Below are 57,671 nucleotides of genomic sequence, written 5' to 3'. Positions count from 1 at the left end.
CGATAACTTTGGTGTTTCTGGATATACCTCTGTAGATGTAGTAAATGACATCCTAACTAGTGAGGCTGTCCGTAATGAAATCTCAGAAGCAACGCATGTTACAATTGATATTGGCGCAAATGACCTCATTCCTGTGCTAAAGACCAATCCAGCACAAGTACCGCAGGCCATTGCAACGGTGAGTGAAAATATCAATACGATTCTAAGCACAATCGATCAGTTAAATCCAAATGCTAAGGTATATGTAATGGGCTATTACAACCCATTCCCATACTATCCACAAGAGCAGCAAACCATGTTACTACCAATTCTAGCAAACTTTAATAATCAAATTGCTACTCTCGCTGGATTGCACGGTGATAAATTTGTACCAACTGACACCGTGATTGCTGGTAACTACACAGAATTCATTCCAAATCCAAATGACATCCACCTAAGCCTAACCGGCTATCAAACAGTGGCGGGAGAGTTTTGGAAGGTAATGAAATAACAGATAAGAAAAAGAGCTTGGAAGCCCCCAAGCTCTTTTTCTATTCCCGGTACCAGTTCTCATCGAATGATAGGTTCAATGCCTCCCCTACTATCCTGCCAAACTTGATAAATCCTCTTCCCCTGGCTGTAATCAGCTTCCCATCTTGCACTACCAGCTCATCTGAGTAATGTTCCCTTTCAAAAACCCCCGATAGGTTCCGGTCCTCTGCGGTCATTCCAACGGTATACTTTTTTCCCTTTAATATACCTGCTTTTGCCAAAAGGAACGGAGAACTTGAAATACTTGCAATCACAGATACATTCTTTTCTAGCAGACTTAAAAACTCAAACAGATTTGTTTCGTCTTTTAAGGCAAAAATATCCATACAACCTGTTAACAATAGGCTATCGATATCTCCGAGATTTACCTCTTCAATGGTCATGTCAGGTACAACGGTTAGTCCCGCTTCCCCTCTAATAGGCTCATGATTTAGTCCGATAATGATCACAGGTTTCTCTCCCTGCATCAATATCGATAACGCGACACTGAGTTCATACTCGCTAAATTGTGGATATAATAGAACGGCTGTCTTTTTCATTTACTAGCGCCCCTTTTTAAAAAAGGGACTGTAATTCTGAGTAGAATTACGCCCCTTGAAATTAACTATTAATGGTTTTATTCGATGCTTCTTTTGCAAACATCACTTTCAAATTAGACCATTTAAACTTCTCTCCATAGACCATAACGCCTTTCACATAAATTCTTGAGGCAAGATAGGCAATGAAGAGGATCGAAGCTACTAAAATGCTTCCACTTAGTACGATTTGACCAGCTGTCAGTTCTCCCATTACGTATTTTGAGAAGGCTACAATTGGTGAGAAGAACGGGAAATACGTTCCAAAGGTAACCAATCCACCTGTTGGGTCCATCATGGTTTTTATCCCAATGAACAAGGCTCCCATCACAAGGACCATAACCGGTCCCATCACACTGCCTAAATCCTCCGTCCGTGAAATAAGTGAACCGAGTGCCGCAAAACATAGAGAATACACAAGATATCCACAAGCAAAGAAGAAAACAAATAGCGCAACTAATTGGGCATCTATTTGCGATAGGTCGAAGGTAAAGCCCACAACGCTCAGTTGGTCGGACTTAATCCAGCCTAATAAATAGCCAAGATAACCTGATAAAAAGAAGATGGTTACTTGAATTAGCCCTGCTGTCAGATGAGAAAGAACCTTCGCGAACAGCATATAAATCGGCTTCACTTTTGTAATCATAACCTCCATCACGCGGGTTGATTTTTCCCCCGTGATACTCATAGCTATACCTTGGCCAAACATGAGAATGAACGTGTACATTAAGAAAATGAAGACATACACAATACCGAGGCTTCCATTATTCTTAGCCAGCATGGTCTCGTCAACAGGGACACTTTGAAACAACTGGTTTATCACATCATTGGATAAGGAATGTTCCGCTGATACTTTTGCCATATACTGCTGTTGCAACTGAGTGGAAAATGGATAAATGACACCTGGATCTGGCGAACGATGGTAGTAATACTGGACCACTGGAAGAGAGTCCTTCTCTTTAATAACCACTAAATGATCCAGGTCCTGATCTTGGATTCGTTTCTTCTCTTTCTTGATATCTTTTTCTTCCTTTGTAAAAAGAGTCAATTCATCAATATTTTTTTTCAAAAATGCTTCATCAATCTTATAAGAAGATAAATTGACCACGGAGACACGCACTTCATCCTTATTTGTGGAGAAATGGTTATAGGCTAAAAATCCAAGGATCACAACAGAAATTACGAGCGATGTAATCCGAAACCCCTTCGAACGAACTTGCTCCTTTAAGTGAAAGAAGTAAGAAATCCATAATGCTTTCATACTATGACCCCACCTTATCTATGAAAATCTGATGAAGGGTCGGCTGAAGGAACGTGACTTCATTCACAGGGATCCCCTCATGTTTTAATTGCGACAACACGGTAAGTGGATCCTGATCTCTTGTTAACGAAACAATGACACGTTTCAGTTCCTGTTCAAAGGTATACTGATGCTGCATGCAGAATCCTTTCAATTTTTCTACATCCCCGTAAAGGGACAAGTACATAACCCCATAGGATGCTTTCACTGCTTCCAGTTCTCCACCTAAGAGCACTCTGCCATCCTTTAAGAGTACTACATTTTTACAAAACTTCTCCACCTGATCCATCTGGTGGCTGGACATGATGATAACCTTGCCCTTCTCTTTTTCTTCTAAAATCACTTCTGTTAAAAGATTGGAGTTAACAGGGTCCAGTCCACTGAACGGTTCGTCTAATATGATGAGTTCTGGGTTATGTAAAAGCGTCGCAGCCAGCTGCACCTTTTGCTGGTTCCCCTTCGACAATTCGCCCGCGAGCTTGTTTTTGTACATCCCAATATCGAAACGGTCCACCCAGTAATCAATGCTATTTTTAATCTCGGTACGATTCATTCCCTCTAATCTCCCAAAATAGGACAATTGATCAATCACTTTGGTTTTGGGATATAATCCTCTCTCTTCTGGTAAATAGCCGAATGAAGTATGTTTCAAGCCTTTTTTGCTATTCCATAACACATGGCCGTGATTGGGAGCGACAAGACCAAGCATCATTTTGATTGTTGTTGTCTTCCCTGCCCCATTTCGTCCAAGGAGGCCGAACACTTCGCCTTTAGAAACCGTGAACGATAATGATTCTACGGCGGCTTTTTCGCCATAATATTTTGCTAGGTTTTGTACTTCTAACAACCTGTTTCCCCCTTCATTCATCCCTGTGCGGGACAATATTCCTATTTAATCGTAAATGACAGATTGTTCACTTTCAAGGAATTTTTTCCATAACGACAAAAGACTTTCAAATATTTTCCATTCGCAAATTAACAATTAATTTACAATTTACATATACAAACTCAATATACGGGCTATATAATTAGTCATGTAATCAATCGATTCCTGAAGGAGTGGTTGTTCATGCTAGATATGTTGATAAGAATAATGATTTTAACTTCCTTTTGTACAATTCTCGCACCTTAAGTCTTTTCTTATAAAATAAGAGCCGTAATCTCATGGATTACGGCTTTTTTGTGTTCAATATTAGAGATTTTCCTCAAACCATCCTAGGATATAATCCAACCTGCTTTTTCTGAGGCTTGGCTTGCCGCTTCTTGAAAGCTCGTGGTTTTCTTCTGGAAAACGAACGAATTTCGTTTTCTTGCCTAATCTTTTTAAGGCGATAAATAGCTGTTCAGCCTGCTCAATTGGGCAGCGGAAATCCTTTTCACTATGCAAAATTAACAGTGGGGTTTCTACTTTTTCAACATAAGCAAGCGGAGAATGCTTCCACAGCTTTTGAATATCGCGGAAATCACCGTCGATTTGCCACTCCGTGAAATAATAGCCGATATCGCTGACTCCATAAAAACTAATCCAGTTCGAGATGGATCGCTGAGTTACCGCAGCTTTAAATCGATTCGTATGGCCAACAATCCAATTCGTCATAAAACCGCCGTAGCTTCCGCCGGTAACACCGAGACGTTTCTCATCAATAAAATCATAGGTTTCCAACACATAATCCACAGCACTCATGAGATCCTGATAGTCGTTGCCGCCATAATCACCCCGAACGGCATCGACGAATGCTTGCCCATATCCGTGCCCACCTCTTGGATTCACATATAGTACCGCATAGCCTTTTGCAGCTAATATCTGAAACTCATTCATATAGGTATTCCCGTACATCATATGAGGTCCACCATGAATTTCAAGTAATAGCGGGTATTTCTTTCCTTTTTCAAAACCAACCGGCTTCATCAGCCAGCCATGTACCTTCCAACCATTTGCTCCTTCAAATTCAATGGCCTCAGGCTGGGACAAGGTCGTTTCTGTTAAAAATGAACCGTTCACCTGTGTGCGCTTTTCAAGGGCGGCTTCCCCTGAAAGGCTGAACAAGTAAAGGTCCCCGATATCTGTTGGCTGACTAATCGCAGCTAATGCTTTCTGCGATTCCGAGTGAATCGCATACCCATAAACATGGTGCTCACCCTTGAGAATAGGTTGAATGTCACCATTTATATCGCTGAAATAGAGATTGATATTCCCTTTTTCGGCCCCGACGAAATAGAACCCTTTGCTATCACTTTTCCACTGCAATCCTGGAGAGGAAGCCCCTTGATGGAAGTCTCCCACCATATAGTCACCCACTGGTACATCCCAGTTCGTAGTGACACACTTCAGTTCTCTACTTTGGAAAGTATACATCCAGATTTTTGTATGCGTGGCATTCTCAAATTCCCTTTCATGCCCTAACATTCCAAGATACTTCCCATCTGGTGACCAAGCAGCACTGCCAAAATAGCCGGTGGAATCAGTTACTTTTGTTAATTCTTTTGTGGCGACATCTAATAGAAACACATCATAAATAAACGATGCATCTGAATCCTCTGATAAATCTGCTCCAACCGCAAGATACTTCCCGTCAGGTGACCAGCTGTAGAGTGACACATCATGCTCGCATTCGGTGAGTTGCGCTAATTCTCCAGTTTTTACATTGGCTAATACAACTTGTTGGAAGGTTCCCTGCCAAAAGCCGCTGGCATCTGATTTATAGCGCATTTTCGTCACTTCTAGCGGTACTGGTTTCTCTTGCTTTTTCTCTTCATTTTTATCAAAAATGGTTTGCTCTGGTTTCATGGAAGTAGTAAAAGCGATTTGACATCCATCTGGCGACCATACAGGATTGCTCGCCCCACTTGGAAGAAAAGTTAGTTGGCGCGCCTCTCCCCCGTTTGCACTTAGTATATGGATTTGATTCTTCCCGCTTCGGTTGGAGACAAACGCAAGCTCACTTCCATCTGGGGACCAACGCGGTGAATGATTTTTCCCTTTTCCATATGTCCATTGAATGGGTTGGCCATCTGGCTCAACTGTTTGGTAAAAAATATGTGACTCATATTCATCCGTTTCTTGATCGATGGTTGTTTGCACATATACGAACGATTGTCCATCCGGAGAAAATTGTGGATTTACCACAGATTTCAATTCATATAAATCCTTTGATTCGACTTTTCTACCTGCCATCTCGCTGCCCCCAATTATATTAATCTTCACCTCTATTTATTTCGACAATAGAAATATATTTTCCTTCTGGTTTGAAAGCGTAATGTGTATGGAAATACAAAAAAACCGAGGAAAAATTCCCTCGGTTTTTCTTCTAGCTAGCTAATTCTTTTGTAGCGGCTTGAACGGTTGCTTCGTTGTCAGCTACAATGTTGAATTTTTACCATTTCAACATTAGCATTTGCATCAACTTTTTCACAAATAAAACAAAAGAATTGACTGTAGCTTCTAGTTTTGCATCTTTAATAGTTTCAGATGGACTAACTACTTTTGTTGCTTCTTCAGTTGTTTTGTCTGCTTCAACTGTTGCTGTTTCTTCTGTTGCATTGTCTGCTTCAACTGTTGCAGCATCTTCTGATGTTTTGTCTGCTTCTACTGTTGCAGTATCTTCTGTTGTACCTTCTGTTTCCACAGCTGTTGCTTCTTCAGCGGGTTGGTCAGTTTGCACTTCAGTTGTTTCATCTGCTACAACGTCAGTAGTTTCTTCAGCCGGCTGTTCAGTTACAACATCTGTTGACTCTTCTTCTGAACCAGCTAATACTGCAGAGTTTGGTGCTGCATGTAGTTTTGCTGTTTCACTTGCATGTACACTTGCTTGAGACTTTGCTTTGTTAGCTGCAGATGGGTTTACTTTTTCAGTAGTTTCTTCAGCTTTTTCTTGTTCAGTTGCATCGTCAGTTACTACGTCCGTTGCTTCTACTGTTGTATCGTCTGCTTCAACTGTTGCTGTTTCTTCAGGTGTACCTTCAGCTTCTACTGTTGCAGTATCTTCTGTTGTACCTTCTGTTTCCACAGCTGTTGCTTCTTCAGCGGGTTGGTCAGTTTGCACTTCAGTTGTTTCATCTGCTACAACGTCAGTAGTTTCTTCAGCCGGCTGTTCAGTTACAACATCAGTTGACTCTTCTTCTGAACCAGCTAATACTGCAGAGTTTGGTGCTGCATGTAATTTTGCTGTTTCACTTGCATGTGCACTTGCTTGAGACTTTGCTTTGTTAGCTGCAGATGCGTTTACTTTTTCAGTAGTTTCTTCAGCTTTTTCTTGTTCAGTTGCATCGTCAGTTACTACGTCTGTTGCTTCTTCAGTCGCATCGTCAGTTACTACGTCTGTTGCTTCTTCAGTTGCATCGTCTGCTACTACTTCTGTTGCTTCTTCAGTCGCATCGTCAGTTACAACGTTTGTTGCTTCTTCAGTTGCATCATCTGCTACTACTTCTGTTGCTTCTTCAGTTGCATCGTCTGCTACTACGTCTGTAGTTTCTTCAGCAGGCTGTTCAGTTACAACATCAGTTGCTTTTTCTGAACCAGCTAATACTGCAGAGTTTGGTGCTGCATGTAATTTTGCTGTTTCACTTGCATGTGCACTTGCTTTAGACTTTGCTTTGTTAGCTGCAGATGGATTTACTTTTTCAGCATCATCTTCATCTTCTAAAACAGCCTGTGCATTTTCTTCGTCATTTGACTTAACAATAACATGCGTTTCTTTTAGCATTCTCTCAGACTTAGATTTCTCATCTTCATCTTCTTTTTCTTCCGTCTTTACTGCTTTATCTGCATCAAGATCGGCATCTTTTTCATCTTCTTTAACTGCTTCTTCTTTTTCTTCATCCTTCACCGCAACATCGTCTTTTTCAACTTGCGCTGGTTCAGTCATTTTAGCTTCCGTTGTTTCAACTGGTTCAGTCGTTACAGCTGGCTCAGTTGATACTTCTGTTTGTACCGGAGTAGCTTCTTCTGTAGCAGGTTGTTGAACTGGAGTCTCTTCAGTTGCCTCTACTTTAGGCTGTTCAACTTTACCGTGCACAGCTGAATTTGGTGCAGCATGCATCTTCGCTGTTTCACTTGCGTGGATACTTGCTTGTGACTTGCTAGCCTTGCCTACCTGAGCCTTAACAGAAGCCTTTACTTCTAATTTCGGCTGTACCCTAACTGCCGCATGGCCATTTCCGTTCATCTTGATACTATTTCCATTGTTCACGTGAACACTTTGCCCAGCATTACCATTTCCATGCCCTGCTGCTTCAGTAAAATGTCCTCCAGCAAAAACTCCAAAAGATACTGCTCCAGCTAATACAAGAGATTTAAAGACTTTATTGTAATTTAGGTAATGTTTCATTTTTTATTTCGCTCCTTTTATTATGTGTTCCGTTGGCTTTTAGCTGCGGGTAACCGTTTCTAATAAAGGAGCTTTCTGCGGTGGTGGTGAAGGTGGAGCATTTTCCCATTGATGAATCATCCATGCAATCCGTGAATGGAAAGGATGAACAAGCTGGACGTCATAAAGATCATTCCAGTCAAACCATTTATCCATCATTCCCAACGAACCTACTCCCAGATTGCCTCGATCATTGGAAGTCCCGCCTGAACTATTCGTTCGTTGGCTGGCACTTAATGATTGGCTGATTGTTGGAATTTCTTCCTTACTTTCTGGGATAGGTCCCTGCTTTTGCGGTTCCTTCACAGGGGTTTCAAAACTGCTTTCCTTTTTGGATAGCGATACATACGAACTCTTTTGTTGAGAATCTAACGTGTTCACTCTCTTTATATGAGTTTTAACCGCTCCCTCTTTATGTAAGGAATTAACATCAGGCTTTTTAACAACCTTTTCAGAAGCTGTTTGTTCCTCGAGTACTACTTGTTTCTTTTCCTGTTGTGCTGTGCCTTTTCCATTCCCGCGAGTATATGTGCTGACCTCCGGTTTTTTTGTCGGAAGTTCCACTTTTACTTTTGCCTGACTCGGCAAATCGGTTGGTTTGTGTACAGCAGCCTGTTGAGGAATACTATTGTATGCCTGCTGTTTCGATTTCCCCTGATTGGATTGTGCATTGTTTGGGACCACAATCGATTTTTCTTGGGATTTTGCGCTCTCTGCTTTTACCGGAATATTTGCTTTTTCTGCATGATCAGATTTAACTGAAGATTGACTTTGAACGAACCCTTTTGATGAGTGTTGCTGACCATTTGAGTCGTTTTGTTCAGCAAATGCCTGACCTGGTAAAAACATCGCTGCTCCGACCATCAATCCCGTAATAAGAAAATGGCGGATGTGCAAGATTTCACCCCCTTTCAACGAATCGTACTTTCATGGAGAACATTCGAGGTAAAAAAATAGTTTTTGACCGTTTTCGGCACGATTCGCAAGAAACACATCTTTTCACCTAAAACCAGATGAATCAAAATGCCCTTATTATTGGAAATTCTTTAAAAACAGATCCTATTCTTGGGAGTAGTTGAAATAGCTCTGTCGAAAAAAAGTGATCCGCTTACTGTCAGGATTTTCATCTATTTTTGATGTTTATGTGCTATTTTTGAAGGGAATATATCCATTAGGGTAAGCTACATATTGCACTACAGTAAAAAACTGAACCGAATAGTTAAAAACCCAACATTATGACCATACTGATGAAAGCAATGATTCGTTTGTCAACTTTCAGGTAGGAGTGGATTTCATGGAAGAAAAGGGGAATTTTTTCGCGGGGTTGTTGTGGGGGACAACGTTAAGTGTCCCACTGTGGATTGCTTTTCTCGGATGGATAAAAATAGTCATTGGTTTTTTCTATAATTAAACCTTACTAAAGATGCGGCCGGACCCATGTGTGTGGGATTCGGCTTCTTTTATATCTACCTATGTACGTATGCAACTAGATACGTCTATTTTTTGCTTCTTCTTGCCGAAAAAAATAGATCTTGAACCGGACTACTTCTACTTTTTGCTGCTTCTTGCTTATAAAAGTAGATCTAGACACTGGCTACTTCTACTTTTTACTGGTTCTTGCTCATTAAAGTAGATCTAGAACCTGGCTACTTCTACTTTTTGCTGCTTCTTGCTCAAAAAGTAGATCTAGACACTGGCTACTTCTACTTTTTACTGGTTCTTGCTCTTAAAAGTAGATCTAGACACTGGCTACTTCTACTTTTTACTGGTTCTTGCTCTTAAAAGTAGATCTAGACACTGGCTACTTCTACTTTTTACTGGTTCTTGCTCTTAAAAGTAGATCTAGACACTGGCTACTTCTACTTTTTACTGGTTCTTGCTCTTAAAAGTAGATCTAGACACTGGCTACTTCTACTTTTTACTGGTTCTTGCTCTTAAAAGTAGATCTAGACACTGGCTACTTCTACTTTTTGCTGGTTCTTGCTCTTAAAAGTAGATCTAGACACTGGCTACTTCTACTTTTTGTGCTTCTTGCTCTTAAAAGTAGATCTAGAACCTGGCATCTTCTATTTTTTCTGCCACTTGCTCAAAAAAGTAGATCTACATCCTGGCATCTTCTATTTTTTGCTCCTCTTTCTATACAGATAAAAGTAAATATAATCATTTCTACTAATACCCTCATTTTCTTTTTCTTGAATACAAAAAAGCAGTGTAATTCTAATAATAGAATCACACTGCTTCGCATTCCGCTCCGCGCCCTATACGACGGCTTGCCGCCGCTGTTTGGCTTCCCGACGCTGTTCCTTGATCATCACTCCGCCAATCAAACCAATCAGCGAAAAGATAACCGGAATGATAAATCCATAGTGATAGCCGACGTTCACCGGCGAAGAGTGGAAATGGTCGAGTACCTTCCCGAAAATCCCTGGTAATAGGACGGCGCTTAGAAAACCACCGGTATTGGCTACTCCTGACACGACACCAACAACCTTGATATCAAATGATTTCCGTACGACAGCAAACGTCAGCGCACTTGCTCCATTTCCGTAGCCGATGACGAAAAAGATTAGAACTAGCATCGGATAGGAAGGCTTCCCGTTCAATACTAAAAACGAAATCCAACTGATCAAGACAAGTAAATGCACTACAATATACGGACGTTTAATCGAATCGACTCGGCTTGAGATCCAGCTAGTCAGAGGTGCACCCAAAAGAGCTCCGACCAATCCAATCATAATCAGCTGACTAGAACCAGAACGCGACATGCCATACACATGCATTCCATATGGTACGGCCCACGAGCCGATAAATCCGACATACGTACCCACCACGCCAAAGTGACAAAGGAAAGTAGCCCATGCCTGTCGGTCCGAAAAGATTCGACGCAGTAAAACTAGTGTTTTTTCCCGTTCCTTCTTTGGTTTGACAACTTTTTTATCTTCATTCTTAAATAACTGCTTTGGTTTTCTAACTAATACATAATACAAAAGAAGCCCTGCTAAAACTAACACAACACCCGTTGTGAAAAACGGTGTTCGCCAGCCTGCTTCAGCGATCCAGGCGGAGTAGGGTACAGTTGCCAATAGGAATCCCAAACTGCCTGTCATTCCCGCAAACCCAAGCAAACGGACAAATTCGTTCACCTTAAACCATTGACTTAAAATCAACACCAAATTGACCCAAATAGTTGCATCCCCAATCCCCGCTAAAAAGCGAGCAAATAAAAGGGCATATTCATTCGGCGCCACACTGTAAATGAGTGTTCCGATTCCATTTAGAAGTGCCCCGATTACGAGGAAAAAGTTCGGCCCAAAACGGTCAGACAGGATTCCAATCGGAATCTGCAGCCCCGCATAGGCAAAAAATTGTATACTTGTTAATAATCCGATGGTAGATGCGGTTAGGCTGAAATCCTTCATTAGTTGATCGGAAATCAATCCCGGGGCTGTTCGCTGGCTCACAATAAGACCATACGCAAATAACACTGTGGCAAACACAACCCATCTGTACCTGCTATTCTGTTTTTCCAATACTCTCGTCTCCCGTTTTTGCGATATTCAACCTATTATACACTAATTTTTCCAAAATATCGGTTTAAGTGATTCCTCTAGCATACAGGAAAATTTTGCTATACAATCGTACTATGAGTAACTGAAGTGTGGTGAGTGAAATGTTTAAACTTTTACTAATAGAAGATGATACAACGCTATTTCATGAAATAAAGGAACGGTTAATCGACTGGTCTTACGATGTGGTGGGGATATCGGATTTCAGCAAAGTTCTTCAGGAATTTACCGAACAGAAACCGGACTTAGTCATTATCGATATCCAATTGCCGAAATTCGATGGGTTTCATTGGTGCCGAATGATTCGTTCCCATTCCAACGTGCCCATTCTGTTTCTATCCTCGCGCGACCATCCCACCGATATGGTGATGTCGATGCAGCTGGGGGCGGATGATTTTATTCAAAAACCATTTCATTTTGAGGTCCTGATTGCGAAAATACAGGCGATTCTTCGTCGTGTCTATAATTACAATTCAGAACAAACGGAGCTGAAAACATGGTGCGGGGCCACTATCGATTATCCGCGCAATACCGTCAGCCATGATGCCGGAACCGTTGAACTGACCAAGAATGAGATTTTTATCTTGAAGCTCTTAATTGAGCATAAAAACAAAATAGTCACACGGGAAGATTTAATTAAAAGCCTATGGGACGACGAGCGGTTTGTGAGCGACAACACGTTAACCGTTAACGTTAATCGCTTGCGTAAAAAACTAGATGAGCTGGGCCTAGGACAGTATATCGAAACAAAGGTCGGCCAAGGATACATAGCGATTGAAGAGGAAAGGTTTTTATGATAAAGCAATTCTTTATAGAACGTCGCAGCTGGATTGCCCTTTTTATTGGTATCCAAGGGCTTTTCCTATTTATTGCTTCGATTGATTCTGCCATTCCGTTTACACCTATCCTTTATATGGTGTTTTTATCGGGGATCATCTTTATCCTATTCTTGATCCTTCGTTACCATAGAGAGACGAAGTTTTTTAAAAGTTTGGTGGAATGGGAGAATGACTTAGATTTATCGACTTCGGCTGACAGCCCTTTTGAAAAAATAATGCAACAAACTCTAACGAACCAAACCAGGCGTTTGAAGCGGGAGGCCTCACACAACTTGGTGACTTTAGAAGATGAAAAAGATGATCTCCTTGCCTGGATTCATGAAGTGAAGACTCCGTTAACTGCGATGTATTTAATGCTGGAACACATGAATGACGAACCAGTAAAAACAAAACTAACCTATGAGTGGCTGCGTATTCATCATCTGTTAGACCAACAGTTGCACCAAAGACGCATTCCTTTTATGGAAAACGATTTGTATATCGAGCAAACCGACTTAAAATCGATTATTTTTACAGAGATTCGCGGGTTACAATCCTGGTGTATGCAAAAAGGGATTGGCTTTGACGTTGATTTACAGGTCCCTTCTGTTCTAAGTGACAGTAAATGGCTTGCTTTTATCATAAGACAGCTGTTAACGAATGCGGTGAAATACAGCGAGGCTTCCGATATTGTCATCACGAGTTGCGAAAAAATGGGACAGACCATTCTCGAAATTCAGGACTTTGGCCGCGGGATTGACCCAAAAGATCTACCGCGCATATTTGAAAAAGGCTTTACCTCTACAATCAATCATCATGATAACAAAGCGACAGGCATGGGACTTTATCTCGCTAAAAAAGCGGCAAAACCCCTGCTGATCACGATGGAGGTCCAGTCCACACTAGGAAAAGGAACCACCTTTACCTTACGTTTTCCAAAAAGAAACGACTTCAACAACATCATCGGCATGTGACAACATTGTCACATGCTTCTCTTATTTTGTTAGACCAATCGAAGGATGAGAACAGCCTTTCCTTTTATAATTAGGGTATGTTAAAGCTTTAGTGTAAATTTGGCATCCTGTTGATTGGAGTGGAAGGCACGAAGATCCTCGAAAATGCTATCGCATTTCCTTCGTGCGGTGTTGATTCGATGAAGCAAATTCAATGTCCTGTGGGAGTATGGTTCAGGGGAGACCCCGCAGGCGCGTTTCGCCGAGGAGACTCGCCGAAACACCCACGAACCGCTCGTGCCTGAAACGGAAATCAACATACTTGTTAAAAGACTTAAATAAAGCTATCGAATAAAGGAGTGTGGATCGGAATGACTATTCTACAAGCAAGCAAAATTCATAAAAGCTACGGCAATAAATTTAATAAACAAGAAGTCCTAAAAGGCATCAATCTAACTATTGAAAAAGGCGAATTCGTAAGCATCATGGGGGCCTCTGGCTCAGGAAAAACCACCCTGCTCAATGTTCTTTCTTCCATTGACCAGGTGAGCCAAGGATCCATTCAAATCGAAGGAAAAGAAATGACAAATATGAAGGAAAAACAACTGGCAGAGTTCCGCAAGCATCATCTAGGGTTTATTTTTCAAGAATATAACCTGCTTGATACGCTGACAGTCAAAGAAAACATCCTGTTACCCCTGTCGATTGCCAAAGTGTCCAAACAAGAAGCAGACGCCAAATTCAAGGAAGTGGCAGACGAGCTGGGAATATATGAACTAAAGGATAAGTACCCGAATGAAATTTCCGGAGGACAAAAACAACGGACCTCTGCCGCTCGTGCGTTCATCCACGAACCAAGCATTATTTTTGCAGACGAACCAACCGGTGCCTTGGATTCCAAATCTGCCTCTGATTTATTAAACAAACTCAGTCAATTAAACCAAAGACGCCAAGCCACGATTGTGATGGTCACCCATGATCCTGTGGCGGCCAGCTATTGCGGCAGAGTAATTTTTATAAAAGACGGTCAGATGTATACGCAGTTGAATAAAGGTGATCAAACGCGCCAGGCGTTCTTTCAAGATATCATGAAGACCCAAGGGGTTTTAGGCGGGGTGCAATATGAGCATTAATCACCTCATCCTTCGAAACCTTAAGAAAAATCTAAAAAACTATTTTCTTTATGTGTTTGCGCTAATCTTTAGCGTCGCTCTGTATTTCTCATTTGTCACACTGCAATATGACCCTGCATTAGATTCAACGAAAGGAACGATCAAAGGAGCGGCAGCGATTCGAGCGGGCTCCATCCTGCTTGTGGGGATTGTGAGCATCTTTGTTTTATATGCCAACAATATTTTTCTAAAACGGCGAAGCAAGGAAATTGGTTTGTTTCAATTAATTGGGATGACCAAGAACAGGATTTTTCGCATTGTCAGTGCTGAGAACTTTATTCTTTACTTTGGTTCACTCATTGTCGGGATCTTTATTGGTTTCTCGGTTTCCAAATTAATCATTATGATTTTATTTAAAATTACGAAGGTAGATGCGATTGCGACCCTTCACTTTTCCAGCCAGGCATTGACTCAATCCCTTATTGTGTTTGGGGTGATTTATCTGTTCATCCTGCTGATGAATTTTGTCTTCATTAAAAGACAAACGATTTTAGCCTTATTTAGGGTCCTTTCATCGACAGAAGGCAAAGCGAAAAAGCTATCTATATTGGAAATGATTTTGGGGACAGTTGGAATCCTCTTGATTGGGTTCGGTTATTATCTATCGTCGAAGTTGTTTTCCGGCGATTTCACCGAGATGATGGAGCTATTCATGGCGATGACAGGAATTTTGGCATCGGTCATTATCGGGACGTACCTGTTTTACAAAGGGACTGTTAGTTTCCTTTTTCATCTCATTCGGAAAAAGAAAGACGGCTACCTTAAGATTTACGAGGTGCTTTCCCTTTCGTCGATCATGTTTCGGATGAAATCGAACGCTCTTTTGTTAACCATCATTACGACTGTTTCCGCCCTTGCCATTGCCCTGTTGTGTCTAAGTTATATCTCCTACTATTCAGCGGAAAAAACAGCAAAAGATCAAGTAGCATCAGATTTTGCTTTTACCGATACAGATGCAGCGGCACAATTTAAGGACGCACTTGAAGCAAAGAATATGAAGGTTAGTGAGAAGAAGATTGATGTTATCCAAATCAACGCCAACTTAAAATCAATCATGAATTCCAACCTTGAAGGAATGAAACTGGATCCAAAGAGCATGTCAATTTCAGTCATTAGCGATCAAGAGGTCGCGGGGCTGGATGTTGGGCCAAAGGATACCGTCTTTACGGGCTATAACGATTTACTGAAAAAATTTATGCCTTTGAAGGACTCAGGAAAAATCGAGCTAAAAGGAAAAACGGAAGTCATTCCACAAGACTATTTAGGGTTAAAGGATCTTCACCTCATCTCTTGGTATTACACGAATGGCGGCCAGCCAGTCGCCATTGTGGATGACACTATTTTCGAACAGTTACAAAAAGATGCCGATCCTTCACTACAAAAAGAATCGTCTGTGTTTATTGGATTTACTTTAAAAAACGAAGACCAATTAAAAGAAGCGAACGCCATCTTTAAAGACATGAAATTTACCAAGAATCCGGGCTTTGACTCTCGTCTTGAAATGAGCAACAGTCAGAAACAAACGATGGGACTGATCATGTTTATCGTGGGCTTCTTAGGGTTAACGTTCTTAGTGACATCTGGTTGTATCCTATATTTTAAACAGATGGGGGAAAGTGAAGAAGAACAGCCGCATTATACGATATTAAGAAAACTGGGCTTCACCCAGGGTGACCTGGTCGGCGGAATCACCATGAAGCAATTATTCAGCTTCGGCATCCCGTTAATAATTGGACTCGTTCATAGCTACTTCGCCGTCCAATCCGGCTGGTTCCTGTTCGGAGCAGAACTTTGGACACCGATGATTATTGTCATGGTTCTCTACACCGCTTTTTACTCCATTTTTGGCGTACTCTCCGTGAACTATTATAAAAAGGTGATTAAAGAAGCGTTGTAACATATTATGGGTACCCACAGAACTCCCCAGGTATGATAAAGGTATGGCAGCTATTCAGCCATACCTTCTTTTATTCTATTGAACAACGGTCTTCTACTTCGGTTAGTTTCATTTCCCTTAAGGTAACCTTTGGCAAGTTGACAACTATAACTTCCCTCACTCATCACATATTTTCCAACAATATGAATCTTTCAAATTATATTTATCTTTCCACTAAATGAGCGTGACAACCAACGCAAAAGAGATTAAAATCATCAATAAGTAAGAAAAGCACAGACGCCTTGATCAGCCCCGACAGGCAAATGTTCTTCAGCAAGAAAAGTCCGCACTTTGACTTTTATTGCGGAGGTTATTTGACACGAGGGGCTAGGCGCTGGAGCTGGACAATTCTCAAAGTCGAATTTTATATATTCTTATAGTACGAAAAACGAAAGTGGAGGTGGACCGCACATGCGACTTAGCAGTGAGGAAATTGAAATTCTAAAAATTGTAGAAGAAAACCACAAAATATCAGTGGAAACCATCGCATCGATGGCATTGTGCAGCGAAGAAACAGTGAACCAAACAATCGAAAAGCTAGAACAAGCAAAAATCATAATGAGCTACCCTACCTTAATTGACTGGAGCAAAGTTGAAGGCCAGGAAAATGTTGTCGCAATGATCGATGTGAAGGTCACTCCAAAACGAGGGGTAGGTTTTGATGAGGTTGCCGGCCGCATTTCTCGTTTTCCCGAAGTCTCCTCATTGTACCTTATGTCAGGCGCCTACGACCTTTCGATTACGGTTGAAGGAAAGACTATGAATCAAATTGCCACCTTTGTCTCAGAAAAATTATCGACAATTGAGAACGTCGTTTCCACCACCACCCATTTCATGTTAAAAAAATACAAGCATGATGGCGTGCTATTTAGCAGTGACACTGAGGACAAAGACAGAAGAATGGTGGTTACACCATGAGTCTCGAGTATAATCGCTATCTATCCCAAACGGCTAAAGAGCTGCAGCCTTCTGGGATCCGAAAATTTTTTGACCTTGCCGCAAGCATGGAAGGCGTTATTTCTTTAGGGGTGGGCGAGCCAGACTTCGTCACACCTTGGAGCATACGTGAGGCAGCCATTTTATCTATCGAACAAGGGTTTACCTCCTACACAGCCAATCCAGGATTGCTTGAATTAAGACAGGAGATCACCTCTTATCTTGGCACACGATTTGGGGTGGACTATGATCCAACGAATCAAGTTATAGTAACGATTGGAGCTAGCCAGGCAATCGATCTTGCCTTTCGGGCAATTTTAAACCAAGGAGATGAAGTGCTGATTGTCGAACCAGCCTTCGTCTCGTATGCCCCATTGGTTTCCATCGCTGGTGGAACACCAATCGCTGTGGCTACATCGCCAGTTAATGGATTTAAGGTGACTGCTGCACAAATCGAAGCAGCGATCACTGAAAAAACAAAAGCTATTCTCCTGTGCTCACCTAACAACCCGACAGGCAGTACGCTAACCAAGGATGAGCTTTTGGAAATTGCAAAGGTACTAAAAAAGCATGACCTCCTTGTCGTTTCAGACGAAATCTATGCTGAATTAACCTACGATGAAAGTTTTACTAGCATTGCCTCTATTGAGGGCATGTATGAACGAACCATATTAATCAACGGTTTTTCAAAAGGTTTTGCCATGACTGGATGGAGATTAGGGTTCTTAGCGGCCCCGAAGGAATTTGTCGAGGTCATGCTGAAAATTTTTCAATATACAACTATGTGCGCACCAAATATGCTTCAGCACGGTGCCATTGAAGCATTAAGGAATACCTATCATGAAGTGGAATCGATGCGGAACAGCTATAGGAGAAGAAGAAACTTCGTAGTCCAAGCTTTGAATCAAATGGGCCTCGATTGCCATACTCCTGGCGGTGCCTTTTATGTATTTCCATCAATACGTGCTACAGGCCTTAGCTCCGAGCAATTCGCTGAAGAATTGCTTATGCAGGAAAAAGTTGCGGTGGTTCCCGGTCATGTATTTGGTGAAAGCGGCGAAGGATATATCCGCTGCAGCTATGCTACTTCTATGCCCCAGTTGCAAGAAGCACTCAAACGAATACAGCGATTTATTGAATCCCGCGGGGTGCATCCTAAAATAGACTCTGTAGAATGCCACACACCATCCTGAAGGAACAGCCCAATTCTTATTACATAAGTTTTGGGCTTTTTTATGTAAGTCATCATTCTTGTAAATCTCATTTAAATCGTGTAAGATTAAATCGTTAGCGATTTATCTAAATTAACAAATTGTCAACAATTGAGGAGGAATGAATGATGAAAACCGTTTATAATTTTACAGTCAAGAAGACAAATGGTGAGAACAAATCTTTAAAAGATTACGAGGGAAAACCGCTGCTGATTGTCAATACAGCGAGTAAGTGCGGGTTAACTCCTCAATTTACTGGCCTTCAGGAATTATATGATAAATACAAGGACGATGGACTAGAAATACTGGGCTTCCCATGTGATCAGTTCAACAATCAGGAATTCGATAATATTGAAGAGACCACTCAATTTTGCCAATTAAACTACGGGGTTTCCTTCCCCATTTTTGCCAAAATTGATGTGAACGGCGTCAACGCTGACCCCTTATTCAAGTATTTGAAAGATCAAAAAAAGGGTCTATTAGGTGGCATGATTAAATGGAATTTCACAAAATTCCTGATTGACAGCAATGGCCAGGTGATCGAACGTTATGCCCCAACCACGACACCTGACAAAATTGAAGCAGATGTAGTGAAATTACTATCTACTTCAGCATCACACTAAAAAAGCAATGAAAATAAGGTGAGATCATCATGGAAGACTTCTTAACGTTAGAAAAACAATTATGCTTTTCAGTTTATGAAACAGCTAGTGAATTTAATAAACTTTATACAAGCGTTTTGCAACCATTTGGATTAACCTACCCTCAATACTTAGTTCTATTGGCATTATGGGAAGATGATGGTCTTCTAATGAAAGAATTAGGGGAACGGTTAAACCTAGGTACAGGAACCCTAACGCCAATGATTACTCGGATGGCAGCCAATGGCTGGCTTCGTAAAGAGCGTTCCACCACAGACGAACGAAAAGTTTATATTCATTTAGAAAAGAGAGCCTATGAAGAAAAACAACCGATTACTACAATGGTCGTGAAGGAAATTCAATCCTGTAAAATTGAACTAGACGAATACAAGCAACTCATGGAGCAATTACATGCTTTAACCAACAAATTAAAGGGTCGGAAGGCGTAAATTCGACAGCTATATCCCAACTGCCAATGGTCGTCGGGATATTTTTTTGTATCCTTTTACGTATGATTTGATATACGATATGGAAATGAATAGTAAAAGTAGTGTCATAACAGAATAGGGAAGTTGGAAAAATATGCGTTTAGAAGGTTTAAAAGGACGGCAATTTAAAATAGTTCCAGTAATCATCTGGGGGATCATATTATTGGTGCATACGTGGACCAGTAATCTAGGATTGCTCTTTCGGGATCAAGCTATAAGTTTTAAGTGGGTAGTGGCCCCAGATTATTTATCGTTCTTTTATTTACAGGATATCAGCACCATTCATCATTATTTTATCATCGTAAAAACAGGACATTTCATAGGGTTTGCTATATTTGATTACCTTCTTTTTAGATGGTTAAAGAATCACAAATGGTCAATGATGATCTCTGTTACTTTTGCGTTAATGACGGAGATTCTTCAGCTTTATTTTGGAAGAGACGGCCGGTTGTATGATTTGGTGATTGATTCACTAGGAATCTTAACCGTTTACTTCATCTTAAAGTACCACCTAATCACAGAGGAAAGTCAACTCACAAAAAGTAACTAGGAAAGCTGCTTAAATGCAACTTTCCTTTTTTACATTCAACTATTTCGATTCTGTTGAAACCTGCCAAGTGACACCGAACTTATCAGTAACTTGCCCATATAACGGGCTCCAGAAGGTTTGTTGCAGAGGCATGTTGACTTTTCCGCCGTCTTCCAATTTACTGAAAACTTCCTTTGATTTTTCTTCGTCAGTGATGCTTATCGCAATCGTCACCTGATGGCCTAACTCATAAGGATGACCTGGGAACGTGTCGGAAAGCATAAGGTCGGTATTCCCCACTTTTAAATGGGCATTCAATACACGATTTTTTGCTTCTTCAGGCATAGGATGCTCTGGATTACCTGGCATATTGCCAAATGTTTGAACTGACAGAACTTTCGCATCCAATGCATGTTCATAAAACTTAACCGCTTCTTGTCCATTACCGTTTAAAACCAAATAAGGATAAATTCCAGAAATCATGAAGACACCTCTTTTAATAGTTTAGTTACACGAATAGAACTTACGTTCGTATTAATGTTACCATAAATTTCTTTTATTCACAACACCATTCTTCCCAAAAATAACAATAAAAAACCCCTCGGGTGTCAGGTACCACAAAAAGACACTTTCCGTTCCAGGTGGACATTTTTAGAAAAATAGGAAAAAGGTCCTTTTTTGTCGTATAATGGATGAATACGATTTATTAAGGGGAGAAAGAGAATGGGATGTGAAGTTTGTCTGCCGACGGCTAGGGGTTATACCGTCTATTTTGCTGAAAATGAAAATGCTACAAAGTTAACTCCATATTTCAAGCAGTTCTCTGAACAGTCATGGAAATGGATCAATAATCGGATGATTTGGATGAGTGAGCCGGTCCTATTTAATTTACTAGATTATCTTGAAGTCCACATGGACCCGGAACATATTTATGCCGTATTATCAAGTATAGTTGATCCACTAAAGGATCTAGATAAAATACGGCCTATTCAAACCTTTAAACTCGAACGAGAGGCTAGCTGGATTGATAGATTAATAGAAAATAGTTCCATTCAAACCCATTATCAGCCAATTGTTAAAGTAGCGAATGGAAGCATCCATGTCATCGGTCATGAGCTTTTGTCTCGTGGGTTGGATGAAAAAGGGGAGCTCATTCCTCCGTTTAAGATGTTTGAAGCGGCAAGGATTAGAAATCGTACATTTGCGCTCGACCGCGTGTGCAGGATGCAGTCGATTAGAAATGCCTCCGCCGTGAAGGATCAACTTATTTTTATTAACTTTATTCCTACAGCTATTTATGTGCCAGAGCACTGTTTGTCGACGACCTTCGCTTTGATCAAGCAATTGAATATTAAACCTGAACAGGTGGTATTTGAAGTCGTCGAAACAGACGAAGTAGAGGATCTCGAACACTTAAAATCGATCTTAAATTATTACCGGGCCCATGGCTTTAAGTACGCATTGGACGATGTAGGAGTAGGTTTCAATAACGTAGAAAAGCTCACTCAAATGGACCCGGATATCGTTAAACTTGCGTTTGAATTTACAAACGGGGTGAGCGAGGATACTGAGAAACAAGAAGTTGCTCAATCTGTGATGACAATTGCTCACAAGATGAACGCATTGGCACTTGCTGAAGGAGTTGAAAGAGAAGAAGACCTCCGCTTCTTAAAAGAAATGGGCTATGATTTATTCCAAGGCTATTATTTTTCCAAACCTCAAGAAAAACCTGTTGAGGTAATACATATGCAGTTTCATAGCAAAGTTTAGGATCTTCCCCCCGCAACACTGCGGGGGTTTTTTTGACCATATAAAAATCTGTTCCATCCACTTATCTTTTTAAAACTAAGTATCTTTTTTTGCCACAACTATGAGTCTTTTATTCGGATCCTGTGTGCATGTAATAAGAGTAATTATGCTTTCCTCATGATCAGACTGGTCCAACGGGGATAAATCATTTTTATTCACAATATATTTATCTACCATACTATATTCTTTTTTTTCCCCATTTCGATTTTCTAAATAAATCTTATCTTGTGGTGTAATATGGTTTAACCTTCCAAAAAAACTGCCATTTTTCATATTATGACCAGCAAGAACAAGATTTCCGTTTCGATGAACGGCTGGTCCTGCTACTTTAGTAATGGAAATGTCTAAATTTTTATCTGTGGTTACATTTAAGATAATATAATTAATATTTAGTGAGGGAATCATAATTTTCCCAATGATTTTTCTATCTTCCGAAGAATGTAAAGACGTTTTCCCTTCTATCGCATTTATATACACTTTCTCCAGCTTTTCCCGTTCCTTTTCATTTGCACGCGCCTCATAAAACCGAAGCATACGAAGTGATACCGCTGTCACTAATAGAAGAATCAAAACCACCCAAACAGCCTTTTTCATTATTTCACCTACTATAGTAAAGAGACTGAACTTATCAGTCCTTCCACATCGTGAAACAAGTAGATAAATTCAGTCTCAATTTAATTAATTTGTCTTTTCTCCCTTTTGTCTTCTTTTATAAAACCACATGATTAGAAGACTCGCTGCTAGAACAGCAATCGCACTATTCAGAATGGTATCAATATAGGAGTCGTCTCCTGTTTTTGGCAGGGAATCTAAGTTCACTTTGTCCTTTGTATTGTTTTTTCCTTTAGTTGTGTCCGTTTTGGTCTTTTCCACAATATTCAATTTACCAGAATCCATACCAACCTTCAGTGGATTGTTGTATGGATCTGTGAAGGACAACGACTCAAGATCTTTTACTTTTATAGATAAATTACTCTCTCCGATATAGTCTGTCTTTAAGATTTCCACTTGAATGTTAAAAAGCTTCATACTATCATGAATCGGATGATCTCCTGCAGTTGGATCTGCCCAGGCCACCCTTAAAAAACCCTCTTCATTGTTAACGTTAGACCAGAAACAGCCTGCTGTTTCTTCCGCACATGTTTGAGAGTTACTTCCGTACTCAGGTTGAATCCCAACAACTTTCACATGCTTGTTATCGAAATCAACCTGTATACCATACGTAGCAATCTCTTTTTTTACTTGACCAACTTTTACCGGCACGTCGACAACTTCTCCAACAGATCCCTTCACATCACCAAACATTACAGTTGCATCGTACTCACCCTTTTCCTCATCAGCCCATGCTGTAAGTGGCAGGGAAAGAAGAAGGATGAACAAGGTAAGACTAGCCAATCGTTTAAACTTTACATACATTCTCATCTAATAATCTCCCTTTAAAAAATCACTATTCTAACGTTCTTTTAGTTATTAAGGTGTATGATGGCCAATATATTGGAAGGAATCCACTGGGTACAATGTCCATTGGTTTTTATCATACGGAATTAATCCATCTCTAATCCCCATTTTTTCTAACCATCGTTCCTCCATTCGGTAGAATAGGTGCAGGGCCATCCACAAATGGATTTCCGACCGTATCAATGACCTTTCCATCTTTCTTTAAGACAAAGGCATTATTGATTAATCCTGGCATTGCAATAAAAGCCTCATCGTTATAGTACCAATTATTGGTTATATCAAAGAAATCATAGAACGTGCTGTTAATCACGATATAAGGCATATTAGGAGTGACCGGAAGAAATGGTAGACTCCAAACCTTTTTTTGTCCTTTTGCTACATCCCACTGGTGCACTTCAAGCTTTAATCCAGTTACGGGATTGGACGTACCATCACCAGGGTAATAGACTTCAATAGCTGACCGATCAAACGTGCTACCTTGCAAATATTCGGAAATAAACGCAGAAGGTGCATCTACGCTCGCTTTTATCGTCATATTATTTGATGTGACAGCTTTTCCTTTAAGCGTCGCCGTATCTTTCGCGGTTACTGAAAAATCAGGGATATCATAATCAAAGTCAAGTCCATCATATTGAAGCAATAACCCAGCAGTTGTATCATCTAATAACATGGCTGAGACAACCGTCAAGCCATCAGGAGCGTGATTTAAGACAAAGTCATTTTCTGAAATCGATTCCTTGAATTGATCATTGGTTAAATCAACCGTAATAAAGGTTCCACCTTGTGACTTAAGATCTGCTTCCGTTATTGGTGCCAGCGGGTCCGGTCTATATGGATCAGGGTGAATCGTTAGAACTGGTGTCAATCCCACAACTTTGTCTGTCGTATTGATGATAAAGGATTGGTTTGCTTGCTCTCCTGTTACTGCAACTGGTTTCACTTCAAAAAATAAATAAAAATTTTCATCCTCATCTTTGATGCTATATTCTTTGGAGTTCGCACCACTAATTGGAGATTTATCACTGCCATCTTTCTGTATTCCTCTATACCATTGATAAACTGAGCTTCCTTCTTCATCATTCTCCACATCTGTATACGTATAGTTACCTTTTACGGTTTCTCCTATTAACAGCTTTCCACTGATAGAGGGATCTGAAATGGTAGGTGCGTCGTTCACAGCTTCAATTGTCACTTCGACAGTAGCCACTTCTGAATCAGCTGTTCCATCATTCACCTTATATGTGAATGAGTCTTTCCCATTTTCGTTAGGATTTGGCGTATACGTGTAAGCTCCTGTTTTTTGATCCGTAATCGTTACTGTGCCTTTTTTCCCATTGTCCACAATCGTGTAGGTTAACTCTGAACTCTCCATATCTGTTCCAGTAAGTTTGCCTTCGGCTTGGATGTCCTCCGTCACTTTCAGTGTTCCAGCTTCCGCAACTGGGGCATCATTTACAGCTTCCACTTCAATTGTTACGGTCTGTTCCTCTGAATCTAGCTCGCCGTCATTTGCCTTATAGACAAATTGATCAGTTCCATTAAAGTTAGCCTTCGGTTCATAAGTAAAAGTACCATCCTCATTCAGCGTTAGCTTTCCATGGGCTGTTTCACTTACTAATTTTATTGTTAACGGACTGCCTTCCACATCCTCATCATTTTTGAGAATACTAGAGTTTGCGTCAACCGTTAGCGTCTCGTCCTCTTTCACTTTAAAGCTGTCTGCATTGGCAACCGGGGCATCGTTCACTGCTTGGATGTTCACCTCTACGGTAGCCACTTCTGAATCCGTTGTTCCATCATTCACCTTATATGTGAACGAGTCTTTCCCATTATCGTTAGGATTTGGCGTATACGTGTAAGCTCCTGTTTTTTGATCCGTAATCGTTACTGTACCTTTTTTTCCATTGTCCACAATCGTGTAGGTTAACTCTGAATTCTCTACATCCGTTCCAGTAAGTTTGCCTTCGGCTTGGATGTCCTCCGTCACTTTCAGAGTTCCAGCTTCCGCAACTGGGGCATCATTTACAGCTTCCACTTCAATTGTTACGGTCTGTTCCTCTGAATCTAGCTCGCCGTCATTTGCCTTATAGACAAATTGATCAGTTCCATTAAAGTTAGCCTTCGGTTCATAGGTAAACGTCCCATCCTCATTCAGCGTTAGCTTTCCATGGGCTGTTTCACTTACTAATTTTATTTTTAACGGGCTGCCTTCCACATCCTCATCATTTTTGAGAATACTAGAGTTTGCATCAACCGTTAGTGTCTCGTCCTCTTTCACTTTGAAGCTGTCTGCTTTGGCAACCGGGGCATCGTTCACTGCTTGGATGTTCACCTCTACGGTAGCCACTTCTGAATCCGTTGTTCCATCATTCACCTTATATGTGAACGAGTCTTTCCCATTTTCGTTAGGATTTGGCTTATATGTGTAAGCTCCTGTTTTTTGATCCGTAATCGTTACTGTACCCTTTTTACCATTGTCCACAATCGTGTAGGTTAACTCTGAATTCTCTACATCCGTTCCAGTAAGTTTGCCTTCGGCTTGGTTGTCCTCCGTCACTTTCAGTGTTCCAGCTTCCGCAACTGGGGCATCATTTACAGCTTCCACCCCAAGGAATACAGTCCGTTCTTCTGACTCAACTTTCCCATCACTTACTTTATATGTAAATTGGTCATATCCGTTAAAATTTTTATTTGGGACATATGTGAACGTTCCATCTTGATTTAACGTTAAGTCACCGTGAGCTGGATCACTCATTTTCTTCGCCGCTAAGGAGTTCCCATCGACCTCTATGTCATTTTTAAGAATACTTAAATCACTATCGATTTTTAATGTCTCATCTTCTTTTAGTGTAAAGTGATCATCATTTGCTATAGGGGCATCATTGACCTCTGTGAATACAACAAAAAAGTTTCGGTCAGCCGTGTTCATTGGCTTTTTCCCTACGTAATTAGCCATCAATTCGCTAGCATCGGCATTTGTTATTTTACCGTCACCATTAATGTCTAGTAGTTTCATCTGTTCTGTTGTTAAAGTCACTTTTCCACTTGTCGCTTGATAAATAAGAAGAGCATCCGCAGGAGTAATTATTCCATCGCCATTAAGATCGCCTTTTTGAGTAATCTTTAAATGAAATTGGTCCGTAACTGCTTTCCCTTCATTATCTCTTGCTATTACTTTTATGACAGATTGTCCAAAACTCTTTACGTTTAAATTTAATGTAAGTTCACTTACTGAAACCGACACGATATTAGTACTCGATGTAGCTTCTAATTGAATGGTGCCATCCTTTAAAAAAGAGGAAAAACGTTTACTAAAATCAATACTAATTTCTTCTCCATTCAAAGTAGCATTCGGCTTCATCCAATCTATATCCTCAGAAAATACAATCTTGGAATTATCTATTATTTGAGCATTAACAAGATTAGTAGCTACTGATGAAAGTATGACCGCACTACTAAATATAGTTATAAATCCCTTTTTGCTAAATGAAAAAAGGGAAAGACTGGATTCTTTCAAAGAACATCCCCCTAAAATAAAATAGTAAACAATACCTATAAATTTAACATAAAGAGTTAGAAAATAGTCAAAAATTCATAAATTTTTTAGAGGAATTGTTGTAATTTGTAGAAATTTGTAAAAAAAAGAAGGAGTGTTCACTCCTTCTTGAATCTAGTTAAACAACCTCAAGAACTGACCATAACCTTCGTCAATGAGCTTGCTTTTTGGTATAAACCGGAGCGCAGCGGAATTAATACAATAGCGCGCACGATCGGGACCTGGTCCATCATCAAATACATGTCCTAGGTGAGAATCCGCCGATTTGCTTCGGACCTCTATTCTCCTCATCCCATGCGAGGTATCAAACCGCTCCTCCAGTTCATTTCGTCTTAGTGGTTTCGTAAAGCTGGGCCATCCACATCCAGCATCATATTTATCCGTGGAACTAAACAACGGTTCTCCCGAAATAATATCCACATAAATCCCTTCTTCGGTATGGTTCCAAAATTCATTCCGAAAAGGAGGTTCTGTCGCATTCTTCCTCGTCACCTCAAATTGAAGCGGCGTTAACTCCTGCTTTAATTCTTCATCGCTTTTGCGTTTCTTCCAGTTCTCTCGGATAAATCGAGCACGTCCCGAGCCTTCGCGGTAATGATTATAATGAAACGGAAATTTTTTATAATAATCCTGATGCTTTTCTTCCGCCCGATAAAAAGAAGCAGCGGGAAGGATTTCCGTTACAATCGGCTTTTGGAAGCGGCCACTCGCCGCCACTCCTGCTTTGGATGCTTCCGCCTGCTCTCTTTGTTCCTCATTATGATAAAAAATCGCCGTCTTATAGGAAGTTCCACGGTCATTAAACTGTCCGCCAGCATCTGTTGGGTCGATTTGTTGCCAAAACAACTCAAGCAACTTTTTATATGGAAAAACAGACGGATCAAAGGTTATCTGAACGGCTTCCACATGCCCCGTCGTATCGGAGCATACTTCCTCATAGGTGGGATTTTCTTTATGCCCGCCAGTATAGCCGGATACCACTTCCTTAATCCCAGGCTGTTCATCAAACGGTGCGACCATGCACCAAAAGCAACCACCTGCAAAAGTGGCCAATTCTATTTTTCCAGTCATTTGACCCACTCCCTTCATAAATATATTTAAATTACTAAACGTATTTGATTCCCTGCCGGGTCATTGGTCAAATAATAGTCCTGCTCTTTCTTCACAGGTGCACCTATTTGCTGTAGTTGCTTAACCGCAGCCTCTCTAACAGACGCCTCTGGAAATACAAGTGTATACCAATTTAAACCGACGCTGTTTCTTGGCGGTGGTGGCGCTCCCACTCCCTGCCAAGTGTTGATTGCGATATGATGATGGTATTTTCCAGTTGAAAGAAAAACAGCTTGTGGATACGTGGCAACACGCTCAAACCCGAGACCTTTTGTGTAAAATTCTTCTGCTTTGTGCAAATCTGCTACATGAAGATGGATATGCCCCATTAACGTTTCGGACGGTAACCCCTTCCATTCGGCATCACTCGCAGCTAGAATTCCTTGGGCATCGAGCTGTTCCGTTGCCATATCAACCATCCCATTTTTCCAGGTCCACTCATCTGCAGAACGGTCTCGATATACTTCAATCCCATTGCCATCTGGATCATCTAGATACAATGCTTCACTTACATAATGGTCAGCAGCGCCAAGTGGATAACCAGTTTTCAGTAAATGGCGTAAAAAAACCGATAAATCAGCTCGTGCTGGCAATAATATAGCGAAATGATATAAACCCGTTGTACGTCCGGACTTTGCAACCACATCTTCAGGCTGTTCAAGTGTAACTAAAGGGGTTTTCCCATTTGCTGTTAAGACCGCACGATCCTTTGCTTTTTCTAACACCTGTAATCCAATTATGGTTTGGTAAAAAGTAATTGAACGTTCTAAGTCCTTCACTTTAATATTCACTTCTCCAACATAGACATTAGGTTTACGATGAAAATCCCCCATGATTTCTTCCCTCCATTAATTACTTAATTTTACTATTCCCTAAAAACAGAACAACTTCTTGGCAAAATTAATTATATATGATATTATCTTGATTTGGAGATAATTAAGTTCGAGATTGTTTGAAAATTTTTCATGGCGACTGGCACAAGAATCATTTAAAGGCAAAATCACTGAAAGGTGATGACGCAAAGCTATAGGGGCTACTGTCAGGATGACAACGCCAGCCAGCTGCCATCAACTATTAAAGGAGAGTATTTGATGTCAAAAACATATTGGTTAACACCGGAAGAAGTATATGTACAAAAAAAGAGAAAGAAGCGCCTACTATATAGTTCCATCATGATCGGCGCGATCCTTCTAAGTGCCTTAGTAACCATGCTCGCTAACCATATTTCATAACTAATAAATTGCTGATTGGTTCATTCAATCAGCAATTTTTTATAACAGCGGACAACATTTCCCAGGAAACGACAAATATTTCTCCGTCTTGCCGAAATTCCTGTAAAAATCCCCTAGTTGAGAGCTATGAAAAACGCGAGTATAATATATTAATAGTTTTGTATGATAACGTAAAAATTAGGGGGAGAACATGAAACAGGAAGAAGCATCAAGGTCGATTGCCCTGCCGCTTACCATTTCCATTATAGCCATCTCGTTTTCGGCTATTTTTGTCAAATGGTCAGATGCACCAGCCTCAGTTTTAAGTATGTATCGAATGTTATTTGCAAGTATTTTAATGCTTCCCATCGTATGGAAACATCGAGATGAATTTAAAAACATCGAGAAAAAAGATTGGTTCTTTTTATTTTTCTCAGGCTCGTTTTTAGCTTTACATTTTGTGCTTTGGTTTGGATCTTTAAAGCTAACGACAGTAGCCAGTTCAACAATCATTCTAGCTTTGCAGCCGATTGTGTCGTTAGTCGGGGGCTTTTTACTGTTTAGAGAGAGAACCACCTTATCTGCCCTAATGACCATGGGGATTGCCATTATTGGCGCGATGATGATTGGCTGGGGAGATTTCGGGTTGAGTCAAGATGCCATTATGGGGGATGTACTTTCCTTTTTAAGTGTCATCTCGGTTGTTGGCTACCTATTAATTGGGCAAACCATCGTGAAAAAAGTATCACACTGGCTGTATAGCTTTTGTGTGTTTTTCTCGGCTGCCATTATTTTAATCATTTATAACTTTTTAACGGGCGTCGCCTTCGGCGGGTATCCCGGTAAGGAATGGGGAATCTTCCTTTTACTTGCGACCGTTCCTACCGTCAGTCATGTGATAAACAACTGGCTCCTCAAATATGTCAATGCCACCACAATTTCTATGAGTATTTTAGGGGAACCTGTGGGCTCGACGTTTTTAGCTTATATCTTACTACATGAACGGCTCGTTACATGGCAAATCGCAGGTGGCTTACTCGTGCTTGTCGGCGTCTTCTTCTTTATGACCCAAAAGCAAAAGCCGCTTCCACAAGTAATTGAAAAAGAGACCTTCCAATAAAGTATGAAAAAACCTGCTAGAATAAGGATTCTAGCAGTTTTTTTGCTTACGCAGCTTTCTTATTTCCACTATTATTTGTTTGCTTATTAAAAATCACTTGGTCAAGTGCAAACAATTTACTGTCATTAATAGCAATCACAACAGCCATCGCTAAGAAGGCTAAATCTAGTTCATACCCTGCCATTTGGCCATTTCCTAAAAATCCGACAGCGAATTTTACTTTTACCATGGCGCCAATCATCACTAGCGATAAAAGAATGGACACAACTCTAGAGCCGAGACCAAGGACTAATGCTACTCCACCAACCAATTCGATCACTGCCACTGCATAAGCAAACACACCAGGTAACCCGATACTATCAAACCAACCAACAATATTTTCAATTCCACCTTGGAACTTTGAAAGTCCGTGAATGAAAAAACTAATTCCTAAAACCACTCGTAAAATCAATGTACTTACTTCAAATTTATTTTTCATAAAAAATTCCTCCTGTATTTTGTTAAATTAATTAAACTGCCATACACTGTGGCTTAAGTTTCCATAACGATAGCTGCGGTGCAGCAATTCTGCCTTCTGCCCATTATCGGCAGCACCCATGGCATAAAAAATAGGAATAAAATGCTCTGTCCCATAGGGCGGCACAGCGAGAGTAGCCGTCGGTGCCAATGTTTGATAGTTAAACAGTGATTCAGCGTCCCAATTTTTCAGATGGCGGGCTAACCACTCATCGAACGCTATCGCCCAATCATCTATTTCTCCTGTGCGATCTTTATCCCAATTGATCGCTCTGAGATTATGCACCGTTCCCCCGCTGGCAATAATTAAAACATCCTTTTCTCGTAACCCTGCTAACGACTTCCCAATCTGATATTGTTCTGCAGGTGACAGGTTGGGATTAACAGACATTGAAATGACAGGTATATCCGCATCAGGATACAGCATTCTCAATACGACCCATGCACCGTGATCCAATCCACGTGAAGCATCCACATTATATGAAACGCCTTGGCTCATGAATAGTTCGGTAATCTCTTTCGTAATGTCATGATTTCCCTTAGCTGGGTATTCTATTTTGTACAAGGCTTCAGGAAATCCGCCAAAGTCATAAATTGTTCGGTACTCAGGTGCACTGCTCACCTGCTGCAAAGTCGACTCCCAGTGGGCAGAAAATAAAACGATTGCCTTTGGCCTTGGCAATGTACGGCCCAACTGATGTAAAAACTGTGTATATTCATTGTTTTCAAGCGCAAGTAACGGAGCACCGTGTGCGATAAATAATGATGGAAGCATTTGATCCTCTCCTCAAAGTTTTATATTAAGTGGTCAATGAATCTTCATACAAATAATATATTCACATTAGGAAACTATTAGACGGAAGTAAGTTTCTAAATAGAAATAATTATTGTCTATAAGATAACTCCAAACCCTATGGATTGTCAATTACTTTTTTGCTAAGATAGAATTAAGTTTTTTATTAGGAAACATACGAGGTGGAATACGTGGATATCGGTTCAAAGATTCGTGCGATACGAAACAGAAAAAAAATAACAATTGCCCAAATGTGTGAGGGAACGGGACTGTCAAAAGGATTTATCAGCAACGTTGAAAACAATAACACCTCACCTTCTATCAATACTTTACAAACGATTGCAACCTTTCTTGGGGTGCCTCTGCCCTATTTATTATTAGAAAAAAAACAGCATATGCATGTTGTTAAAAAGGCAGAAAGAACCTACTCGACGTACAACAATCTAAAAATTGAACATTTATCGTCCAAAGGCGGATTACGCATGATGCTTGTCGATTTTCCTCCGGGAGCTTCCATGGGTGAAGCCAATGCTCATGAAGGCACGGAAAGTCACTTAGTACTAGAGGGCAGGGTGCTTGCCGAACAAGGGGAAGATTCGTTTATCTTAGAAAAAGGGGATACGTTCAGCTGGAACGCGAGTGTCCCACACTTTGTTAAAAATGTGAGTGAAGACAAAGCGGTTGTACTTATTTCCGTTTATTCTGATACGGAACCGAGTGATGTATTCTAGCTTATAATTTCGGTTGACTTTTATCCTTAATATGTTATCTTTTTTATATAATAAAAGCAGTCACAGTAACTGACGACATCTGTGGAAACGACCACAAGGAAGCTGTGATTTATAACGTCGGGTCGTCTGGGCAGAGATAAGGGTTTATTTCCTTATCTCTTTTTTATTTTCATTTCGGAGGCGATACTATGGAGCAAATCATTTTGGATGGAACAGTTGTAGCTAAAGAAATCAAAGAAAATTTAAAAGGAAGAATTGAATCGTTAAAGGAACATGGCATCATTCCGTGCCTGGCCACCATTTTAGTAGGAAATGATCCCTCTTCAGAAACATACGTAAAAATGAAAGGGAATGCTTGTGAAAAATTAGGTATACATTCTATTCGAGTACATTTGCCAGAAGAAACAACGACAGAGGAATTGTTAGCAGCGATTAAAGAGTTAAATGAAGATGATTCCGTACATGGGATTCTCCTGCAGCATCCGGTTCCATCACACATTGATGAGCGCATGGCTTTCGAAACCATTGCTATTGAAAAAGATGTCGATGGTGTAACAAGTGCGGGTTATGGTCAAACTGCATTGGGCTTTGGAAAGTATCCATCCTGTACGCCAGCAGCGATTATGGAAATCATCCATTATTACAAAATTCCAGTCGAAGGCAAACATGCCGTTGTGGTGGGACGAAGCCCAATCTTAGGTAAGCCTGTTTCAGCCTTACTTCTTAATGAAAATGCGACAGTGACCACGTGCCATTCTAAAACAACCAACTTACCTGACCTGTTAAAACAAGCAGATATTGTTGTGGCAGCGGTTGGAAAGCCTAAGTTTATTCAAGGGTCCTGGCTGAAGGAAGGCGCCGTTGTTCTGGATGCCGGCTATAACAAAGGGAATGTTGGCGATATTGATTATGAATCATGTTTAGAAGTGGCGGGTGCGATCACTCCTGTACCAGGTGGGGTAGGTCCTGTGACCATTTCCATGCTGTTGAAACAAACCGTTGATTCGGCTGAAAAAAGCAAGAAGCTGGTCTTTTAAGACCAGCTTTCTCTTTTCTATTATGTATGGTAACAAACTACTCTATGAATCTCCCCATAATATAGGTGTTATAGTATTCTCCGTCTGATAGGATTCGATCTTGCTTCAAGAGACCCTCGATTTCAAAGCCCAGTCTTTTATACAGTTCAATCGCATTCTCATTCGTTTCCAGTACACCACATAACTCGATTTTCTTAATACCGTTGGCGTCAGCCCAAGAAATGGTTTCCTTCATGAGATTTTTTCCAACCCCATATCCCCAGAAATCCTTCAATACACCTAATCCAAATTCGACTTTATGTGTGAATCTTTTCAAGTCACGCCCTTCACATCTTGAATACCCTATTAGTCTCCCATCCACTTCTGCCACCAAAAATAGGCGTCTCGGATGATTGGTATCCGTTTCAATCAATGCTTCAAAACCAGCTTGATCGATGAACGCTTCTCCCTTTTCTCTGTCCATATTTTCGGTTTCTCCGTCAATCTGAACTCTCAATTCGGATAAGTTTTTTGCATCACTTTTAATAGCAGGTCGAATCGTATAGGTTAACTCTTTCACATTAAAATCTTTTTGGTTGATAATCATGGAATCCACTCCATTCATGAAATTTACTTGAGTCTCTTGGCGTGTTCACTTGATGCGGAAGACTATTATACTTCTATTCAAGAAAATGTTAAAGAAAAATATTACATTTTTGTATTTTTATTCTTCCATTCTATTTACCGGTCGTGTGATTTTACCCTTGGTTCGGGCATTAGAAGCTTCTTCTATTTACCGATCGTGTGCTTTTCTCCTTGCCACGGGCATTAGAAGCTTCTTCTATTTACCGATCGTGTGCTTTTCTCCTTGCCACGGGCATTAGAAACCTCTTCTATTTACCTGCAGCTTCTTTTAATTAGACCAGGACAAAAACACCACACTATCAAGGTCTGTGGCTGAAACAAATTTAATACATCTAAAAAAATAAATGAAGCTTATCTTTAAAGACAAGCTCCATTCTTTGTTTTTCGGATTATAACCTTCTATAATTTTTATGATTACACTCTCTTACTGGTTTAAGGGCATGTCCATTTTCATCCGTACACCACGATTGAGATTGGAAAGCTAAGAATATTCCCACCCATTTATTCTCCGCTTCAAAGTGTAGGAGTATGCCACCGTCTTGCCAGATGCCGTCATCATTTTTCCATTTACCAGTATTCCCCTGATTCATATGGATATCGTGTACACCATAACCAGGTAAAAAATCGAAATATTTATCCGGCTCATTTTCTTCTGGTCCCCAACCCTCACCATACGCATAGATCACTGCATTATTTTCCATTGCTTCATTTACGTAGAACTCTACTTTTTCTTTTAAATCATTATTAGGACCGGTTTTAAAGGGCGGAAGGGCCACCATTTCTTTTGGATTGAATAATCCACCTCTAACATAGTCTAAGGCAATATCCCTGTTATCGTTCGTTATGGATGTGAATCCAGATTTTAGTGCTGGCAATTTTGTCAGGTGTTCTGAGTTGAAATTTTCACTAACATAGTAAAGAACTTCCGACGGACTCATTCCTGACTCAATGTTAACAGCGATTCGATAATTCGTTTCTTGATCATCTGAAACATGAATTTCAAAATGAGGTTTTCCTGATTTGCCAATAGCAGTGTTCACAATTTTTCCTTTTAAAAGAGTATAATTTCTTAATGGCATTTTGAAATCACTCCTCAGGTTAGGGTATTTTCTTGATTATATTTTAAATCTACTAATTTTAACCACATCCTATTTTCCTTATTTTCCTAAATCAATATACCCATTGTTAAAATAGTGGCTCTGTTAAACTTGGCTGTTGATTTGCACTCCAGGCGCGAGCGGTTCGTGGGTGTTTCGGCGAGCCTCCTCGGCGAAAAGCGCCTGCGGGGTCTCCCCTGAACCATACTCCCACAGGACATTGAATCATCCTCATCGAATCAACATCGCACGAAGGAAATGCGCAGCATTTTCGAGGATCTTCGCCTTCCGCTCCAATCAACAGGGTAAAGAAATCAGTTATACTCTTTAACATAGCCAAAATAATGCAAAAAATGACGTGCAGCCATGCACGTCATTTCTTTTTCTATAGGATTTGATTCAAAAACCTCTGTGTCCGCTCATGTTTGGGGTTCACGAAGATTTCGTTTGGATGTCCTTCTTCTATTATATTGCCGTCTGCCAACATGATCACGCGGTCGGCCACTTCTCGGGCGAAGCCCATTTCATGGGTTACGATTACCATGGTCATCCCTTCCCGAGCAAGGTCTTTCATAACCTGTAGTACTTCTCCCACTAGTTCAGGATCAAGAGCCGACGTTGGCTCGTCAAACAGCATGACTTTCGGTTCCATTGCTAAGGCTCTCGCAATCGCCACCCGCTGCTTTTGTCCGCCTGACAGCTGCTCCGGATAGTAGTTCGCCTTATCGGCTAGGCCTACCTTTTTCAATAGGGTCAACGCTTGGGCACCGGCCTCTTCCTTCGTCACTTTTTTCACATATACAGGTGCTTCGATAATGTTTTCTAACACCGTTTTATGCGGGAAAAGATTGAAGTGCTGAAACACCATTCCTACCTTTTCTCGGACTTTATTTAAGTTGGTTTTCGCAAGATCGATTGTCTCAGCGTCAATCATAATTTCTCCTTGCTCTGCTACCTCTAGAAAGTTCAAGCAGCGAAGCAATGTACTTTTTCCAGAGCCGCTGGCACCAATTAGAACGACGACTTCTTGTTCCTTAATCTCCAGGTCTATCTTCTTTAACACGTCCAGCTTACCAAAGGATTTTGATAGATTACGAACTTGAATCATGCGCCACGGACCTCCTTCGGCTTACTCACGTCGAGTTTCTTTTCAATCAGGTTCGCCACCCATGTGAAAATGAAGACGATGATTAAGTAATAGATTCCAACGACAAAATACGTTTCGAAAGGCATATAGTTTTCCCCTTGTACACTAAGAGCCGTATTATACAAATCGGTCACCGCAATATAGGCGACAAGCGAAGAATCCTTTAACCCGATGATGAACTGATTGGCAAGGGCCGGAATTGATCTTTTGAAAGCCTGTGGGAAAATAATCCTTCTCATCGCGAGGGAATAGTTCATACCAAGCGACCTTGCTGCTTCCATCTGGCCGCGATCAATCGATTGGACAGCCCCTCTGAAAATTTCTGCGATATATGCGCCTGTGTGAATCCCCAAGGCCAATGCCCCTGCCGTAAAGCTGTCCAAGTTCACGATGTTGGCAAGACCATAGTATAAAAACATAATCTGAACAATGAGCGGGGTTCCACGAATAATGCCAATATAAATGTCGGCAATGCGATTTAAGATTTTACTAGTGGAAATCTTAAAAGCAGCAAAAATAATCCCAATCACCATCGCAAATAATAGAGAGATCGCTGTAATAGAGATTGTCATCCAAGAAGCTTTCAAAAAAGCAATTCCATGCTCACTAAAAATACTAATAATATTATCTAAAAAAACCACGAGGCATACCTCCTATTAAGAAAAGCGCAAGCGCCTTGATCAGCCCCGACAGGCAAATGTTCTTCAGCAAGAAAAGTCGTTCTTTGACTTTTCTTGCTGAAGGTTATTTGACCCGAGCTGTAACAATCATCGCTTTATCAAGCCATGATTGTTACAAGATACTCAATGTAGAGTATTCAGGGTGAAAACTGGCTAGGCGCTGGAGCTGGACAATTCTCAAAGTCGAATTTATTTTCTTATAATCTAATTTAAAAGGGGACAGTCCCCCTTCGACACAATTTCTTACTTTTCCATTACGTTGGTGTTGAACCATTTCATGCTGATTTTTTCGTATGTACCGTCGTCAATCATGGATTGGATGGCATCGTTGATTTTGTCAGCTAGCTCTTTATTACCCTCAGCAACCGCTACACTTACACGGTCTTCATTTAATAATTCACCAATTGCTTTAATTTTTAAGCCCTTTTCATTTTTCGCACTTACCCCAACAATTTTGTCAGTGATAACTGCGTCTAAACGGCCCAGTGCCAAGTCTTGAAGGGCATTGACGTCTGTTGGATAGCCTTTTACTTGATCAGATAAATCCTCGGCCATGTCTTTCCATGTGCTCGCTTGGATAACCCCAATCGTTTTCCCTTTCAGGTCCTCCTTTGATTGAATATCTGTGTTGCCTTCCGCTACAAAAATTTGTGCACCAGATAGGTAATAAGGATTGGTGAAGTCTACTTGCTTATCACGTTCAGGTGTAGCTGTCATACTTCCGATAATCGCATCATATTTCTTTGCCTTTAACCCTTGAATAATCGTTTCCCATGGATTGGTTACTGGGTTAGCTTCAAGGCCGATTCGCTTCGCAATTTCTGTTCCGATTTCAACGTCGAATCCAGTTAATTTACCGTCTTTTTTAAAGTTAAGCGGTGGATATTGCCCAGTCATCGAGAACGTTAAGGCACCTTTTTTCACTAATTCATGCTTACCGCTGCTAGCTTTTGCTGACTTTTCGCCATCAGCCTTCTCTGTGCCACAAGCTGATAAAAGTAACATCATTGCTGCAGCTAATAAAATTGCAAACTTTTTCATAAATATTCCCCCCTGATTAGAAAAGCGTAAGCGCCTTGACCAGCCCCGATAGGCAAATGTTCTTCGGCAAAAAAAGTCCGCACTTTGACTTTTATTGCCGAAGGTTATTTGACCCGAGGGGCTAGGCGCTGAAGCCAGACAATTTTCAAAGTCAAACTTCATATCTTATTACAATAAAAAGCACCGTCACATTTGCGTATGACGGTGCTTGGCACACCCTCATCATTCAGCATTGGTGAAGATAGTTCTCCACAATTCCAAGGAACTGTGACAGTTCTGCCCCTATTCGAGTGCAGACCCAGCTTTCTGAAAAAAGTGATTTCAGAAGCTTCGGCGATTGATCCTTTTTCCTATTTTCATAGATTTCACTGAATCTCCCATAGGATACTAATAAAAATCGCGACCTCTACCCCATCTAATGCTTAAAGACGAGGATTTTTATATTTAGTTTGACGAAACAATTTTCAGTATAAAGAAATATTCTAACAAATGCAATAATGTTTTTAATGGAATTTCTAACCAAATGAAAAGTCTTGACGGCATTTTTATCTTGAGATACATTTTTCTAAAATACAATTTTCCAAATTACTAGAAAAGAAGGTTAGACTTATGTTGCAATGTCGTGAGGATGTCCTGGCATTCACAAAACAGCTCGTAAACATTGAAAGTGTCGTTAATACCTATGGGGAAAAAGCCATTGCCCAGTCTTTATATTCTTTGATTTCCTCTTGGCCCTATTTTTCACAGAATCCAAGTCAACTTGTGTTAGAGCAAACCCACAACGATCTTCAAGAACGTTATAATGTACTTGCATTTGTCAAAGGAACAAAGGGTTCGAGCAATCGCACCGTGATCCTTATGGGGCATACGGATACAGTCGGTATCGAGGATTTTACCCATCTGAAGGATCAGGCCTGCTTTCCAGATGAGCTGATGGAATCCTTGAAAAATGAAGAGCTGCCAACTTCCGCAAAAGACCATTTACAGTCCGGAGATTGGTTGTTTGGCCGCGGCGTTCTCGATATGAAAAGCGGGGTTGCCAGTCATCTCTATCTCTTAAAATATTACTCTGAACACCCAGAAGAATTAGACGGAAACCTGGTTCTTTTAGCAGAATGTGATGAGGAAGATAGCTCACATGGTGTCCTTTCTGCTTTAAAAACATTGAAACGCTGGAAAAATGAACATGATTTCGCCTATTGCGCTGCGATTAATGCCGACTTCGTTGCGCCACGCTATGAAGGCGATGACAATCGGTATATCTATAAAGGCACAGTCGGAAAATTGCTGCCATCGTTCTTTATTACAGGTGCAGAAACACATGTAGGCTCTGCCTTTGAAGGACTCGATCCGAACTTTATTGCTGCCGAGTTAACTCGACAAATCAACTACAATCCAGAGCTATGTAACGAAGCTTTAGGCGAAACGACGGTGCCGCCTGTTTCGTTAAAACAAACAGATTTGAAGCCATCTTATACGGTACAAACAGCTTTGGCTGCCTATGTTTATTATAATTTCTTTATTCACTCCTGGTCTCCGAAGGACGTGCTTGAAAAATTAAGAATACAGGCCGATATTGCTTTTACTAATGCATTGATGTCTTTTGAAGAAAGATATAAGCAGTTCAGTGCATTAAGCGGCGAACCTTATGTCAAGCATCCTTGGAAGTCGAGAGTCATGACCTATGAGGAAATGGAGCAGCTATTAGTGGAAGAACACGGTGAAGCGTTCACTTCGCATATGAACGAGTTTAAGGAAAAACTTGTTAATAATCCCGAGTTAGATACGCGGATGTTTGCTGCACGAGTGGTAGAGGAAGCGTGGAAATGGATGAAGGATAAGAGTCCGGCGATTATTCTATTTTACTCGTCCTTATATTCTCCTAGGATTGAATTGTCTGGAAAAACAGAGGATGAATGGAACTTAATCCATGCCTTGGATGAAGCGGTGGAAGAAATGCAGCCGCACTATCCACATCCGATTGTGACGCGGAATTTCTTCCCGTATATCTCGGACATGAGCTTTGTCGCGCTGAGTGATGATGATGCAGGTATTAAGGCAGAAACCAACAACAACCCTGGCTGGGGAACGAAGCTTTTTGTTGATTACCAAGACATCCGCGACATCAACGTACCCGTCATCAACATCGGACCCTACGGCCTAGATGCCCACAAAAAACTAGAACGAATGGAAATGACCTACTCACTAGAAGTCGTACCGAACCTAACTAACCTAGTGATTCAGAAAGTTTTAAACAAATAGCTATTTTAATGCTCTTGTTGATTGGAGCGGAAGGCGCTCGATCCTCGAAAATGCTATCGCATTTCCTTCGTGCGGTGAATATTCGATGAAGCTTATTCAATGTCCTGTGGGAGTATGGTTCAGGAGAGACCCCGCAGGCGCTAGCGCCGAGGAGGCTCTCCGAAACACCCACGAACCGCTCGCGCCTGGAGCGGAAATCAACAACTATGTAATAGAGCAATATTTTAAAAAGCTTGTAGACTTCCTACAAGCTTTTTTCACTAGAAACATGTAAAATAAAAGGAAAAAAAGAAAGAAAAGCGCAAGCGCCTTGATCAGCCCCGACAGGCAAATGTTCTTCTGCAAGAAAAGTCGCTCTTTGACTTTTCTTGCAGAAGGTTATTGGACCCGAGCTGTAACAATCATCGCTTTATCAAGCCATGATTGTTACAAGATAATCAAGGTAGCATATTCAGGTTGAAAACTGGCTAGGCGCTGGAGCTGGACAATTATCGAAGTCGTATTTTTTACATTCTTATTATATGAAACAGGCATAGGGGGATGGTTGTGAAGAAAGTGTGGATTATTCCGTCCATTGTTTTACTAGTTTTAATTGGCGGCATCTATGGAGCCAATAAAGTTATCAACAGCGAGGCCGTCTCCGGAAACAAACAAGACAAAGTGGCTGTGGAAACTGTGGATGATTCAACTACTCCTGAGGATAAGGACAGCGAACAAACAGATACAATTGGCGGCATTCAGTATGATATCGGGATTGACAATACCAGCTCAGAATATAAAGTCATTGAAGTCATGCATAAAATGACGCACCAAAAGGTAAAGGCTGAGGAAAAATGGGGTGCCATTCCCATGATACCTGAAACCATTAACCGAGTGTATGAGATTGTGAATAACAGTGACTTTGACCGAAAAGACCAATTGCTGGCCATTCTTAAAAAATGGAAAGCAGGTAATTTTGCGGCAGTCGATGACGACCACAACTATTTCTGGCAATACCAAGGTGGTACTGTCGGGCAAGCAACTGGCATTTTAAGCAAAGCAGAAGAAGAAACGTTCATCCTGAATAACTTTGGTGATAACATCGCAAAAGAAGTAAGCTCCCAGTAGTAGTGGCGCTTACTTCTTTTTTGACCCCATAGTGAATTATGGTTTCGCATTGATCGTCCAGGCAAGCATAAACATAAGAAAGGTAAAGAGTAGAATAAATACGTTGATTCCCAATCCCCACCACGCATAAAGCCTTGGCCGCCTTCTCGTAAATAGTCCTATCACACCAAAAACGATGCCAAACATGGGATTTTTTATTAAAAAGAAATCGGGAAAGGTTTCTGTTTTTAATAATAAGGCGGCATTAAGTATAGCAAGTGAAAATAGCCCCCAAACAAACGAAAGAATGCCAGCCAGCCCAATCCATTTACTAAGCACGGACTTCTTCTTTATTTCCAGTTCCATAGTTTTACCTCCCCTACCTTTATAGCCCGAACATCCTTCATTTGCTCTAACTTTCTAAGTTCGGATGTTGGTCCAGTCACTACAGCACCATATACTTGAATACCATGTTTCTTTATATAATCAATCCGTTCTTTTAATTCAAGCGACTTGGCTCTAGCTACTTTTGTTGCCACTTCTTCATTCTTTGAAAGCTGTGTAAGAATATCCATGAACACTTCTTCATTGGTTTGTTCTCTGCCGTTAAAAGGAGACCAAATGGTTGAGTCAACTTGGGCAGGATAGCCAAGAGCAGTGATTGGTACACCTTCCTTGTCGACCTGTTTTTCCTCAAGCCCTGTATCCACCGCTAACCAACGCACCTCTGTTTCCTTTGGCATGATTTGTTTGATTTCCTCTGGATTATGCAAGGTGGAGAACGATACATACACTTCGGCAACCGTGCCATCTGGAAGCCCCTTTAATATATTCCATTCATCGCCGCTATCAAACGGAACCTTCGCATTTGGATGGAGCAATGTTTCTGTTTCAACACTAGGAATTTCCGGCAGCGGCCGTTCTAAAAGGGACGTTTTTTTAGGGAAATTGGGTTGATCTAAAGCGAAGAAAATATCATAGGCTCCGGCTTTATAGTCCTCTTTTCCTATCCGTTTATTCACATCAAACAGGAGATGCATGGAAAATAACCCTATGTCGTCCTCAATTTTTATTTTTTCCAAATTGATATTAGGCTCCGTTACGTAGATCGTATTTGAAGCAACCTCAATAAGCTTGTCAGCCCTTCCTCCGATTGCGTAATAAAAATAGGTGATGAGTGTCATGACTGGGATGATCAGTAACAGGACGGCAAGACTAATGAAAATATTCGTTAATCGTGCATGATTCTTCCCTGCATTAATAATGGTTCGTTGAGCTTCTTCAGTAAGAATATGACTCGTCTTAAATTCCTGTTTCGTATTTTTAATAAATTTTTGATAGAGTTCATCATCATTCGGATTCATCTTATCACTCATCTGTCTTTTCCCTTCCTTTCACTTTGTCTACCAATTTCTTTCGTCCTCTATATAAGTGGCTTTTTAATGTGTTTAATTTTAAATCAAGGATATTTGCGGCTTCCTGATAAGGAAGATCATGCAGATCACATAACAGTACTGCGTGCTTTTCATTCTCTTGCAGGCTATTAATATCCCTTAACAATAAGCCTAATGATTCCTTCTCGAGCATTTCCTTCTCCGGTGTACTTTGTTTAATATCCACCCGTTCATCCATTTCTTGTTCAAAAATGACTCGTTTATGCTTCCTTTGGAAATCAATGAAAGCATGGTAAGCAACCTTAAATAACCAAGCCCTAATATTTTTTATTTCATAATCTTCAATAGACACATAAGCCCTGTAAAAAGCCTCTTGGACAAGATCTTCTGCTGCAAAATGGTCTTTAGAAAGGGAATAGAGATACCGATACAAATCATTTAGATTCTCTTTAAATACATCTTCAAGCTGCACGAACCCTCCCCCTTTCACCTAATCCACGTTTTAACTTACCAAAAAGTTGCAATTTTAACAAAAATATTTAATTTTTTTACACAAAAAAAAGAGAAGTGCATTCACACTTCTCCGTTCATTTGGACAACAACTATTTATTTCGGCTCTACCGTTTGCGGCGGTTCTTCCATCCAGCCATGCTTAATCATGATTTTGGCACCTTCATGCGCATATTCGAAAATATCTTTCATAAAAATGGAGAATTTAGCCGGCAGATCATTTCGAAGGCTGAACGCTGTCCCAACAGAGTTCCCGCCTAATGAAAAACTGCAGAATAGACTAATACAATACATCATAATTTTATCTGAGAACGGCGCAAGAGTAGATGTCGTGTAATTCCCACCGGCAGTTGCCGGCACAGGGATATTATTTTCCAATATGACTTCACTCATCTCTTTAATGATAGCCTGGGCCAACTCTCCACCCTTTGTGAAAAATTTACGCACATCCTTATTTTCCGCACTTTGGGCAAATCCGAAAATCATTTGCATGCCTGTCACATTGGACTCGATAGCATGATAGATATGTGCAAGCTCCACCGTATTGAGGGAGCGTTTTCCACTAATCGGGTTAAATCCACCTAAATAGTTGGTATCCTTGACAAACTCCACATTTTTCGTTGTTGAAACATATGGGGAACGGGGAATAAGCCCCTGTTCCAGCAGGTATTTTGTACACTGGTGATAATATTTTTGTGTGATACTTGTTAGATTCCGGTACAGTTGGATGATATCATCACGATAAGACATGGTGATGTTTAAGGTATGCATCGCCATGCTAATTTCTTTAACCATCCGGACGAACATGATATCAAACCCATTTTCATAAAGCCTTGGGACTTCTATATTGATATCTTGTTCCGTAAATCCTATTGGAGTAGGGACCCCTTCACTTTGAAAAAGTTGAGCCATCTGCTCTATATACGGACTAATTTCTTCGTGTAAGTCGGTCAATATTTTCTTGGCAGCTTGGTCGTCTGCTTTTTCAATAAAATACTTTAACATATGCTTAATCATCGTCTTTTGTTGATAGGTCATCCATAGTGTTCCGATCTCAGATGAAGCTAAAGCGGGCACTTCAGGCATAGGAAATCTCTCCTCGGTCAACATTCGTTTTTTTGTTAGTGTTTACTCACGTGGAGATATCATACATTTTTTATATAGGCTGTGTTAAAGAACATTGTTAATTTCTATCCCCTGTTGATCGGAGCGGAAGGCGCGAAGACTCCTGTGGGAGTATGGTTCAGGGGAGACCCCGCAGGCGCCTGCGCAGAGGAGGCTCGCCGAAACACCCACGAACCGCTCGCGCCTGGAGCGGAGATCAACAGGCAAGTTTAAACAGAGCCTTTTTATGAATACGACTTATTCCCCTACCATGGTAAAAAATACTATTTTTTTCCACTACCATCTTTTATAATTAATAGAGATTATTTACTATTTTTAAGGGGAAAATGTAATGAAACAGAGAGAGATTACAAACCCAATTTGGGCTTATATTGTTTTAATTGGGGGTGGGATATTTGCTTTTTCCACTCTACCAGGCATGCTCCTCGTCATGACGGTTCCATTTTGGAAACATGATGAGATTAGTTTCTTTTCAGTCCTGTTCATGGTAATCGGACTATTTGTGATCGTGGTAATCGGCTGGGGAATGAGGAAAGCATTTGTTGCGATAAAAACGTATCGTCAATGGAGTAAAACCACGGGGCCGGTGGTGAGCGGTGGCGAGATATCAACTGCAGCAACAGAGAACACAGGTGAGAAATCAGCCGAGGTTTTAGACAATGGGTTAGAGAAAAAGAAAAAGCCGATATGGCCTTGGATTGCGCTTGCTCCAGGGGCTTTACTATTGGCTACTTCGGGACCGGGCGTCCTCATGCTACCAATTATGCCACTCTTTATGGCAGGTATGTCAACCGATTCAGGGAACACACCGGGCTATGTGCCAGGACTGATTATTTTGGTCGGTTATGGACTTTTAATTGGGTATATTATTTTGGTGGTTAAAGCGATTAAGACATTACGCGCACGTTAGTCTGGAAAAAGAAAGAGATTGGGGATTTCATTCCAATCTCTTTCTTTTTCTATTTGCTTATTCAAATTCGGCTAAAACAGCACGTACCTTCCCTTTATGCTTAACAAGCTTCTTATCAATATCTTCGATAGATGCACCTGTTAAAAGTTGTACTATCGCTGTTTTAACTTGTTCATTGGAGGTTGCGAATGCTTCTGCTGCTTCTTTAAATGTGACCCCCGTTGCTTCTTGAACAATCCTAATCGCCCGGTCACGTAGTTTTTCATTGCTTACACTTAAATCAACCATTAAGTTCTTATAGACCTTTCCTACTCTAATCATCGTAGCAGTAGAAAAAATATTTAATGCCATTTTTTGAGCTGTCCCTGCCTTTAACCGCGTCGATCCTGCAATCACTTCTGGTCCCGTCTCTATTTCTACAGCTACCTGCACAAGAGGTGAGATTTCAGCGTTTTTATTACAGCAAATCAAACCTGTATAGGCCTGTTTTGCTGCGGCATACTGCAATGCTCCTTTAACAAATGGCGTCCGTCCACTCGCAGTTAACCCAATAACCAGATCCTTAGAGGTAATGGAATGGGCCTTCAGTGCTGCTTCACCTTCGGATTCACTGTCTTCCATAGCGGGCTTCGACTTTCTAAGCGCTTCGTCTCCACCCGCGATAATGCCGATAAATTGGTTATGCTCGAGATTAAAGGTTGGCGGTAATTCCGAAGCATCCAAAACACCAAGACGGCCGCTAGAGCCTGATCCAATATAAAACACACGCCCATTTCCTTGAATAACAGTAACTGCAGCATCTATTAGCTTAGCTATCATCGGAAGCTCTGTCTTAATGGCCTTTGCCACCATTTCATCTTCCTCATTCATTACATGGGCAATCTCAAGAGAGGTTAAAAGATCAATACTGGTTGATTTCTCGTTCAATTGCTCGGTTGTCAGTTTTTTTAAATTCATTACTCTTCCTTTCAACCATTTCGTTGGTTCGTACTTGGTTTATTTCTCTTCAAGTAAGAGTTACCTGCTACACCTGCAATGGTGGTAAATAGTACTGTAATAATGGTAGGGACATTCCATTCTAAATTATAGAATTTGACCAGATCCTTAAATGCCTTATCGTTATTAAAGAAAAAGATCGCCCCCAATACAATCACTGCGGCCAATGCAACAATCCCGCCCATCAGGCGCTTACGGTTCGTTACCTGAAGGTCATGTCTTTGTACTTTCTCTTCATACCCTTCATTTTGTTCTTTTAATTTCTTATTTTTTTCTACCTCTTGCAAATACTTTTCTTCCATCTGATCCTTTTCATCTGCTAATGTGATTTGTTTTTGTATTTCTTCCTTTACCTGGGCCTCTAGATCTTCTGTTTGCTTTTTCAATTCGGAATTCATTTCCTTATATTCATCGATTATCAAGAGTGCTGTCTGATTATCTAGGATGAGATTCCCGTATTGCGAATAACTAAGTAGGGATTGCACCATTTCGGTAACAGGCAAATCCATTAACTCCTCAAACTTTAACATCGCACTCACACATTTTAACGTGGTATTGGCCTTATTTTCCCAATGGAAATGGATGTCGGACTCACTTTTGTTTTTATTGGCCATATTTTGCATAATAATGACGGTTGGAAAAACCATATCCTCAATGGTTTTTTCTATCGCCTCTGTAAAAGCATCATGTTCCTTTAACATCACTAATGCTTCGAGTAATAAATTGACAATGTTTGCTGAGATAGAAATGTCGATCCAAAGCTTTTCTTCATTTTTCTTTGATTCTAATGTGGAAATAAACTGCTTAATTTTATCAATATCTTTTAATAAAATTGCGGCTTTAATGTATGGAACAATTTCAATCTCATTATATCCGCTTAATTCTTTATTGCTGACCAGCCTGGTTAATTGTTCCGTCGTAAATTCAGTCTCGATTTCTAGCTCTAACATGCTATTTAAAGCAATGACACACTCTACTTCCACTTCCTGACCACTAAGCAGAGCATCTTTCATCCATCTGACTGTTTTCCGAGTTTCCTCCGCATCTGTACCTAAATAGGAGGCTCGTAACCATAATAAAGCGGATGTGGGGACTAATAATCCATTATATGCCGCATCTTCAACTAAATTTTTATTCGTATGTGTGAAGATTGGGTTCACCGAATCTTCGGTAAAAATCGTAAAGGCAGGCTTAATTTTGCTATGTACTTTTAAGGTGTCGACAGAACTCCAAAAACTATCATCTATTAATTTTTTTTGCTGAAGTACCCTATGAAGCTTTATTTCTGTGTCCTGCAAAATTCTTAACGCTGATTTTTCACGGCCTGCAACAAAAAATTGCTTCAGATTCTTTTCATCTGGTTCAATCCCGATATATTTAATTTTTCCATCAGAGATAAGTGGATAAAGAAAGGCCTCGATTTCTTGTATCCATTCCTTCTTTTCTAGATGGTCTTCATCTAAATATGTGGGGCCTAAAACCACGATCGAATGGGTACCTTGCTCGATTTGATTTTTGAATTCATCGATATCATCCGAAAAATCATATAGTTTGTAGCGATAATTTAAGGCATCTAAGGTTTTTAAAAAGAATTCAAAGGCCATGCTATTGTAGGTTTTGTCCTTAATTACCGCCGTATTGCATTTTCCTTCACGAACAAAGGTAAGTAGATTTTTCAGCAATATTTCTTCTCGTTGCCAATCCAGATTTAACGAAGAGATAACCACCCGGTACTTAGAGGATTCTCTTGTAGCGATAAGTAAGGGTCTCCTGGAATAATGTTCCGTTTCATCATGTAAAAGAACGTCCCAATCGGCTGATTCCACATAGTCTAAGTAATGCCAATATAACCCCTTTTTCTGGATGCAATACTCTTTAAGCGCCTCAACGGAAACGGTATTTGGAAATGTAAATAATGGATGGGTTTCTGTCATTCTCGACTTGATCAGCTCACCCTTCGTGACATCTTCATTTTCCCGCTTCACTACTTTAGGCGATTTCATGGGTAAAAAGTCAAATGCAGCACCCTGTTCTCCCGAGTTTTTAGGAATGGAGTTCAATTGGTGTAAAATCAAACATCCTTTACCCTGGTTAAGGAAATCTGAAAAACTATTAATAAATATCTCTGTTGCTACTTCAGCTTTGATGGATTTCTCACTTAATGAATTGGAACTAAAGACAACCGCATCAATTTCTCCAGAATCCAGATCATTCTTTAGTTTTTTGATATTATGGGCTGTATATAAATTTACTTGGCTAGAATCATAGCCTAAGGTTGCTAACAATGGCCGAATATCCGATTTACTAGCGTAGGACATATAGACCTGGTTTTGTATTAGTGCTATTTTTTGCACATGACCACCCTTTTACGTTTACGGATTAATAATATATTTAAGTTTATATTATCATAAAAGATTACAAATATGGGGACAGTCCCCCGCTGCGCTAAAGCGCTGGGGGACTGTCCCCATTTCATTAGTTACCCCTTGACGGATCCTTGCGTCATGCCTTCGACGATGTATTTTTGCGCAAAGGCGAACAGGATGAGGGTTGGAATCACGGATAGGACGGTGGCTGCGGACATGGATCCCCAGTCGATATCGTATTTGGTAATAAAGGAGTTCATTGCAACTGGAATGGTCTTCGCTTCTTCTTTATCTATGAACATAATCGCTAGGAACAGCTCGTTCCAGCATTGAACAAATGCGAAAATAAAGGTCGCTGCAATTCCCGGCAGCATCACCGGAATGATGACTTTAAACAATGCCGTCAGCCTCGAGCACCCGTCAATCATGGCCGCTTCTTCAAGGGTAGATGGAATACGTTCGAAGAACCCCTTCATAATCACTGTACAAAAAGGAACCATCATGACCGTATACATCAACATAAGAGAAGGCAACTTGTTAAGTAGCTGAAGCTTTGACATCAATAAATATAATGGCGCTAACCCTATGAATAACGGGATCATTTGCGTAATAAAAAAGGCAAAAATCACTTGTGATTTCCCTTTAAACTCAAAGCGTGCCAGGACATAGCCGCTCAGCATCGCAATGAGAAGTGAGAACACCCCAGCAACCACCGACAAAATCAGGCTATTCGTGATATAAATACCAAAATTAGAGATTTTAAAAATATCAATATAATTTTCAAACGTAATAGTTTCCGGCCAATAATGAATCGGGAAGGTAAACATGTCCTTTCCCGGTTTTAGCGATGTAATGAAAATCCAGTAAAGCGGAAACACCGTAAAGACAAGGAACAAGGAGAGAAAAACCACCTTAAACAGCTGCTTCCAATTGATGAGCCTCGTCATTAGAAATCACCCGCTTTATTGAATTTCGTTGCCAATACATAAAAAATCGAAAAGCACATTAGAAGGAAAATCATAATTACGCCGATCGCCGCTGCCTGTCCATAGTTCTGTCCCATGATCAATTTTTCCAGCATGAAAGTTGATAGAATGTGAGTAGAACCGGCAGGCCCTCCGTTAGTTAGTGAATAGATCAAATCAGGGAAGTTTAGAATCCAGATCACGCGCAGTAATGTTGTCACAATCAGCGTTGGTAAGATATAAGGAATGGTAATCTTGAAGAGTTGCTGGACATAGTTTGCCCCGTCAATTTTGGCTGCTTCAAACAATTCATCTGGAATGGATTGCAAGGCGGCTAAAATCATGATGGCAAAAAAGGTGATTCCGTACCAGACGTTGGCCACAATAACGGAAACCATGGCCCAAGTGGGGTCCGCTAAAAAGGGAATCGCTGTGTCGATGATTCCGGCCTTCAGTAATAGATCGTTAATCACACCACTTTGGCCATTTAACATCCAACGCCAAATCAATCCGATTAAGAAACCAGACATCGCCCAAGGAAAGAAAATAAACGCTTGATAGACCCCTCTCCCCCGGAACTTCCTCCGTAATAACAAAGCGACGACAAAGCCTATGACAAACTGGGGAATGAGTGAAAAAAAGACCCAGTAGAAGCTATTCACTAATGACTCTTTAAATCCAGGATCAGTCATGACGGTTTTAAAGTTATCGAGTCCGATGAACTCGATATTCGTTAAGTCAAATAGTGAGTAATTTTGGAAGGCCATAATGACCCCTTTGAATAATGGATAATAGATAAAGACGGTGACAAGCAATAAAGCAGGAAGTAAGCAAAGGAAAATAAACATTCCATGCTTGGAGATTGAAAACGTCGGCAAGCCTCGATTGGTAACTGGTTCAGTTTGCGTCTTCAAGTGTCATACGCTCCTCTCTAAAACATAAGGGGGCAGCAAAACTCCACTGCCCCCTACCGGCACTACTATTTTTTATTGGCTTTTTCTTTTTTCCAAAAATCAGACCACTTGGCTAAGGCGTCTTCCTTCGATAGTTTTCCTAAAAGTAGAGCCTGAATATCTTTATCCGACATCGCTCTGTACTCTGCATATCCCTTGTACTCGACAGGACGGTCAGCAATTAGGAATTCCTCTGGCTTCGCATTCATTTGGATATAAGAACTGAAATAACCTTCCTTGAAATAAGGGTCGTCTCCGGCACTCAAATGAATCGGGATTAACGAGTTATTTTTCGCAAAGTAAAGGTTTTGTTCTGGGCTGGATAGGAAAGAAACAAGCTTCCACGCTTCATCCTTATGCTTCGAGAAGGCACCAATTCCCCAACCAGCTGTTCCGGCAGGCTGTTGCGCCACACCAGATGGCGTTCCTTTTGGCAGTGGAGCCGTCGCCCATGTTCCTTTTTTCATATTTTCTTCAGCTGTTACGATGACTTCTGGATCCTGAATTAACATCGCGGTCATTCCAGATGTAAAGCCCTGCACCATTTCTGGGTAGCTCCAGCTCACGGAATCAGGAGGAGAAGCTTCTTTGTAAAGCTTCAAATACGTATCTAATACTTGCTTCGCTTCAGGCGTTTCAAACATGGTTTTTCCTTCTTGGGTAAAATAAGCATCATTCTGAACAATCTTTTTCCCTAAATAGGACCACGTCATAAACTCTATATAGTCGGTTGCACCGGCGCCGCCTCTGAAGCTATAACCGTAGCGATTCTTCGATTTGTCGGTCAATTTAATGGCTGCATCCACTAGCTCATCCCATGTTTCCGGAACCTTGATGCCAGCTTCTTCAAACCAATCTTTCCGGTAAAATAGCGTTTTTTCATAGACGCCATACGGAATGTAGTATGGATTGTGATTAACCGCTGTCGCACCGTGTTTGATCGTTTCCGTCAACGTATCCCAATCTTTCCACTGGCTTGTATAGCGGGAAAGGTCTTCAATAAATTTGTTGTTCGCAAAGTTTTTAACGGTTTGCTCACGTACCTCTAATACATCGATGTCCTCTTTTGCCATTAGCATTTGCGTGATTTTTTCATCTGCACTCTTTAATGGCGGGGAGATGAGCTCCACTTTAATCCCTGGATTTTCTTTTTCAAACTTGGCAAGCATCTTTTTCAACAGTTTGGTTCTTGCTGGGCTTGTAATACTTTCAACCATTCGTAGTGTTACCTTTGCGTCGCCGCCTTCTTCAGAGCTTGTTTCTTTGGAGCCGCTGCAGCCTGCGAGCAGGCCAAGGAAAACCATGACTAGCACCAACATCAAAAATCCTCTTTTGAGATGAAGCATCAAATTTTATCCCCCTCTGAAATGTTTTTCTTTTTTATATAAAAGGTCTGCCTTTTATACCGTTTGTGAGTGATGTAGCTGTAATGCCGCGTCGAGATCTTCCATTAGTTCATCGACGTTTTCTAGGCCGACGGAGAGGCGAATCAGGCCTGGGTCCATACCGCTGGCTAGCAATTGGTCTGTGTTATAACCGTAATTCGGTGAGATGACGAGACTTTCGAACCCACCCCAGGATACACCGATTTGGAACTGTTTTAGCTGGTTAATCACCTTTCGGACGGACTCAAAGGAATTATTTGCGAGTTCAAAGCTCAATAAACCGGAATAGCCCTTTAATTGCTTGGTGCCGAGTTCGTAGTCTGGAGAGCTTTTTAATCCTGGATAGTTGACCTTTTTAACAGCAGAGTGATCTTCTAAAAAAGTGGCGATTTTCATGCCGCTTTCTTGATGGGCTTTCATTCGTAATGGCAGGGTGCGCAGTCCGCGCATTAACAGCCAGGCTTCATATGGGGGCATGACTCCGCCAAGCAATTGATATTCGTGATAGAAAAGATGGTCCATGATTTCTTTGCTGGTGATGAGTGCTCCACCAACGAGGTCGCTATGGCCACCTAGGTACTTGGAGACGGAATGAACCACGATATCGATTCCTAAAGTGATAGGATTTTGAAAAATCGGAGTAGCCCAAGTGTTATCAATGATTGTTTTGATACCGCGCTGTTTGGCAAGGTCGGCGATGGCCTTCAGGTCAACAAGTTTGAAGGTCATGGTGGTTGGACTTTCAAGGTAAATGACTTTGGTGTTGGGTTGAATGAGTGATTCGATGGTGTTGAGATCGGTTTGAAGTGTGTTGGTGTGAGTGATTCCAAATTTTTCAGCATAGCTGAAGAACTTTGTGGTAGGACCGTAAATATTGCTGATGCTTACTACATGGTCACCGGCTTTTAGAAATGTGAGGATGGCGGATGAAATGGCGGCCATTCCGGAAGCGAATAGTTTACATTTCTCGCCTTTTTCAAGGGCAGCAAGTTTTTGTTCGACGATTTGGACGGTGGGATTGGTGCCCCGCCAGTAGAGGTAACTGTTTTGCTCGTCCTTCATGGCTTCGGCGAGCTGGTCGAAATCCTTAAAGACGAAGAGAGAATTTTGATAGATTGGCGGAACAACGGCTCCGTGGAAGCGTTCATACTCGTCACCGAGATGTGTGACAATATGTTCGTCTGAAAAAAATGGGTTTGGCATGGTCATTCCTTCTTTCTTTTTTGCGGCGGCAAACCGTGTGTGTTGGTAGGTGTTGAGGCTGAGCTAGATGTGGCGCACGGTATGCTCGACTGCATCTATAATTTTATTAAACTCTTGCAACGCATAGGCAGGATCCCGTTGTTTAATGCCGTCAAGCATCGTTCGGTGAAACGGCAGGGTATCACTAAAAATGTGCTCGATGCCAAAAGGCCTGCTCCAAAGTTTATTGAAGGTGTCAGACACCGATTCGGCGACACTTTCTAGCAAGGGATTATGGGAGGCGCGATAAATGGCCTTGTGAAATTCCCAGTCTACATTCGAAGAATCGATTCCCTCATCTCGGAGACGGATGACTTCGGTGATTAATTGCTCCATCTCTTCGATTTCTTCGTTGGTTGCCCTTTGAGTAGCGAGTTCAACCGCTTTTCCTTCTAATGCTCTTCGCAGTTCGCTAATGTGTAGCAGATAATTCTTTTCCTGCTCCACATCAATTTTGGCTTCGATTTTGAGGGCGTCTCCTTCTTTCACATAGCTGCCTTTTCCATTCTGGACCTCAATGACTTCGAATCCTTCCAGGTAACGGAGACCTTCGCGAATACTCGACCGGCTGACCCCGAGTATGGTGGTTAGTTCCGCTACAGACGGAAGCTTATCACCTTTTTTTAGTTGATGATCATGAATGTATTTCTTGATTTCCTCAGCGATCATTTCATGCATCGATACCTTTTTGATAGTTTTCATGAGACGGTCACCTTCTCTCTACTTTTCTACTATATGACTGTCCACCTATCTGATAGGTTGATTGTATTCTGAATATTTTAAAAAGTCAATTTTATTTTAAGATAACGTCACACTCTATAAAAATGCAGTGGTCTCTTTTTTTGTTGATAAAATTTTGTGGATAACGCTCTTTTTCAGCTATTTTTATCTCCTTTTTGTGGATAAGGTAGATCTTTTTTGTGGATGAATCTGTTTTCTTATGAGTCATCCACTTTTTTATGTGGAGGAACCGCTGATATTTGTGGATGAACCATCTCATTTGTAGATACTACAGTTTTTATTTGCGGATAACTCGCTTTTATTTGCGAAAGCCTGGCCTGGGGTGAAGTGAAAAAGGGGACAGTCCCCCGGCGCTTTAAAGCGCTGGGGGACTGTCCCTCTTTTCTTTTACGTATGGGAAACAATCAATTCACAGTTGCCTTCTATCTGGATTTCTCCTGCTCCAACTGGAAGGATAAAATGTGTGCCTTTGTTCAACGCATAGGTTTCACCTTGATGAACAAGGGATCCCTCGCCTTTAATCACGCTGAATAGTACGTATTTGTCTGCAAAGGAGACGCTAGTTTTTCCGTGGACATCCCATTTGTACACAGAGAAGAACTCTGATTCGACAAAAGTAGTCACGGTTGCGTTTTCTTCCTCTTTCACACGTGGTGCCGTCTCACTATCTTGATGAGGAACGGTTGTCACTTCAATCGCTTTTTCCAAATGAAGCTCGCGTAGATTGCCTTCTGCATCACGGCGGTCATAGTCATACACACGGTATGTGGTGTCAGAGCTTTGCTGTGTTTCTAACACTAAGGTACCTTCGCACAATGCGTGAATCGTGCCGCTTGGTACATAGAAGAAATCCCCTGGCTTGATTTTTACACGGCGAAGCAAGTCGTTCCATTTACCTTCGTTGATTTGTTCCACTAGTTCTTCACGCGTCTTTGCGTTGTGGCCGAAGATCATGTCAGCATCTTCTTTACAGTCGATGATGTACCAGCATTCTGTCTTGCCAAGCTCTCCATTTTCGTTAACCTTGGCATACGCATCATCTGGGTGCACTTGAACGGATAAGTCCATATTCGCATCCAAAATTTTCGTTAATAGTGGGAAAACTTCTTCATTTGGATTTCCAAATATCTCTGGATGCTTCGTCCATAGCTCATCAAGCGTCATCCCTGCATATGTTCCATTTTCAATAACGGAAGGGCCATTCGGATGAGCGGAAATTGCCCAGCACTCTCCTGTATGTTCAGATGGAATCTCATATCCAAATTCCTGTTTTAAGGCTGTTCCTCCCCAAATTCTCTCTTTAAAGACGGGCTTCAAAAATAACGGCTGCATGTGTAATCCATTCCTCCTGCTCTATGTAGTCGCGGGTGTGGAGACTGTGTCGAATGGGGCTGACCCCAATGTCTCCATTAATAAATAAGTAGTATTTGCAAAAACTAAAAATGAACTCATTCACAAGAATACTCCATTTCCAAAATAGAAGCAAAACAAAATCCATCCGCCGAAGGTCCTAATCTTAGTGATGACAACCATTACAGAATATGATACCATTCTATCCTAGTTTGGTGTCAGGCACCGCCCGTGACCACTGTCCACCTTAGGAGGACACGCCCCCAACCCTACACAATAAAAGTGAGGTGAACCATAGATGAATGAACGGCAACGGACGATGTTACGGATTTTGCTTGAGTCTCGCGATGAGTTTTTGTCTTCGCAGCAGCTGGCGGATCGGCTCGGGTGCTCGGAGAAGACGGTACGCAATGATTCGAAGGTGCTCGACCTTTGGTTAAGCGATCATTCCCATGCGACGCTTTCCAGAAAACCGAATATCGGCTTTCAGCTCGAAATCAGCCACACCGAACGGGAAGAGCTCTTGAATACGCTATACCATGCAGATACAGGTGCTACCACTGAAGAAGTTGATGAGAATAACCGCTTAGCACGGATTCTTGAATTACTCCTAATAGAAAAAAAATCCTTAACCCTGCAAAAGCTTTCCGACCTCTTCTTTGTCAACAAAGCCGTAATTAAAAAAGATCTCGAAAAGATCGAAGGCTTCCTGGCAAAATTTAGCCTCCAACTGACAACCAAAAAGAAACTGGGCATTGAAGTAGAAGGATCTGAACAAAATTGGCGCCAAGCGATTTCAAGGGTGCCAGCCTTCGTGGAAGCCACATCCAACCAGATGCCATTTTGGGAGCAATTTTTCGAAAAGCAGGACATACAGGCAGTCAAGCACTCACTTGCAGAAGTCAACAACCAGAGCAAGAATCCCTATACGGATGAAACGTTGCAAAACCTCACTATACATATGCTGATTGCCATTAAGCGGTTGAAACAAGGGTATTCCATCCAACTTCCGGAAACGGAGCTCGAAAGCGTACAGACAAAGAAAGAATACACCATCGCCGAAGACATAATGAAAAAAGTAGAGCATCATTTTGCCATCCGTTTTCCCCAACAGGAAATCGCCTATATGACTCTTCATTTTTTAGGCGGAAAGGTGCAACATGCCAACGAAGCCGGCAATAAGGTGGATGAAGAAGTGGTAGAACTAACCGCCACGTTGGTTAGTCGACTTTCCCACATGATTCACATCCCTTTTTCACAAGATGAGGAGCTACTCCGCGGATTGCACGTTCACCTTCAATCCACGATGAATCGGATTCGCCATCGTCTGAATGTAAACAATCCCATCTTGGATGAAATTAAGCGAATGTATCCATATATGTTTGATACGATCATGAATGAAATCGTTCATATAAATCATGTCCGGGACCTAAAAATCCCTGAAGAAGAGGCAGCCTATCTCACCCTGCACTTCCAAGCCTCCCTTGAAAAAATGCAGCGGAAAAGCGGAAGCAATAAGAGAACGATCATTGTTTGTCCAATGGGCATTGGGGCGTCGGTTCTACTTCGCACGAAGCTGGAACGAAAATTCCATTCGTTAGATATTCTTGATTCAGTTTCGATTCACAAGATTAACCATTTTACAGCTGCAGATATTGATTTCATTATTTCGACTGTGCCAATCCCAAATACCGCCCTCCCTGTGATTCATGTTACACCGCTTTTAACAGCGGAAGAGGAGAATAAACTGCAGGCGTTTATTGAGGAGCTGAGCAGTCAAGCCGCTCCAGGCATGGCTCAACAAGATGGAACCTTCCCATATTTACGGGAACTAGTGACAGAAGAGTTGATTTTAATAGACTTACAATACAGTCATCCCTATGAAATCATTGAGGCTCTCACCACCAAGCTCGCAGAATACGGGTATGTCAGCAACGAATACATCGAATCCTCCATCATTCGGGAACAGCATTCTTCCACGAACATAGGCGGGGGTATTGCGATTCCGCATGGAAACCCATCGTATATTAAAAAATCCGCCATTGCTGTCGGCGTTTTAAAAAAGCCGCTGCTTTGGGGCAAAGAATATGTCTCTCTCGTCTTGACGTTAGCAACCAAGCCGGAGGAATATACGACGACAAGAGAACTATTTTCGGAAATCGGTCAATTAAGTGAGCATCCATTGCAGCTGACGAACTTGATCAAGCCAAAAACACCGGAAGACTTTATAAAAAATCTATAAAAAAACCGTCAAATCTGTGGCATTTGACGGTTTTTGTCGTATTAAAACCATTTTTTCCGCATATTGCGGTAAACATTCATTCTTTTTGCAAACGATTTCAGTAGTATAACAGTCAAGTCCTAAATATTGTGTAAAATTCCTATACAATGATTTCAACCAATTGAATTGCCTGGGGCCTTCTCCTATTAACAT

The 57,671-nt window shown here is 41.0% G+C and carries 51 protein-coding genes and 3 riboswitches (1 of these 54 cut by a window edge); of the genes, 19 read left to right on the top strand and 32 right to left on the bottom strand.

What is annotated here, in order from left to right:
- Nucleotides 1-490: the 3' portion of a GDSL-type esterase/lipase family protein gene (locus QE429_RS05540; protein ID WP_307284954.1), read on the top strand. It extends 926 nt beyond the left edge of the window; 490 of the gene's 1,416 nt are visible here — the last part of the coding sequence; its start codon lies off the left edge, out of view; its stop codon occupies nucleotides 488-490.
- A 40-nt stretch (nucleotides 491-530) separates the two neighbouring features.
- Here the strand turns inward: QE429_RS05540 and QE429_RS05535 are convergent, their stop codons facing one another.
- From QE429_RS05535 to QE429_RS05505, 7 genes are all read right to left on the bottom strand, one after another.
- Nucleotides 531-1,070, bottom strand: a complete 540-nt coding sequence (locus QE429_RS05535) for a DJ-1/PfpI family protein (RefSeq protein ID WP_307284952.1) — start codon at nucleotides 1,068-1,070, stop codon at nucleotides 531-533.
- A 61-nt stretch (nucleotides 1,071-1,131) separates the two neighbouring features.
- Nucleotides 1,132-2,367 carry an ABC transporter permease gene (locus tag QE429_RS05530; protein ID WP_307284949.1) on the bottom strand — a complete coding sequence of 412 codons (1,236 nt, stop codon included), beginning with the start codon at nucleotides 2,365-2,367 and terminating at the stop codon, nucleotides 1,132-1,134.
- A 1-nt stretch (nucleotide 2,368) separates the two neighbouring features.
- On the bottom strand, nucleotides 2,369-3,253 hold the full coding sequence (locus QE429_RS05525) for an ABC transporter ATP-binding protein (RefSeq protein ID WP_307284947.1): 885 nt from the start codon (nucleotides 3,251-3,253) through the stop codon (nucleotides 2,369-2,371).
- Between the two features lie 345 nt (nucleotides 3,254-3,598).
- The gene (locus tag QE429_RS05520) at nucleotides 3,599-5,581 is read right to left on the bottom strand and encodes a S9 family peptidase (RefSeq protein ID WP_307284944.1); all 1,983 of its coding nucleotides are present in this window, start codon (nucleotides 5,579-5,581) and stop codon (nucleotides 3,599-3,601) included.
- Between the two features lie 199 nt (nucleotides 5,582-5,780).
- A complete protein-coding gene (locus tag QE429_RS05515) occupies nucleotides 5,781-7,733 on the bottom strand; it encodes a midas domain-containing protein (RefSeq protein WP_307284941.1) in 1,953 nt (650 codons plus the stop codon).
- Between the two features lie 39 nt (nucleotides 7,734-7,772).
- A complete protein-coding gene (locus QE429_RS05510; RefSeq protein ID WP_307284939.1) occupies nucleotides 7,773-8,669 on the bottom strand; it encodes a hypothetical protein in 897 nt (298 codons plus the stop codon).
- 1,361 nt (nucleotides 8,670-10,030) lie between these two features.
- Entirely contained in the window at nucleotides 10,031-11,302 is a 1,272-nt protein-coding gene (locus tag QE429_RS05505) for an MFS transporter (RefSeq protein WP_307284936.1), read from the bottom strand.
- 140 nt (nucleotides 11,303-11,442) lie between these two features.
- On the opposite strand from QE429_RS05505, the gene QE429_RS05500 reads away from it, so the two are divergent.
- From QE429_RS05500 to QE429_RS05460, 9 genes are all read left to right on the top strand, one after another.
- A complete protein-coding gene (locus QE429_RS05500; RefSeq protein ID WP_307284934.1) occupies nucleotides 11,443-12,135 on the top strand; it encodes a response regulator transcription factor in 693 nt (230 codons plus the stop codon).
- The gene (locus QE429_RS05495) at nucleotides 12,132-13,130 is read left to right on the top strand and encodes a sensor histidine kinase (RefSeq protein ID WP_307284930.1); all 999 of its coding nucleotides are present in this window, start codon (nucleotides 12,132-12,134) and stop codon (nucleotides 13,128-13,130) included. Before QE429_RS05500 ends, QE429_RS05495 begins: the two co-directional genes overlap by 4 nt.
- A 350-nt stretch (nucleotides 13,131-13,480) precedes the next feature.
- Nucleotides 13,481-14,242, top strand: a complete 762-nt coding sequence (locus tag QE429_RS05490; RefSeq protein ID WP_307284928.1) for an ABC transporter ATP-binding protein — start codon at nucleotides 13,481-13,483, stop codon at nucleotides 14,240-14,242.
- On the top strand, nucleotides 14,232-16,178 hold the full coding sequence (locus QE429_RS05485) for an FtsX-like permease family protein (RefSeq protein WP_307284925.1): 1,947 nt from the start codon (nucleotides 14,232-14,234) through the stop codon (nucleotides 16,176-16,178). Before QE429_RS05490 ends, QE429_RS05485 begins: the two co-directional genes overlap by 11 nt.
- 450 nt (nucleotides 16,179-16,628) lie before the next feature.
- Nucleotides 16,629-17,135: an Lrp/AsnC family transcriptional regulator gene (locus tag QE429_RS05480; RefSeq protein ID WP_307284924.1), complete on the top strand. Its 507-nt coding sequence runs from the start codon at nucleotides 16,629-16,631 to the stop codon at nucleotides 17,133-17,135.
- Complete coding sequence (locus QE429_RS05475) at nucleotides 17,132-18,346, top strand: aminotransferase (protein WP_307284922.1); 1,215 nt, start codon at nucleotides 17,132-17,134, stop codon at nucleotides 18,344-18,346. Before QE429_RS05480 ends, QE429_RS05475 begins: the two co-directional genes overlap by 4 nt.
- 146 nt (nucleotides 18,347-18,492) lie before the next feature.
- The gene (locus QE429_RS05470; protein WP_307290729.1) at nucleotides 18,493-18,987 is read left to right on the top strand and encodes a glutathione peroxidase; all 495 of its coding nucleotides are present in this window, start codon (nucleotides 18,493-18,495) and stop codon (nucleotides 18,985-18,987) included.
- Nucleotides 18,988-19,016: 29 nt separating this feature from the next.
- Entirely contained in the window at nucleotides 19,017-19,454 is a 438-nt protein-coding gene (locus QE429_RS05465) for a MarR family winged helix-turn-helix transcriptional regulator (protein WP_307284921.1), read from the top strand.
- A 205-nt stretch (nucleotides 19,455-19,659) separates the two neighbouring features.
- Nucleotides 19,660-20,043 (top strand): VanZ family protein, encoded by a 384-nt coding sequence (locus QE429_RS05460; protein WP_307290728.1) that lies wholly within the window; start codon nucleotides 19,660-19,662, stop codon nucleotides 20,041-20,043.
- A gap of 39 nt (nucleotides 20,044-20,082) precedes the next feature.
- Here the strand turns inward: QE429_RS05460 and QE429_RS05455 are convergent, their stop codons facing one another.
- Nucleotides 20,083-20,505, bottom strand: a complete 423-nt coding sequence (locus QE429_RS05455) for a VOC family protein (RefSeq protein ID WP_307284919.1) — start codon at nucleotides 20,503-20,505, stop codon at nucleotides 20,083-20,085.
- Nucleotides 20,506-20,745: 240 nt separating this feature from the next.
- Between QE429_RS05455 and QE429_RS05450 the strand changes: the two genes are divergently transcribed.
- The gene (locus tag QE429_RS05450; RefSeq protein WP_307284917.1) at nucleotides 20,746-21,792 is read left to right on the top strand and encodes an EAL domain-containing protein; all 1,047 of its coding nucleotides are present in this window, start codon (nucleotides 20,746-20,748) and stop codon (nucleotides 21,790-21,792) included.
- Between the two features lie 75 nt (nucleotides 21,793-21,867).
- Here the strand turns inward: QE429_RS05450 and QE429_RS05445 are convergent, their stop codons facing one another.
- The 5 genes from QE429_RS05445 to QE429_RS05425 all read right to left on the bottom strand — a co-directional run bounded on the left by QE429_RS05445 (nucleotide 21,868) and on the right by QE429_RS05425 (nucleotide 28,788).
- Nucleotides 21,868-22,425, bottom strand: coding sequence for a sortase (locus tag QE429_RS05445; RefSeq protein ID WP_307284914.1), 558 nt, complete (start codon nucleotides 22,423-22,425; stop codon nucleotides 21,868-21,870).
- An 84-nt stretch (nucleotides 22,426-22,509) separates the two neighbouring features.
- Entirely contained in the window at nucleotides 22,510-23,253 is a 744-nt protein-coding gene (locus tag QE429_RS05440) for a cohesin domain-containing protein (protein ID WP_307284912.1), read from the bottom strand.
- Nucleotides 23,254-23,386: 133 nt separating this feature from the next.
- The gene (locus QE429_RS05435) at nucleotides 23,387-26,806 is read right to left on the bottom strand and encodes a tandem-95 repeat protein (RefSeq protein WP_307284909.1); all 3,420 of its coding nucleotides are present in this window, start codon (nucleotides 26,804-26,806) and stop codon (nucleotides 23,387-23,389) included.
- 153 nt (nucleotides 26,807-26,959) lie between these two features.
- A complete protein-coding gene (gene msrA, locus QE429_RS05430) occupies nucleotides 26,960-27,916 on the bottom strand; it encodes a peptide-methionine (S)-S-oxide reductase MsrA (RefSeq protein ID WP_307284906.1) in 957 nt (318 codons plus the stop codon).
- Nucleotides 27,917-27,942: 26 nt separating this feature from the next.
- The gene (locus QE429_RS05425; RefSeq protein WP_307284903.1) at nucleotides 27,943-28,788 is read right to left on the bottom strand and encodes a VOC family protein; all 846 of its coding nucleotides are present in this window, start codon (nucleotides 28,786-28,788) and stop codon (nucleotides 27,943-27,945) included.
- Nucleotides 28,789-28,938: 150 nt separating this feature from the next.
- A riboswitch (cyclic di-GMP riboswitch) is annotated at nucleotides 28,939-29,024 on the top strand.
- A 22-nt stretch (nucleotides 29,025-29,046) separates the two neighbouring features.
- On the opposite strand from QE429_RS05425, the gene QE429_RS05420 reads away from it, so the two are divergent.
- A complete protein-coding gene (locus tag QE429_RS05420) occupies nucleotides 29,047-29,187 on the top strand; it encodes a hypothetical protein (protein WP_307284901.1) in 141 nt (46 codons plus the stop codon).
- Nucleotides 29,188-29,377: 190 nt separating this feature from the next.
- Nucleotides 29,378-30,286, top strand: a complete 909-nt coding sequence (locus tag QE429_RS05415; RefSeq protein ID WP_307284898.1) for a DMT family transporter — start codon at nucleotides 29,378-29,380, stop codon at nucleotides 30,284-30,286.
- A 46-nt stretch (nucleotides 30,287-30,332) separates the two neighbouring features.
- Here the strand turns inward: QE429_RS05415 and QE429_RS05410 are convergent, their stop codons facing one another.
- Together QE429_RS05410 and QE429_RS05405 are read right to left on the bottom strand one after the other, a co-directional pair.
- Nucleotides 30,333-30,764 carry a DoxX family protein gene (locus QE429_RS05410; RefSeq protein ID WP_307284895.1) on the bottom strand — a complete coding sequence of 144 codons (432 nt, stop codon included), beginning with the start codon at nucleotides 30,762-30,764 and terminating at the stop codon, nucleotides 30,333-30,335.
- 27 nt (nucleotides 30,765-30,791) lie between these two features.
- Nucleotides 30,792-31,577, bottom strand: a complete 786-nt coding sequence (locus QE429_RS05405) for a dioxygenase family protein (protein WP_307284891.1) — start codon at nucleotides 31,575-31,577, stop codon at nucleotides 30,792-30,794.
- A 209-nt stretch (nucleotides 31,578-31,786) separates the two neighbouring features.
- Between QE429_RS05405 and QE429_RS05400 the strand changes: the two genes are divergently transcribed.
- Together QE429_RS05400 and QE429_RS05395 are read left to right on the top strand one after the other, a co-directional pair.
- Nucleotides 31,787-32,326 carry a helix-turn-helix domain-containing protein gene (locus QE429_RS05400; protein WP_307284888.1) on the top strand — a complete coding sequence of 180 codons (540 nt, stop codon included), beginning with the start codon at nucleotides 31,787-31,789 and terminating at the stop codon, nucleotides 32,324-32,326.
- A gap of 55 nt (nucleotides 32,327-32,381) precedes the next feature.
- Nucleotides 32,382-32,465: riboswitch (ZMP/ZTP riboswitch) on the top strand.
- Nucleotides 32,466-32,514: 49 nt separating this feature from the next.
- On the top strand, nucleotides 32,515-33,363 hold the full coding sequence (locus QE429_RS05395) for a bifunctional 5,10-methylenetetrahydrofolate dehydrogenase/5,10-methenyltetrahydrofolate cyclohydrolase (RefSeq protein WP_307284885.1): 849 nt from the start codon (nucleotides 32,515-32,517) through the stop codon (nucleotides 33,361-33,363).
- Between the two features lie 37 nt (nucleotides 33,364-33,400).
- Here the strand turns inward: QE429_RS05395 and QE429_RS05390 are convergent, their stop codons facing one another.
- The 5 genes from QE429_RS05390 to QE429_RS05370 form a co-directional block, all read right to left on the bottom strand.
- Nucleotides 33,401-33,949: a GNAT family N-acetyltransferase gene (locus QE429_RS05390; RefSeq protein WP_307284882.1), complete on the bottom strand. Its 549-nt coding sequence runs from the start codon at nucleotides 33,947-33,949 to the stop codon at nucleotides 33,401-33,403.
- A gap of 427 nt (nucleotides 33,950-34,376) precedes the next feature.
- Nucleotides 34,377-35,066: a YukJ family protein gene (locus QE429_RS05385; protein ID WP_307284879.1), complete on the bottom strand. Its 690-nt coding sequence runs from the start codon at nucleotides 35,064-35,066 to the stop codon at nucleotides 34,377-34,379.
- A gap of 403 nt (nucleotides 35,067-35,469) precedes the next feature.
- Nucleotides 35,470-36,192 carry an amino acid ABC transporter ATP-binding protein gene (locus tag QE429_RS05380; RefSeq protein WP_307284876.1) on the bottom strand — a complete coding sequence of 241 codons (723 nt, stop codon included), beginning with the start codon at nucleotides 36,190-36,192 and terminating at the stop codon, nucleotides 35,470-35,472.
- Nucleotides 36,189-36,872, bottom strand: coding sequence for an amino acid ABC transporter permease (locus tag QE429_RS05375; RefSeq protein WP_373463176.1), 684 nt, complete (start codon nucleotides 36,870-36,872; stop codon nucleotides 36,189-36,191). Before QE429_RS05375 ends, QE429_RS05380 begins: the two co-directional genes overlap by 4 nt.
- A 282-nt stretch (nucleotides 36,873-37,154) precedes the next feature.
- Entirely contained in the window at nucleotides 37,155-37,952 is a 798-nt protein-coding gene (locus QE429_RS05370; RefSeq protein ID WP_307284874.1) for an ABC transporter substrate-binding protein, read from the bottom strand.
- A 234-nt stretch (nucleotides 37,953-38,186) separates the two neighbouring features.
- A riboswitch (Lysine riboswitch) is annotated at nucleotides 38,187-38,369 on the bottom strand.
- A gap of 192 nt (nucleotides 38,370-38,561) precedes the next feature.
- On the opposite strand from QE429_RS05370, the gene QE429_RS05365 reads away from it, so the two are divergent.
- Nucleotides 38,562-40,214: a M20/M25/M40 family metallo-hydrolase gene (locus QE429_RS05365; RefSeq protein ID WP_307284871.1), complete on the top strand. Its 1,653-nt coding sequence runs from the start codon at nucleotides 38,562-38,564 to the stop codon at nucleotides 40,212-40,214.
- A gap of 546 nt (nucleotides 40,215-40,760) precedes the next feature.
- The gene (locus tag QE429_RS05360; RefSeq protein ID WP_307284868.1) at nucleotides 40,761-41,321 is read left to right on the top strand and encodes a DUF6241 domain-containing protein; all 561 of its coding nucleotides are present in this window, start codon (nucleotides 40,761-40,763) and stop codon (nucleotides 41,319-41,321) included.
- Nucleotides 41,322-41,357: 36 nt separating this feature from the next.
- On the opposite strand, the gene QE429_RS05355 is transcribed toward QE429_RS05360, so the two are convergent.
- The 4 genes from QE429_RS05355 to QE429_RS05340 form a co-directional block, all read right to left on the bottom strand.
- Nucleotides 41,358-41,666: a hypothetical protein gene (locus tag QE429_RS05355; RefSeq protein WP_307284866.1), complete on the bottom strand. Its 309-nt coding sequence runs from the start codon at nucleotides 41,664-41,666 to the stop codon at nucleotides 41,358-41,360.
- On the bottom strand, nucleotides 41,651-42,676 hold the full coding sequence (locus tag QE429_RS05350) for an anti-sigma factor (RefSeq protein WP_307284863.1): 1,026 nt from the start codon (nucleotides 42,674-42,676) through the stop codon (nucleotides 41,651-41,653). The genes QE429_RS05355 and QE429_RS05350 overlap by 16 nt, the downstream gene beginning before the upstream one ends.
- Nucleotides 42,669-43,166: a sigma-70 family RNA polymerase sigma factor gene (locus tag QE429_RS05345; RefSeq protein WP_307284862.1), complete on the bottom strand. Its 498-nt coding sequence runs from the start codon at nucleotides 43,164-43,166 to the stop codon at nucleotides 42,669-42,671. Before QE429_RS05345 ends, QE429_RS05350 begins: the two co-directional genes overlap by 8 nt.
- 134 nt (nucleotides 43,167-43,300) lie before the next feature.
- Entirely contained in the window at nucleotides 43,301-44,290 is a 990-nt protein-coding gene (locus QE429_RS05340; RefSeq protein ID WP_307284861.1) for a DUF3231 family protein, read from the bottom strand.
- A 370-nt stretch (nucleotides 44,291-44,660) separates the two neighbouring features.
- Between QE429_RS05340 and QE429_RS05335 the strand changes: the two genes are divergently transcribed.
- Nucleotides 44,661-45,239, top strand: a complete 579-nt coding sequence (locus QE429_RS05335) for a hypothetical protein (RefSeq protein ID WP_307284858.1) — start codon at nucleotides 44,661-44,663, stop codon at nucleotides 45,237-45,239.
- A gap of 57 nt (nucleotides 45,240-45,296) precedes the next feature.
- Here the strand turns inward: QE429_RS05335 and murQ are convergent, their stop codons facing one another.
- From murQ to manA, 8 genes are all read right to left on the bottom strand, one after another.
- A complete protein-coding gene (gene murQ / locus QE429_RS05330) occupies nucleotides 45,297-46,196 on the bottom strand; it encodes an N-acetylmuramic acid 6-phosphate etherase (protein ID WP_307284857.1) in 900 nt (299 codons plus the stop codon).
- An 11-nt stretch (nucleotides 46,197-46,207) separates the two neighbouring features.
- The gene (locus QE429_RS05325; protein ID WP_307284854.1) at nucleotides 46,208-48,589 is read right to left on the bottom strand and encodes a coiled-coil domain-containing protein; all 2,382 of its coding nucleotides are present in this window, start codon (nucleotides 48,587-48,589) and stop codon (nucleotides 46,208-46,210) included.
- A gap of 125 nt (nucleotides 48,590-48,714) precedes the next feature.
- The gene (locus tag QE429_RS05320) at nucleotides 48,715-49,548 is read right to left on the bottom strand and encodes a carbohydrate ABC transporter permease (RefSeq protein WP_307284852.1); all 834 of its coding nucleotides are present in this window, start codon (nucleotides 49,546-49,548) and stop codon (nucleotides 48,715-48,717) included.
- A complete protein-coding gene (locus QE429_RS05315; RefSeq protein ID WP_307284849.1) occupies nucleotides 49,548-50,480 on the bottom strand; it encodes a carbohydrate ABC transporter permease in 933 nt (310 codons plus the stop codon). Before QE429_RS05315 ends, QE429_RS05320 begins: the two co-directional genes overlap by 1 nt.
- A gap of 65 nt (nucleotides 50,481-50,545) precedes the next feature.
- Nucleotides 50,546-51,865 carry an ABC transporter substrate-binding protein gene (locus QE429_RS05310; RefSeq protein WP_307284847.1) on the bottom strand — a complete coding sequence of 440 codons (1,320 nt, stop codon included), beginning with the start codon at nucleotides 51,863-51,865 and terminating at the stop codon, nucleotides 50,546-50,548.
- A 54-nt stretch (nucleotides 51,866-51,919) separates the two neighbouring features.
- Nucleotides 51,920-53,107 carry a trans-sulfuration enzyme family protein gene (locus QE429_RS05305; protein WP_307284845.1) on the bottom strand — a complete coding sequence of 396 codons (1,188 nt, stop codon included), beginning with the start codon at nucleotides 53,105-53,107 and terminating at the stop codon, nucleotides 51,920-51,922.
- 63 nt (nucleotides 53,108-53,170) lie between these two features.
- Nucleotides 53,171-53,848: a FadR/GntR family transcriptional regulator gene (locus QE429_RS05300; protein WP_307284842.1), complete on the bottom strand. Its 678-nt coding sequence runs from the start codon at nucleotides 53,846-53,848 to the stop codon at nucleotides 53,171-53,173.
- Between the two features lie 426 nt (nucleotides 53,849-54,274).
- The gene (gene manA, locus QE429_RS05295; RefSeq protein WP_307284840.1) at nucleotides 54,275-55,219 is read right to left on the bottom strand and encodes a mannose-6-phosphate isomerase, class I; all 945 of its coding nucleotides are present in this window, start codon (nucleotides 55,217-55,219) and stop codon (nucleotides 54,275-54,277) included.
- Nucleotides 55,220-55,535: 316 nt separating this feature from the next.
- Here manA and QE429_RS05290 point away from each other — a divergent pair, with 316 nt between their 5' ends.
- Nucleotides 55,536-57,479 carry a BglG family transcription antiterminator gene (locus tag QE429_RS05290; RefSeq protein ID WP_307284838.1) on the top strand — a complete coding sequence of 648 codons (1,944 nt, stop codon included), beginning with the start codon at nucleotides 55,536-55,538 and terminating at the stop codon, nucleotides 57,477-57,479.
- Nucleotides 57,480-57,671 lie beyond the last annotated feature (192 nt).

The organism is Bacillus sp. SORGH_AS_0510 (assembly GCF_030818775.1).
Classification (GTDB): domain Bacteria; phylum Bacillota; class Bacilli; order Bacillales; family Cytobacillaceae; genus Neobacillus.
Note: the sequence above shows the minus strand (reverse complement) of the source record. Positions and strands in the feature narration are given on the sequence as shown.

Bases quoted from the DNA above. Each gene is read 5' to 3' on its own strand.
- QE429_RS05495 (WP_307284930.1), top strand. From the start codon at position 12,132: ATGATAAAGCAATTCTTTATAGAACGTCGCAGCTGGATTGCCCTTTTT.
- QE429_RS05290 (WP_307284838.1), top strand. From the start codon at position 55,536: ATGAATGAACGGCAACGGACGATGTTACGGATTTTGCTTGAGTCTCGC.
- QE429_RS05490 (WP_307284928.1), top strand. From the start codon at position 13,481: ATGACTATTCTACAAGCAAGCAAAATTCATAAAAGCTACGGCAATAAA.
- QE429_RS05310 (WP_307284847.1), bottom strand. From the start codon at position 51,865: ATGCTTCATCTCAAAAGAGGATTTTTGATGTTGGTGCTAGTCATGGTT.
- QE429_RS05335 (WP_307284858.1), top strand. From the start codon at position 44,661: ATGAAACAGAGAGAGATTACAAACCCAATTTGGGCTTATATTGTTTTA.
- QE429_RS05380 (WP_307284876.1), bottom strand. From the start codon at position 36,192: ATGATTCAAGTTCGTAATCTATCAAAATCCTTTGGTAAGCTGGACGTG.
- QE429_RS05385 (WP_307284879.1), bottom strand. From the start codon at position 35,066: ATGCCATTAAGAAATTATACTCTTTTAAAAGGAAAAATTGTGAACACT.
- QE429_RS05350 (WP_307284863.1), bottom strand. From the start codon at position 42,676: ATGAGTGATAAGATGAATCCGAATGATGATGAACTCTATCAAAAATTT.
- QE429_RS05515 (WP_307284941.1), bottom strand. From the start codon at position 7,733: ATGAAACATTACCTAAATTACAATAAAGTCTTTAAATCTCTTGTATTA.
- QE429_RS05410 (WP_307284895.1), bottom strand. From the start codon at position 30,764: ATGAAAAATAAATTTGAAGTAAGTACATTGATTTTACGAGTGGTTTTA.
- QE429_RS05300 (WP_307284842.1), bottom strand. From the start codon at position 53,848: ATGAAAACTATCAAAAAGGTATCGATGCATGAAATGATCGCTGAGGAA.
- QE429_RS05470 (WP_307290729.1), top strand. From the start codon at position 18,493: ATGAAAACCGTTTATAATTTTACAGTCAAGAAGACAAATGGTGAGAAC.
- QE429_RS05425 (WP_307284903.1), bottom strand. From the start codon at position 28,788: ATGGGGGATTTTCATCGTAAACCTAATGTCTATGTTGGAGAAGTGAAT.
- QE429_RS05440 (WP_307284912.1), bottom strand. From the start codon at position 23,253: ATGAGAATGTATGTAAAGTTTAAACGATTGGCTAGTCTTACCTTGTTC.
- QE429_RS05420 (WP_307284901.1), top strand. From the start codon at position 29,047: ATGTCAAAAACATATTGGTTAACACCGGAAGAAGTATATGTACAAAAA.
- QE429_RS05355 (WP_307284866.1), bottom strand. From the start codon at position 41,666: ATGGAACTGGAAATAAAGAAGAAGTCCGTGCTTAGTAAATGGATTGGG.
- QE429_RS05415 (WP_307284898.1), top strand. From the start codon at position 29,378: ATGAAACAGGAAGAAGCATCAAGGTCGATTGCCCTGCCGCTTACCATT.
- QE429_RS05465 (WP_307284921.1), top strand. From the start codon at position 19,017: ATGGAAGACTTCTTAACGTTAGAAAAACAATTATGCTTTTCAGTTTAT.
- QE429_RS05485 (WP_307284925.1), top strand. From the start codon at position 14,232: ATGAGCATTAATCACCTCATCCTTCGAAACCTTAAGAAAAATCTAAAA.
- QE429_RS05475 (WP_307284922.1), top strand. From the start codon at position 17,132: ATGAGTCTCGAGTATAATCGCTATCTATCCCAAACGGCTAAAGAGCTG.
- msrA (WP_307284906.1), bottom strand. From the start codon at position 27,916: ATGACTGGAAAAATAGAATTGGCCACTTTTGCAGGTGGTTGCTTTTGG.
- QE429_RS05365 (WP_307284871.1), top strand. From the start codon at position 38,562: ATGTTGCAATGTCGTGAGGATGTCCTGGCATTCACAAAACAGCTCGTA.
- QE429_RS05500 (WP_307284934.1), top strand. From the start codon at position 11,443: ATGTTTAAACTTTTACTAATAGAAGATGATACAACGCTATTTCATGAA.
- QE429_RS05445 (WP_307284914.1), bottom strand. From the start codon at position 22,425: ATGAAAAAGGCTGTTTGGGTGGTTTTGATTCTTCTATTAGTGACAGCG.
- murQ (WP_307284857.1), bottom strand. From the start codon at position 46,196: ATGAATTTAAAAAAACTGACAACCGAGCAATTGAACGAGAAATCAACC.
- QE429_RS05305 (WP_307284845.1), bottom strand. From the start codon at position 53,107: ATGCCAAACCCATTTTTTTCAGACGAACATATTGTCACACATCTCGGT.
- QE429_RS05370 (WP_307284874.1), bottom strand. From the start codon at position 37,952: ATGAAAAAGTTTGCAATTTTATTAGCTGCAGCAATGATGTTACTTTTA.
- QE429_RS05340 (WP_307284861.1), bottom strand. From the start codon at position 44,290: ATGCCTGAAGTGCCCGCTTTAGCTTCATCTGAGATCGGAACACTATGG.
- QE429_RS05405 (WP_307284891.1), bottom strand. From the start codon at position 31,577: ATGCTTCCATCATTATTTATCGCACACGGTGCTCCGTTACTTGCGCTT.
- QE429_RS05530 (WP_307284949.1), bottom strand. From the start codon at position 2,367: ATGAAAGCATTATGGATTTCTTACTTCTTTCACTTAAAGGAGCAAGTT.
- QE429_RS05450 (WP_307284917.1), top strand. From the start codon at position 20,746: ATGGGATGTGAAGTTTGTCTGCCGACGGCTAGGGGTTATACCGTCTAT.
- QE429_RS05390 (WP_307284882.1), bottom strand. From the start codon at position 33,949: ATGATTATCAACCAAAAAGATTTTAATGTGAAAGAGTTAACCTATACG.
- QE429_RS05320 (WP_307284852.1), bottom strand. From the start codon at position 49,548: ATGACGAGGCTCATCAATTGGAAGCAGCTGTTTAAGGTGGTTTTTCTC.
- QE429_RS05480 (WP_307284924.1), top strand. From the start codon at position 16,629: ATGCGACTTAGCAGTGAGGAAATTGAAATTCTAAAAATTGTAGAAGAA.
- QE429_RS05520 (WP_307284944.1), bottom strand. From the start codon at position 5,581: ATGGCAGGTAGAAAAGTCGAATCAAAGGATTTATATGAATTGAAATCT.
- QE429_RS05535 (WP_307284952.1), bottom strand. From the start codon at position 1,070: ATGAAAAAGACAGCCGTTCTATTATATCCACAATTTAGCGAGTATGAA.
- manA (WP_307284840.1), bottom strand. From the start codon at position 55,219: ATGCAGCCGTTATTTTTGAAGCCCGTCTTTAAAGAGAGAATTTGGGGA.
- QE429_RS05455 (WP_307284919.1), bottom strand. From the start codon at position 20,505: ATGATTTCTGGAATTTATCCTTATTTGGTTTTAAACGGTAATGGACAA.
- QE429_RS05395 (WP_307284885.1), top strand. From the start codon at position 32,515: ATGGAGCAAATCATTTTGGATGGAACAGTTGTAGCTAAAGAAATCAAA.